The sequence below is a fragment of the Spirochaetota bacterium genome (assembly GCA_004297825.1).
Lineage (GTDB): Bacteria > Spirochaetota > UBA4802 > UBA4802 > UBA5368 > FW300-bin19.
Window position 1 is genome coordinate 1 of record SCSX01000068.1, and the last position, 57,671, is coordinate 57,671.

General features: G+C 54.9%; 48 protein-coding genes and 1 pseudogene (1 of these 49 running past the window's edge). 11 read left to right on the forward strand and 38 right to left on the reverse strand.

Annotation, left to right across the window (positions count from 1 at the left end; all coding sequences use genetic code 11):
- Positions 1 to 43: 43 nt before the first annotated feature.
- The 7 genes and pseudogenes from EPN93_13895 to EPN93_13925 form a co-directional block, all read right to left on the reverse strand.
- The gene (locus tag EPN93_13895) at positions 44 to 895 is read right to left on the reverse strand and encodes a hypothetical protein (protein TAL33126.1); all 852 of its coding nucleotides are present in this window, start codon (positions 893 to 895) and stop codon (positions 44 to 46) included.
- A 199-nt stretch (positions 896 to 1,094) separates the two neighbouring features.
- The gene (locus EPN93_13900) at positions 1,095 to 1,661 is read right to left on the reverse strand and encodes a hypothetical protein (protein TAL33127.1); all 567 of its coding nucleotides are present in this window, start codon (positions 1,659 to 1,661) and stop codon (positions 1,095 to 1,097) included.
- A gap of 163 nt (positions 1,662 to 1,824) precedes the next feature.
- Positions 1,825 to 2,451, reverse strand: a complete 627-nt coding sequence (locus tag EPN93_13905; GenBank protein ID TAL33128.1) for a class I SAM-dependent methyltransferase — start codon at positions 2,449 to 2,451, stop codon at positions 1,825 to 1,827.
- A gap of 243 nt (positions 2,452 to 2,694) precedes the next feature.
- Positions 2,695 to 4,263 (reverse strand): hypothetical protein, encoded by a 1,569-nt coding sequence (locus EPN93_13910; protein TAL33129.1) that lies wholly within the window; start codon positions 4,261 to 4,263, stop codon positions 2,695 to 2,697.
- A gap of 51 nt (positions 4,264 to 4,314) precedes the next feature.
- Positions 4,315 to 5,187, reverse strand: a complete 873-nt coding sequence (locus tag EPN93_13915) for a hypothetical protein (protein TAL33130.1) — start codon at positions 5,185 to 5,187, stop codon at positions 4,315 to 4,317.
- Positions 5,188 to 6,282: 1,095 nt separating this feature from the next.
- Positions 6,283 to 6,645: pseudogene (locus EPN93_13920) on the reverse strand (DUF86 domain-containing protein).
- Positions 6,614 to 6,928, reverse strand: coding sequence for a nucleotidyltransferase (locus EPN93_13925; GenBank protein ID TAL33131.1), 315 nt, complete (start codon positions 6,926 to 6,928; stop codon positions 6,614 to 6,616). Before EPN93_13925 ends, EPN93_13920 begins: the two are co-directional and overlap by 32 nt.
- Before the next feature lie 408 nt (positions 6,929 to 7,336).
- On the opposite strand from EPN93_13925, the gene EPN93_13930 reads away from it, so the two are divergent.
- A complete protein-coding gene (locus EPN93_13930) occupies positions 7,337 to 8,533 on the forward strand; it encodes a (Fe-S)-binding protein (protein TAL33132.1) in 1,197 nt (398 codons plus the stop codon).
- A gap of 10 nt (positions 8,534 to 8,543) precedes the next feature.
- Here EPN93_13930 and EPN93_13935 read toward each other — a convergent pair whose 3' ends face one another.
- Entirely contained in the window at positions 8,544 to 11,075 is a 2,532-nt protein-coding gene (locus EPN93_13935) for a response regulator (GenBank protein ID TAL33133.1), read from the reverse strand.
- Between the two features lie 249 nt (positions 11,076 to 11,324).
- On the opposite strand from EPN93_13935, the gene EPN93_13940 reads away from it, so the two are divergent.
- Positions 11,325 to 12,557 carry an MFS transporter gene (locus EPN93_13940; GenBank protein ID TAL33134.1) on the forward strand — a complete coding sequence of 411 codons (1,233 nt, stop codon included), beginning with the start codon at positions 11,325 to 11,327 and terminating at the stop codon, positions 12,555 to 12,557.
- Between the two features lie 361 nt (positions 12,558 to 12,918).
- Positions 12,919 to 13,257: a hypothetical protein gene (locus EPN93_13945; protein TAL33135.1), complete on the forward strand. Its 339-nt coding sequence runs from the start codon at positions 12,919 to 12,921 to the stop codon at positions 13,255 to 13,257.
- A gap of 227 nt (positions 13,258 to 13,484) precedes the next feature.
- Here the strand turns inward: EPN93_13945 and EPN93_13950 are convergent, their stop codons facing one another.
- The 8 genes from EPN93_13950 to EPN93_13985 all read right to left on the reverse strand — a co-directional run bounded on the left by EPN93_13950 (position 13,485) and on the right by EPN93_13985 (position 21,442).
- Positions 13,485 to 14,222: a (2Fe-2S)-binding protein gene (locus EPN93_13950; GenBank protein TAL33136.1), complete on the reverse strand. Its 738-nt coding sequence runs from the start codon at positions 14,220 to 14,222 to the stop codon at positions 13,485 to 13,487.
- 9 nt (positions 14,223 to 14,231) lie between these two features.
- Positions 14,232 to 16,076, reverse strand: coding sequence for an NADH-quinone oxidoreductase subunit NuoF (locus EPN93_13955; protein ID TAL33137.1), 1,845 nt, complete (start codon positions 16,074 to 16,076; stop codon positions 14,232 to 14,234).
- A 12-nt stretch (positions 16,077 to 16,088) separates the two neighbouring features.
- Positions 16,089 to 16,550, reverse strand: a complete 462-nt coding sequence (locus EPN93_13960) for an NAD(P)H-dependent oxidoreductase subunit E (protein ID TAL33138.1) — start codon at positions 16,548 to 16,550, stop codon at positions 16,089 to 16,091.
- 4 nt (positions 16,551 to 16,554) lie between these two features.
- A complete protein-coding gene (locus EPN93_13965; protein TAL33139.1) occupies positions 16,555 to 17,496 on the reverse strand; it encodes a pyruvate synthase subunit beta in 942 nt (313 codons plus the stop codon).
- A gap of 9 nt (positions 17,497 to 17,505) precedes the next feature.
- A complete protein-coding gene (gene porA / locus EPN93_13970; protein ID TAL33140.1) occupies positions 17,506 to 18,684 on the reverse strand; it encodes a pyruvate ferredoxin oxidoreductase in 1,179 nt (392 codons plus the stop codon).
- The gene (gene porD, locus EPN93_13975) at positions 18,684 to 18,980 is read right to left on the reverse strand and encodes a pyruvate synthase subunit PorD (GenBank protein TAL33141.1); all 297 of its coding nucleotides are present in this window, start codon (positions 18,978 to 18,980) and stop codon (positions 18,684 to 18,686) included. Before porD ends, porA begins: the two co-directional genes overlap by 1 nt.
- The gene (locus EPN93_13980; protein ID TAL33142.1) at positions 18,946 to 19,536 is read right to left on the reverse strand and encodes a pyruvate synthase; all 591 of its coding nucleotides are present in this window, start codon (positions 19,534 to 19,536) and stop codon (positions 18,946 to 18,948) included. The genes porD and EPN93_13980 overlap by 35 nt, the downstream gene beginning before the upstream one ends.
- Positions 19,537 to 20,134: 598 nt before the next feature.
- Entirely contained in the window at positions 20,135 to 21,442 is a 1,308-nt protein-coding gene (locus tag EPN93_13985; GenBank protein ID TAL33276.1) for an acyl-CoA dehydrogenase, read from the reverse strand.
- A gap of 174 nt (positions 21,443 to 21,616) precedes the next feature.
- Between EPN93_13985 and EPN93_13990 the strand changes: the two genes are divergently transcribed.
- From EPN93_13990 to EPN93_14000, 3 genes are all read left to right on the forward strand, one after another.
- Positions 21,617 to 22,234: a TetR/AcrR family transcriptional regulator gene (locus tag EPN93_13990; GenBank protein ID TAL33143.1), complete on the forward strand. Its 618-nt coding sequence runs from the start codon at positions 21,617 to 21,619 to the stop codon at positions 22,232 to 22,234.
- Positions 22,235 to 22,625: 391 nt separating this feature from the next.
- On the forward strand, positions 22,626 to 23,066 hold the full coding sequence (locus EPN93_13995; protein TAL33144.1) for an isoprenylcysteine carboxylmethyltransferase family protein: 441 nt from the start codon (positions 22,626 to 22,628) through the stop codon (positions 23,064 to 23,066).
- A gap of 774 nt (positions 23,067 to 23,840) precedes the next feature.
- Complete coding sequence (locus EPN93_14000; GenBank protein TAL33277.1) at positions 23,841 to 26,114, forward strand: glycoside hydrolase family 92 protein; 2,274 nt, start codon at positions 23,841 to 23,843, stop codon at positions 26,112 to 26,114.
- Between the two features lie 50 nt (positions 26,115 to 26,164).
- Here the strand turns inward: EPN93_14000 and EPN93_14005 are convergent, their stop codons facing one another.
- The 3 genes from EPN93_14005 to EPN93_14015 all read right to left on the reverse strand — a co-directional run bounded on the left by EPN93_14005 (position 26,165) and on the right by EPN93_14015 (position 31,938).
- On the reverse strand, positions 26,165 to 27,577 hold the full coding sequence (locus tag EPN93_14005; GenBank protein ID TAL33145.1) for a TolC family protein: 1,413 nt from the start codon (positions 27,575 to 27,577) through the stop codon (positions 26,165 to 26,167).
- On the reverse strand, positions 27,574 to 30,705 hold the full coding sequence (locus EPN93_14010; GenBank protein TAL33146.1) for an efflux RND transporter permease subunit: 3,132 nt from the start codon (positions 30,703 to 30,705) through the stop codon (positions 27,574 to 27,576). The genes EPN93_14005 and EPN93_14010 overlap by 4 nt, the downstream gene beginning before the upstream one ends.
- Positions 30,706 to 30,846: 141 nt before the next feature.
- Positions 30,847 to 31,938 carry an MBL fold metallo-hydrolase gene (locus EPN93_14015; protein TAL33278.1) on the reverse strand — a complete coding sequence of 364 codons (1,092 nt, stop codon included), beginning with the start codon at positions 31,936 to 31,938 and terminating at the stop codon, positions 30,847 to 30,849.
- 370 nt (positions 31,939 to 32,308) lie between these two features.
- Between EPN93_14015 and EPN93_14020 the strand changes: the two genes are divergently transcribed.
- Positions 32,309 to 32,638 carry a hypothetical protein gene (locus EPN93_14020; GenBank protein ID TAL33147.1) on the forward strand — a complete coding sequence of 110 codons (330 nt, stop codon included), beginning with the start codon at positions 32,309 to 32,311 and terminating at the stop codon, positions 32,636 to 32,638.
- A 95-nt stretch (positions 32,639 to 32,733) separates the two neighbouring features.
- On the opposite strand, the gene EPN93_14025 is transcribed toward EPN93_14020, so the two are convergent.
- Positions 32,734 to 36,489 (reverse strand): PAS domain S-box protein, encoded by a 3,756-nt coding sequence (locus EPN93_14025; protein TAL33148.1) that lies wholly within the window; start codon positions 36,487 to 36,489, stop codon positions 32,734 to 32,736.
- A 316-nt stretch (positions 36,490 to 36,805) separates the two neighbouring features.
- On the opposite strand from EPN93_14025, the gene EPN93_14030 reads away from it, so the two are divergent.
- Positions 36,806 to 37,669: a hypothetical protein gene (locus tag EPN93_14030; GenBank protein TAL33149.1), complete on the forward strand. Its 864-nt coding sequence runs from the start codon at positions 36,806 to 36,808 to the stop codon at positions 37,667 to 37,669.
- Between the two features lie 8 nt (positions 37,670 to 37,677).
- Here the strand turns inward: EPN93_14030 and EPN93_14035 are convergent, their stop codons facing one another.
- From EPN93_14035 to EPN93_14045, 3 genes are all read right to left on the reverse strand, one after another.
- Positions 37,678 to 38,862, reverse strand: a complete 1,185-nt coding sequence (locus EPN93_14035) for an exo-alpha-sialidase (protein ID TAL33150.1) — start codon at positions 38,860 to 38,862, stop codon at positions 37,678 to 37,680.
- 347 nt (positions 38,863 to 39,209) lie between these two features.
- Complete coding sequence (locus EPN93_14040; GenBank protein ID TAL33151.1) at positions 39,210 to 39,503, reverse strand: type II toxin-antitoxin system RelE/ParE family toxin; 294 nt, start codon at positions 39,501 to 39,503, stop codon at positions 39,210 to 39,212.
- Positions 39,497 to 39,676 carry a hypothetical protein gene (locus EPN93_14045; protein TAL33152.1) on the reverse strand — a complete coding sequence of 60 codons (180 nt, stop codon included), beginning with the start codon at positions 39,674 to 39,676 and terminating at the stop codon, positions 39,497 to 39,499. The genes EPN93_14040 and EPN93_14045 overlap by 7 nt, the downstream gene beginning before the upstream one ends.
- A 585-nt stretch (positions 39,677 to 40,261) precedes the next feature.
- Here EPN93_14045 and EPN93_14050 point away from each other — a divergent pair.
- Positions 40,262 to 40,729, forward strand: coding sequence for a GNAT family N-acetyltransferase (locus tag EPN93_14050; protein TAL33153.1), 468 nt, complete (start codon positions 40,262 to 40,264; stop codon positions 40,727 to 40,729).
- A gap of 64 nt (positions 40,730 to 40,793) precedes the next feature.
- Here the strand turns inward: EPN93_14050 and EPN93_14055 are convergent, their stop codons facing one another.
- Positions 40,794 to 41,747, reverse strand: a complete 954-nt coding sequence (locus EPN93_14055; protein TAL33279.1) for a hypothetical protein — start codon at positions 41,745 to 41,747, stop codon at positions 40,794 to 40,796.
- A 673-nt stretch (positions 41,748 to 42,420) separates the two neighbouring features.
- Between EPN93_14055 and EPN93_14060 the strand changes: the two genes are divergently transcribed.
- Positions 42,421 to 42,822 carry a DUF3795 domain-containing protein gene (locus tag EPN93_14060; protein ID TAL33154.1) on the forward strand — a complete coding sequence of 134 codons (402 nt, stop codon included), beginning with the start codon at positions 42,421 to 42,423 and terminating at the stop codon, positions 42,820 to 42,822.
- 76 nt (positions 42,823 to 42,898) lie between these two features.
- The gene (locus tag EPN93_14065; protein TAL33155.1) at positions 42,899 to 43,336 is read left to right on the forward strand and encodes an SRPBCC domain-containing protein; all 438 of its coding nucleotides are present in this window, start codon (positions 42,899 to 42,901) and stop codon (positions 43,334 to 43,336) included.
- An 89-nt stretch (positions 43,337 to 43,425) separates the two neighbouring features.
- On the opposite strand, the gene EPN93_14070 is transcribed toward EPN93_14065, so the two are convergent.
- The 14 genes from EPN93_14070 to EPN93_14135 form a co-directional block, all read right to left on the reverse strand.
- Positions 43,426 to 44,490 (reverse strand): MBL fold metallo-hydrolase, encoded by a 1,065-nt coding sequence (locus tag EPN93_14070; GenBank protein TAL33156.1) that lies wholly within the window; start codon positions 44,488 to 44,490, stop codon positions 43,426 to 43,428.
- A gap of 86 nt (positions 44,491 to 44,576) precedes the next feature.
- Positions 44,577 to 45,482, reverse strand: coding sequence for an MBL fold metallo-hydrolase (locus EPN93_14075; protein TAL33157.1), 906 nt, complete (start codon positions 45,480 to 45,482; stop codon positions 44,577 to 44,579).
- The gene (locus tag EPN93_14080) at positions 45,479 to 46,309 is read right to left on the reverse strand and encodes an SDR family oxidoreductase (protein ID TAL33158.1); all 831 of its coding nucleotides are present in this window, start codon (positions 46,307 to 46,309) and stop codon (positions 45,479 to 45,481) included. Before EPN93_14080 ends, EPN93_14075 begins: the two co-directional genes overlap by 4 nt.
- Positions 46,310 to 46,391: 82 nt before the next feature.
- Entirely contained in the window at positions 46,392 to 47,360 is a 969-nt protein-coding gene (locus tag EPN93_14085; protein ID TAL33159.1) for an amidohydrolase, read from the reverse strand.
- Positions 47,361 to 47,500: 140 nt separating this feature from the next.
- Entirely contained in the window at positions 47,501 to 48,607 is a 1,107-nt protein-coding gene (locus EPN93_14090) for a uroporphyrinogen-III decarboxylase (GenBank protein ID TAL33160.1), read from the reverse strand.
- 22 nt (positions 48,608 to 48,629) lie between these two features.
- Positions 48,630 to 49,487, reverse strand: a complete 858-nt coding sequence (locus tag EPN93_14095; GenBank protein TAL33161.1) for an SDR family oxidoreductase — start codon at positions 49,485 to 49,487, stop codon at positions 48,630 to 48,632.
- A gap of 99 nt (positions 49,488 to 49,586) precedes the next feature.
- Positions 49,587 to 50,357 carry a 3-oxoacid CoA-transferase gene (locus tag EPN93_14100; protein TAL33162.1) on the reverse strand — a complete coding sequence of 257 codons (771 nt, stop codon included), beginning with the start codon at positions 50,355 to 50,357 and terminating at the stop codon, positions 49,587 to 49,589.
- Between the two features lie 10 nt (positions 50,358 to 50,367).
- Positions 50,368 to 51,381, reverse strand: a complete 1,014-nt coding sequence (locus EPN93_14105; protein ID TAL33163.1) for a CoA transferase subunit A — start codon at positions 51,379 to 51,381, stop codon at positions 50,368 to 50,370.
- Positions 51,378 to 52,385, reverse strand: coding sequence for an amidohydrolase (locus EPN93_14110; GenBank protein TAL33164.1), 1,008 nt, complete (start codon positions 52,383 to 52,385; stop codon positions 51,378 to 51,380). Before EPN93_14110 ends, EPN93_14105 begins: the two co-directional genes overlap by 4 nt.
- A gap of 22 nt (positions 52,386 to 52,407) precedes the next feature.
- The gene (locus EPN93_14115) at positions 52,408 to 53,808 is read right to left on the reverse strand and encodes an NADH:flavin oxidoreductase (protein ID TAL33165.1); all 1,401 of its coding nucleotides are present in this window, start codon (positions 53,806 to 53,808) and stop codon (positions 52,408 to 52,410) included.
- Between the two features lie 39 nt (positions 53,809 to 53,847).
- Positions 53,848 to 55,410 carry a long-chain-fatty-acid--CoA ligase gene (locus EPN93_14120; protein ID TAL33166.1) on the reverse strand — a complete coding sequence of 521 codons (1,563 nt, stop codon included), beginning with the start codon at positions 55,408 to 55,410 and terminating at the stop codon, positions 53,848 to 53,850.
- An 18-nt stretch (positions 55,411 to 55,428) separates the two neighbouring features.
- Positions 55,429 to 56,655, reverse strand: a complete 1,227-nt coding sequence (locus tag EPN93_14125) for an acyl-CoA dehydrogenase (protein ID TAL33167.1) — start codon at positions 56,653 to 56,655, stop codon at positions 55,429 to 55,431.
- 13 nt (positions 56,656 to 56,668) lie between these two features.
- Complete coding sequence (locus EPN93_14130; protein TAL33168.1) at positions 56,669 to 57,544, reverse strand: enoyl-CoA hydratase/isomerase family protein; 876 nt, start codon at positions 57,542 to 57,544, stop codon at positions 56,669 to 56,671.
- A 4-nt stretch (positions 57,545 to 57,548) separates the two neighbouring features.
- Positions 57,549 to 57,671 carry the 3' portion of a Zn-ribbon domain-containing OB-fold protein gene (locus EPN93_14135; protein TAL33169.1) on the reverse strand. The gene runs 291 nt beyond the window's last position, so the window shows 123 of its 414 coding nt (coding positions 292–414); its start codon lies beyond the right edge, outside the window; the stop codon is at positions 57,549 to 57,551.

Below are 57,671 nucleotides of genomic sequence, written 5' to 3' on the forward strand. Positions count from 1 at the left end.
AAAATTAAAAGTAAAGCCTGTGGTTTCCGCAATAGAAATAGATTTAAAACCGCAATTCTGTTTCATTTAGGCGGATTAGACCTGCTTCCGGCTTCCACACGATAGTCTGAAGCCCCAAATCTTTAATATAATTATTTATAAATTCATTAATAATATCGCTTTTGAATAAATTAAAGTGTTCGTCAACTATTTCAAGTGTCTCGACCAAACATTTAAAACCAATTGCTAGAGATGCAGCAGCATTTTCAGGTGATGCATTCTTGAATTGTAATATATTATCAGTATTACTTATTGCTTCGCCAATTCCACCAGGACACCAATGATGCCATGCAGAAAAAGGTCCATATAATTTCAAAAAAACATCATTATTATCTTCTTTGATTATATCACTAATACTATATTTATCTCCAAACCAGTTTTTAAAAAAGGGATCAGTAATATGGGTAAGTCCATTTTTTAATTCAATATATTGTTTCTTCTTTATTAAAAATAATTGATAGATATCGGATAATGATTGATTTAATATAGTTAATTGCTTTTGTTCAACGACATCACCGGATAAAATTTGATTTTTAATTTTTCTCCAATCAGTTATCCAGGAATAAGCTCTCCATTTATACCCTCTTTCTGATTTTTCTTTTGATGCCCAAATTAATTGCGAATATCCCTCTATCATGCTGCGTGCAATTAATGTTGAATCCCAGTGTTGATTATTATTTATCAATATTACCATTGACCGATTATGCTCTATTTGCTTTTCAAGGAAAAAAATACTCATGAAACCAAAATGATCATTTTGAAGTATTTTGAATGAACTATTTATTAAATCTATAGATAAATCATATAGATCATTGTTCCATCGAAGTAACTTTGGTATGTCATGTTTTGCTTTCATCTGTATTGATCACATAAAATTCAGGTGTTCTTTCTTTCGCACAACGTTTCGCAGACAGGCGACGTTTCACCGTAGCGATAGCGAAGGTGAAATGTGGCGAAGCCCAAGCGACCGATAGGGAGCGCCGCGCCTGTTTGCTGTTATATGCCGTGCCGCGATTGAGAGAATGAGTTGCCGCAGCCACGGATGGCGAAGGCATCTACAGATTAAGCTTTTCATGGTTATTAGTAATAAATAATAACTCTTTAGTAAAATTACTTATATGTTTTAAAAATGCTGTAGTGGATTCAATTAGAGGTGGTTCTTCAAAGACATCCGGCGAAATAATTTTTCTTATCCACTCATCATAAAAAAATGCTGTTTTTATTGTGTTATCAAAAAACGGAACCGGTTTATTGAAACCTAATTCTCTATGGGCAGCATAATTATTCCTAAAATAGAGTATTTCGTCCCAATATTTTTTCCATTCATTGAATGTTATGCTTAACTTTTCGAGAAGACCTTTTCTAAAATCCTTAATCATTAAACATTGATCGATTTTATTGATATTTTTCCAATGAGTAGCATTGCAACCATCCGAGCCAAAAACCATGCACCACATTATTACAGCTTGCAACAAATGAGAATCTATCGTCAATGTCCAGAATTCAGATGATATATTAAGTTCTTTATAATTGCTTATGAGTTCTTTATAAATATAATAATGGTAAGCATATGTCTTAACAATGGGAAATTGACTTTTAAATACATCAATATTATAATCCATTATGGCTCCTTTCGCCGCCACGGACGGCGGCGCCATAAAAGTTATCGCGGGATGGCATATAACGTCTCGCCCGTAGCCGAAGTTGCGAGGGTACTCCCGAGCAATTTGGGTGAAGGCGGTACTCCGCCAGAACCGGCTACGGGCTGTGTTAGACGCCGTTTTTTTATTTTATTACTTCAATTTCAGCAAACCAAACGTATAATTTTGGTTTTTCAGTATCAGACAATTTTATTTCTATTTCTTTATGAATTAAATTCTTAATAGACCAGTTATTAGAAAAAGTTTCATTTATATCTTTTCCACTTACTACAGGACCAGCATACTCTGATGATTTTTCAAGGTTTTTATCAGAAAAAGCACGCATAAAAATAGTTGCATACTGTTTGCATGATCTAAATAAAGCATCTGCATATAAATGATAATCTTCTTTGTCAAGTGAATGAAAACAGCCAATGTCAATTATTGTATCAAATGTATTATCATATCCTTTCAATTCACAAATATTACCTGAAAAAAAAGTTGCATTAGCCTGGTTTAATTGTGCTTTTTTTATTGCACGCTCAATTGCTCCTTTTAAAATAAGATCAGTACCAAATACTTTATATCCTTTTTTTGCAAGAAAAATAGAATTGTGACCTGCACCACACCCAACATCAAAAACAGTTCCTTTAATTTTTCCAGAATTTTCTAACTCAACTACCCATTCAAGTGGTTCCTCAATATCAAAAGGATTATTTTGAACTGAATAAATTTTCTCCCATCCTTCTTGATATTTTTCAGAATTTGTCATAAATACCTCCTTAAAAAGTTACTATATTTTATGACAAATAATAATAAAAAATATTGCATTAAATATTAAAAAAAAGCAAAAAAATGGCGTCTAACGTCAAAGCTTACCCGACGTTGCGCCGGCCGTTTGGCGCAATGTGCCGAAGGCCAAGGAGCGCAGCGACGAAGCGGGTAAGCTTAGTTATAAGAAGTGGCGCACCCAATGTTACAATAAGTCAGGCGAATACACGGATGTATGAGCCTGCTAATATACAATTAATTCCAATAAATCAATTCTATTATTATTTGTTAGCATCTCTTTTATTTTGATAATTGTAAGTTTAAATCCATAAGGAATTTCAATTAATGTTACACCATGTTTGACACATAACTCTCTCTTAAGTTTATCATTTTCACGAGTTGTTTTATAATCATACGATCTTCCAAATTGCTCGGATTTATCAATATAATGTTGCATTCCCTGATATTCAAATGCCAAATATAAATCTGGAAAAAATAGATCAAGTTCTAACATATAATTATTCGATTTTCTTAACCATGGGTATCTTTTCCTAATCTCATATTTATAATTAGGAAAGAGATTGATAATAAAATTGATAAATTTGAATTCCTCTTTACCCTTTTTGTCAAAATCAGTTTTAGTAAAAGTACCCGGATAAGCTGCCATTATTGCATCATTAAGTTTGCCTTGATATACCTTTGTAATAATGCTGCTTAACCCGTTTTTGTAAAAATCAAGTGTGCTAACATTTTTAATTTCTTCAAAAGACCAGTAATTTAATTTATTTTGAATCAAATCACGAGTTAATTCGATAGCTTTCCTTTTTCCTTCAGGAGATTTCCAATAATTTTGCTGTACTTTACCAAATTGCCACTCTTCAAACCTCATAGGATAAAGAGCCATAATGGCTTTGGATGGTGAGCCATCAAATTGAATATTAATCATATTTTTAAGATGTTTAGGAAAATCATTTTTTGATAATTGAAGCAATATTTCATCAGAATTTAGATTATGAGCATCGATAAAGTCTTTCAAAACAAGTATACAATTGAGAAATGAATTTTCCCATGTGCCTTGAGATGATTTGTCCCATTCATAATCTTTAATATTTAACTTGGTAATAGTCTTAATAAAATTATGATGTGATTGACCATAGTATTTTAACACTTTGTAAAGATCGTTTTCTTTAAAATCTTTTTCGCTTAATGTAACTATTTTATCCAGTATAGATTCCAAATTATCAAATTTACCAAATTTTATTTCTAGTAAATTAATTAAACCTTTATAGGCTACACTTTTACCTTCTGATGTTTTCCAGAAGTCTTTAGGATGTCGTTTAAACTTCCAGGGTTGTAATTGTTCAGGGAATGTATCCATAAATGCATCATAAACACTATTTCTATAAACGGTTTGTATCATACCGCCCAGACCGATTTTATTAAAATCAGTAAATGTTGTTGAATAGACTTTTTCGATATCTTCATCGAGATATTTTTGAAAAAACCATTTAATTGAAAGTCGTGCATTAAATATTCCTGATTCGCCTTGCCAACAATTACATGGAGTATTCGATAATTCCCATGGATAGGCATATTCCTTTCCAAATACATTTTCAATCATAGTAGCCATGCCACCTTTATGAAAATAAAGGAGACCGGCTAATCCGGCTTTCTTTAAATCATTTGATGTTTTTGTTAGAAAAATATCACGGGAATTATTACATTCTTCAATAATATAAGTATTTAATAATATTTTTTGATTTTCAATTTCATTATAAAATCCATTAGGCATTCTTTTTAATATACCATTCATAATTTGAATTCGGAAATGTGATATTTTTTCTTTTGTGTATTTCATATAAGTTCAAAAATTATACTTCCCTTTTAAATATTCATCAAAATCAAGATAATAAAAAAGATAATTGTTGGTAATTCTAATTAATTCTTGCACATAAATAGAATTATTAAGTTTTGTATTTAAATCATTTCTATTTTTAGACCGACATTTTCTGAAAATGTAACCAAAATGATCAGGCAAAGAAAGAAGTTTGATTTTATTTCTTTTAACAAAAAGCATTTGCTCTATATATTTTGAATCTAACTGTTTACCTTCAATCTCATTTATACCATAGACACCTCTATCAAAAAATGCTAATAATGGAAAATTAATCTTTTCGATTAGTTTTGTATTGAAATAAAATTCGACTACTTGAATAAACCAAAATAATGCTTGAAATTCATGGTTATTTAATCTATTTACTTCAAAATTTAATCTTTTAAGAATTTTTGTTTTTTCATATAAAAAATCTTTATCATACTTGAAAGCTAAACATATTAGTTTGTTATTGATAATAAGGTCAGTCATAGCTTTCATTAAATCCGAGTTTACATTCTTCTCTTTATATTCATCTTTTGCATGAAAACCCTTATGTGAATGATTAATTAAATTTAAAAAATCTGTTTCAATCTTTGTAATAATTTCTTTGGGAACAATGATACCAAAATAGTATAATGAATTATCAATATCATTATTTAATGTATTGAATTTTGTTTCATCAATAAAAATATAGGATTTTATGTTTTCTAAATGGCTCATATTTTGAAATTGTTTTATTCTATCTTTTACCGCGCACGGATGCGCGGTTTTTTCCGTAAAGTTGGGTGCGTCATTTCTTATAACTCCTCTTACCCGCAACCATGCGCCTAATACCTCACTAACACGGTTTATACGCCACATTGCGCATATACCATCATAGTTCCTTCAGCACGCGAGCCTTCCCTAAATCTTCCAAAGCGCCACCATCTTCATATCACTTCATCATGACCGCGGCCTGGTTCATCTTTTCCGGGAATTCTTTGAAAGCTGGATGGCAGGCCCCGGGAAGCGGGAAGCGAAGCAGGGTCTCTCTGTGCACTCACCTTGTAATACAACAATACCAAAGTCAACCGCTTTTACCCCTGCCGCCGATTTCAATCCCATTACTTTTGAGTAGTATCATCCAGAGCCATCCCGACTCGTTCTTGTTTCTGTCCAGCCGCCCTTCGACGGGCTCAGGGGGCGACGTTTGGAAGGTCGCGCTGCTCACAAGTAATCTTCTTTTTCCACAATTCGCATCCATTCGCGGTTCTCAATATTCACATTCATCAGCGTTCCTTCCCGGTTCCCTAAAAGCAAAGCCTTGTGTGCAACACGTCCCCGGAAGCGTGGAAGAGCCCCTGAAAGCAGTACTCGGGGCATCCGAAACAGGAACTAAGACCTAAATCGCCGCGCCAGCGGCAAACCACTTCAGCCCGCTTGTTTGAGGCGAGTCCGGCATAGCCGGCGAGCCGAGTTCGGGCGTCAGCCACTCTGGCGCTTGAAGAGCGGGGAGAGTGGGAGCCACGAGGGAGAGAGGCCACGCAGGCCTTTCTCCCTCGTGAAAGCATCCCCTGCTCAGGGGCACCCCAGGTACGGGACCCGCGGGCCCTGCACCCTTAGCAATTTTCATGCCAACCCCCTGAGGACCCTTTCTCCAGTCTTTCTCCAGTTAAAACCGATTAAACTTTTTCTCCGGAGGCTGATAAATTTTTACAAAAAAGCCCGCTCCACACTGCGAAAATACCTTTTTCCGTTACTGAACAACGGAAGTTTAACCGCGAATGCACGCGAATAAAGACCAATAGACGCGAATATCTTTTTAAAATTCGCGTTCATTAGCGTTCATTCGCGGTTTCCTGAAAAGCAAAGCTTGTTATTCATTAGTCCAATTCGCGTTCATTAGTACTGACAGGAGATTTGCAGGTTTAGCGTGGGATGTATGGCACTCATGACCGGGTTTACTGAAACGGCATGTCAGACGTTGGGGAGATCGCCAAGAATATCCACGATCTCTTTTTTAAGTTCGGGCACCTTATTTTTAACAACGTCCCATATCATCTTGTAATTAACGCCGAAATAGTGGTGAATGATCACATCGCGCAGACCGGCAATGCGTTTTCATTGTATAGCGGGATGCATCTCTTTCAATTCATCCGGCAGATTTTTAACTGCCTCGCCGATGACCCCATGGCTCCTCGCAAAGCTGCGGCGCAGGGTGTCGTCATCTATGAATTGAGTATACTCGATACCGGAAGAATGCTTAATGAGGTATTCGGACTCTTCAAGAATGTGCAGCAAAAAAGTTTTATACCCCTTCAATAAACCGTACCTCGCCAAGGATCTCCGGTGCGATGTGCGGACTCAGCATGTCCTGTGTGACCAGATCGATTTTTGCGCCAAGAATACTCTCCAGTTGCTCGGAAAGAGAGCTCATCGCGTCAAAATACCCCGCGTAGTTCGCGCCGAAAGCGCCTTCGTCGAATTCAACCAGGAGATCGATGTCGCTTCCCTCGCTCTCGTCTCCACGTGCATATGAACCAAACAGCCCAATCTTCCTGACATGATACTTTTCAAGAAGGTGCCTGTGGCGCGCTAGTGTTTGGGCGATCCTGTTTTCCATGAAACTATTCCCCCGGCTCACCGAATCGTTTCAAGCAAGAATGAAACGCGATGAATACCCTGCCGTCTTTCTACATGAAAATAATTATGAATTCAAGCAGTTTTTCTCCGGGCACAAATCTCCCGACGACCGAGAAGTAATAGACACGAATATCTTTTTCGCGTTCATTAGCGTTCATTCGGGGCTCCCCAAAAGCAAAGCCTTTTGATTCAATAAGTCCAGGTGATAATGATCGCCCCTACCTAAATAAGCATCTCCTAATGTCTCCCCTTTACTTAAAGGGGAGATGCCGAAGGCAGAGGGGATTTGCTCTCTTCAGGCAAAGCTGGATTTTGCTGTAGACAACCCCCGATCGTGGTGCTACGCTTAACCATCACCACGTCACAATACCGCGGGGGACCGATAACCATGACCGCACTCGATACACGCCTGAAAGAATACACCGCGCGCTGCAGGGAATGCGGCGAGTGCCTGGTGCGGTGCCGCTACCTGTCGCTTCCGCGCGACGAGGCGGTGGCGGCGATGCGCGCCCTGAACGCGGGGGAGCACTCGGCCGCGCACGAGCGCTGCGTGAGCTGTTACGCCTGCAACGCCTTCTGCCCGCACGACGCGCATCCGTACGAGCGGATCATAAGCCGGTGGAACGCGCGTTATGAGAAACAGGGACTCCCGGTCCGCGCGAAGAGCATGATGCCCACACTGCGCCCGAACTTCAGGCGGGACGTGCGCTACACCGCGCAGGAGCGCGCGCTCCACGAATCCTGGGCATCGCCCGAACCGCCCGCCGATACCGTGCTCTATCCCGGCTGCAACCTCCTGACCATGCCGGGGCTCGCGACCGGCGCGCTGTTCGACAGGCTCCCGGTGTGGGGAGGATGGGACCAGTGCTGCGGCGAGATGTATTTCCGCATGGGGCTCTTTGGCCCCGCGCAGACGATCGCCGGCAGGCTCACGGCGTTTTACAAGAGCAGTAAATTAAAGGAGATGGTGTTCCTTTGCCCCGCGTGCTGGAACATGTTTACGAACGTGCTCCCGGGACATTTTGGCGCGAAGTTCGGATTTCGCACAACGCACTTCGTCGACTACTTCACGCGCGCGCTCGACCGCGGGGAGTTCACGCTTAAGAAAAAGCTTTCGGGGAGCGTCGTCGTGCACGACTCGTGCCACGCGCGGGTTATCGGCGGGGATTTCATGGAGCGTCAGCGCGCCCTGCTCGCGAGGCTGGGGCTCACGGTGCGCGAAACCCCGCTGCACGGCGCCGACGGCCTCTGCTGCGGGATGGCGGCCGGGGCGACGCGCTTCAGCGGCGCGGACATGCTGAAACAGAGCCTTCGCCAGTTACGCGCCCTCGACAAGGCCCCGGGGTCCGATATCGCCCTGTATTGCACGGGCTGCCTGCTTACGATGAATATCGCGCGCCTCATGAAGCCGTATGGAAAGAAAATATTCCACACGATAGAGCTGGTTCGCAGCGCGCTCGGCGAGGATCCGATACGCCATCACGTACGCCGCGCCGCCGCGGTGACGGGAATCATCGCGAGGAACGCGCTCCCGGTGTACCTGAGCCCGCGGCGCTTTTTCATCCACGAGCGCGAGATCCGTTAAGCGGCACACGTCATACGGCCGCGCCTTCCCCCGCGCCGCGGCATACGCGCTCGACCACATCGCGCAGCATCTCCATGCGGTAGGGCTTCTCGAGCACGCCCGCGAAACCGTGTTCCCTGTAGCGCGCGATCACCGGGTCCTTCGAATAGCCGCTCGATACCACGGCGACGATCCCCGGGTCGATCTTCCGGAGCTCCCTGACGGCCTCGCTCCCCCCCATCCCGCCCGGTATGGTCAGGTCCATGATGACGCAATCGAAGGGCGCGCCCTCCCCGCGCGCGGCGCGGTACCGGGCGATCGCGGTATCGCCGTCCACGGCCGTTTCCACGGTGTAGTTCATGCGCCTGAGCATGCGCGCCGCGACGTCCAGCACCATGGGTTCGTCGTCCATGACGAGGACCTTCCTGTGCAGTGCAGGCGCCGATACGCGGTCTTCCTCGGGCTCGCTCGCCGCGCTCCCGGACGCGGGAAGGTAGACGTCGAACCGCGCGCCGCGCCCCTCGCCGGACTCGACGGTGATGTGGCCTCCGTGACGCTTCACGATGGACCAGCTCACCGCGAGCCCCAGGCCGTTCCCCGAGTGCTTCGTGGTGAAAAAGGGATCGAATATCTTCCCGATAATGTCGGCGGGTATCCCGTGGCCGCGATCGACCACGGAAATTTTAAGGTAGTCCCCGTCGGGAAGGGGGACTGCCTTCGCGCCCTCGAGCCTGAAGTTCCCGGCATCGATTCCTATGATCCCGCCCTCCGGCATCGCCTGGCTCGCGTTCAGGACAAGGTTGTGGATCACCTGGCTTATCTGTCCCCCGTCGATGTCCGCGTTGGCGAGCTCGCCCTCGATCGAGATCCGGCACTTCGAGCGCGAGCCCGAGAGCGCGAACTCCGACGAGTCGCGGAGCAGCTCAACCACGGACATGGTCTTCTTGAGGGGTGCGCCTCCTTTCGAGAAGGTGAGGAGCTGCTGGGTCAGGTCCTTCGCGCGCAGCGACGCCTTTTCGGCGTCCCCCAGGAGCGCGTCCGCCTCCCCCTCCGGGCCCGCGGCGAGCCTCGCCAGGGTGATGTTGCCCATGATCGCGGTGAGCAGGTTGTTGAAATCGTGCGCGATCCCCCCGGCAAAGGTCCCCAGGGATTCGATCCGGGACATCTTGAGGAGCTCGGCTTCCATCTTCTTCTTTTCGGTGATATTCAGCACCGAGGAGATGACCATCTTCTCGCCGCCGATCACGATGCGCTCCGAGAAAAAGAGCGCGGTGATAATCTCCCCGGTCCTGATCCGGACGAGGCACTCGAAATTGCGCAGGCGCCCGTCCCGGGTCAGGAACTCCATGTATCGGTCAAACTCCGCCTTCGAGGCGAATATATTCAGGCTGAATATCGTATTCGCAAGGAACTCCTCGCGGGAGTACCCCGCGTCGCGCACGATGATCGCGTTGACGTCCACGTAGCGCCCGTCCACGAGCGAGTTGATGCACATCGCCACGGGGCTCGAATGGAATGCCTTTGAAAAGCGCTCCTCGAGCATGGCGAGCTGATCGCCGGCGCGTTTCACCCCGGTGATGTCTTTCATAATGATGAGCTTGGGCGATCGCGGGTCGCCGCGGCGGATGGAGGACTGGGAGAGCAGGAATATCTGCTCCTCTTCGAGGAGCCGGAGCCTCACCTCCTTGTCGCGATAATCCTCGCCCGGGGAATAATCGGCGTGAAAGATGTCGCTGATATGAAGCACGGGAAGGCCGTCCCGGGTGAGACCCAGCGTCGCGATGGCGGCGTCGTTGATCTCTGCGATGGAGCCGTCGCCCCGCAATATCATGACGCAGTCGTGGATTCCCGAGAAGATGTCCGCGGAAAACTCCTCGACCCCCGGCACCATGAGGCGGTACTTGGCCATCCCGATAAAGATGAACAGCGAACCGAACCCCAGGAGCGAGGACGCGAGGTGGGGAACGGCGTCGGGGCCCCACAGGGCCGATAGTACCATATTAGTGAGGACGCTTGCCGCGGAGGCGGAGAAAAACGCGAAGAAGATGATGCCCAGTTGCTTTTTCCTGATAAGCACCCGCTCCGCGTGCCATGCCCCGGCGACGATAGCCAGCCCGTAATATGCCGGGAGGACGATCGCGGCGATCTGGACCGGAACCAGGAGGGGGCCCGGTTTCGGGGTGGTTCCCCATCCGGTTCGCAGGATCTCCCCGGAAAGGACAAGATTGGTGAAGGCGGAAAGCGCTATTCCCGAAAGCGCCAGGACGCAGAAACCGAAAAATGCCGCGTTGCGCCTCCGACCGACGAATACCAGCGCGAAATTCAGGAAAAGCACCCCCACGGCAAGATAGAGCGGCGCGGTCGCCCGTAAAATTGTGTCGATCACGCCGTCGGGGAGCGGTGACCAGAGGAAAAACTCGGACAGCTCCCACAGGGCGATATCCCCCGCGAAAAGCATGTAGGCGATGGATTCCGGCCTCTTCCGGCTGCGCGCGAATATGAGCGCAATAAGGAAGAGATTAACCGAAAAAGCGCTAAACGGTATGAGTACGTAATAGTTCATAATCGTGACGGTTGATGTCGCCGGGCGGATTCGTTCGCGCGCGGAACCGGGACCCGGAAAAATGGGGACCTCATGACACGAACTTTATCCCAAAAATCGCGTTTTTCAATATTTTGCCGAGCGGCCCCGGCGGCCCCGCCTTTTTATATATTGACAATTTCGCGCGGGCGTTATACACTCTCCGAGTGAGCGCTTACTCTTGTCAAAGCGCGCCCCATCCTCGCCATATTTCGTCGAAAAGGAGATACGATGACTTCCACCCAAGAGCGCCAGTTCCAGGTTTACGGATACCGATGGGTGATACTCGCGGTCTACGCGCTTATCAACGCCGTCATGCAGATCCAGTGGCTCACCTTCGCTCCCATAGCGCGCGAGGCACGTGAGGCGTATAACGCCACCGCGCTGCAGATCGACCTGCTTTCCATGGTATTCATGCTCGTCTTCCTGGCGATGTGCATACCCGCTTCGTATATTCTGGACAAATACGGCATCAGGGTCGGCGTGGGTATCGGCGCGGCCCTCGCGGGCGTGTTCGGCCTCATGAAGGGCGTTTTCGCCGAAAGCTACGCGATGGTCATGGTCGCGCAGATCGGCCTTTCCGTGGCGCAGCCCTTCATCCTGAACTCGATCACCAAGGTCGCGGTCCACTGGTTTCCCATAAACGAACGCGCAACCGCGGTGGGAATCGCGACCCTCGCCCAGTTCCTGGGCATGATCGTAGTGAACATCGCGACGCCGCTCATGATAACACAGACGGGGGGCACCTACGACCTGCAGGGGATGCTCCTGACCTGGGGCGTGGTCTCCGCGGTGAGCGCCGCCCTCCTCATCGTATTTCTCCGCGAGTATCCGCCCACGCACGCGGGCATCGAGGGCGGGGAAGAGCGCCTGCTCACCCTGGACGGTCTCAAGCATATATTCCGTCACCGGGACATGATCCTGGCAATGCTCATGTTCTTCTTCGGTCTGGGGATATTCAACGCCGTGGCCACCTGCATCGACCAGATCAGCGAAATAAAGGGGTTCGATATAGAGCAAAGCGGGATGATCATGGGGATCATGCTCATAGCGGGAATAATCGGGGCGATCATATTTCCGCCCATTTCGGACAAGCTCCGCAAGAGGAAACCGCTCCTGCTTCTCGGGGTCATGCTCCTGACGCCGGGTCTCGCGGGGATGGCGCTCGCGGACTCCTATGTCTTCATGCTCGTCGCAGCGGGCCTCGTGGGGATGTTCCTGCTCGGCACGGCCGGACCAATCGGCTTCCAGTACGTCGCCGAGGTGAGCTACCCGGCGCCCGAATCCCTGTCGCAGGGCATCGTGCTCCTCGCGGGACAGATATCCGGCATCATCTTCATCGTGGTCATGAACGGCATGGGGATGATAAGCTCCCTCTTCCTGTTCACGGGCCTGGCGGCGGTCACCATCATCATCGCGGCGCTCATGAAGGAATCGCCCAGGATACTGACGGCCTCCAAATAGATGCACGCGGCCGGCGGCCATCGCCGGACGCTTCACCCGAAACGCGCGACGCGCGGGACCTGCGGCTCACCGCTCCCCGCGCGTTTTGCGTTCAGGCCTCAAAATTATTGACACGGACCCGTCAGGGGTCCATACTCCGGGCAGTCCCGTAAAAATACCGCTTACAGGTTCATTAATTTCCTTACGTACAGCGGCCCGGGCCGGAAACCGCCCACACGTGCGCGTTAGACGGTAATGCGGTCATAGCGGCGCAGGCGCGGGGGCCGATAGGTTCCCGCCCGGTATCATGCCGGCCTGCAGGGCGCGCCGGGCGGCGGCGGGAATAATGCCGGTAAATCCGTATACAGGCGGAGGTTTCGCGATGACGCATAACGAACAGCAAAACATCGATCTCAACCTCGATTTTTCGGCGATCCGCGACCATGCCGATTACCAGGACCTCTGGAAGCGTATCGGGAAAATCCGGATCACGATGGTTGGGCAGCACGAGGAATGCCGCCACGCGCTGGGCGACAGCTTCGAATACGAAAACCCGTACAAAAAACCGGAGGGCGTGTGCAACGCGCTTCTGCACGTGCTCGACCTCTACACCTGGCGCGTCGCGCTGGGCTTCCCCTCGTGGAACGGCGCGGACCGGCGGGTGCACCGGATTCACTGCCCGGACGCGAAGGGGACGGTGTGGGAGATGAGGAAGGTCTGATTTGCGTTCCTTATGCTCCTGATCGACCTCGCTTCACGGAAGCGGGGATGAGGAGATAGGGGCAAAGGCGCTGGATTACGTGCCGAAGGGCGTCCAGATAAAAGTCATCGCGCGCTCGCGGGACAAGGCGCAGGTGGGCGCGTGGAACAACTACTGGTACCTGGTGAACGTGGGACCGGTTTCGGAGGTATGGATGTTCGGGGAGTTTGTGAAGGTGAAGTGAGGGATCATCCCTTCTGCCGGTGATCAGTGCACCTGTCGAAAAACGATCTGTCTTTTCCGGTTTTATTAACGATCCAGTCGATCTGAGCTTCGGCAATGTAGGGTGTGTTGCATACTATACATCGCTTCATCTTAAAGCTTTGGCCCCAGATATCCCTTGTGTCGCCCGAGTCAATAAGGGAAATGGAATTCGTCGGACATCCCAGGGCACATGCGCCGCAGGCTATGCAGGCTTTGCTGGGCTGATCGAAGGGAGTGCCCGGAATCTTCGTCTGGCCGCGATGGTTCATGGCAATGGCGGAGGCACCCACTATTTCGTCGCATATTGCAACACAGAGACCGCAAGCTATACAGGTATCCTTAAATTCCGGATTGTCGCATGAGCCGCCGCTTTCAGTTTCGATTCCGTATTCCTCCGCCAGTTTCCTGACTTCCGGAGACCGCGGCGCCCTTGTCAGCATGATTTCCAGCACGCCCTTCCTGAGTTTTCTGATCAGTGCGGTATCGGTCTTTATGGATATACCGTCTCGCGCCGGATAGTTGCAGGACGTAACGACCTTCATCCTGCCTCCCTGGTATGCTTCGACAATGCAGATGCGGCACGATCCGCCGCTGCTTTTTACGTCGTAGTTGTTGCAGAGGTGGGGGATCGATATCCCGCTGTCGAGGGCGGCATACAGTACTGGAGTATCCTGCCGGCAGGTGACCAATTTATCGTCTATGGTTATGGCAACGGACTTCATGGTTATCTCCTATGCTACCTTTACCGCGTTAAATTTACATGCATCCATGCACATGCCGCACTTGATGCATGCGGCCGCGTCTATGGAATGGGCCGTTTTCTTTTCCCCGGCAATACAGTGCTGGGGACATTTCTTCGCGCACACCATACATCCGGTGCATGCGTCCGCGTCAATGCGATAGGTAATCAGTTCCTTGCACACTCCGGCGGGGCAGCGTTTATTCAGGATATGTTCTTCATACTCATCCCTGAAATACTTTATTGTGGAACGGACAGGGTACGGCGCCGAATTTCCAAGGCCGCACAATGCGGTGTGGGTGAGCACTTCGCAGAGCTCTTCGAGCTTTTCTATATCGCCATTCTTTCCCTTTCCCTCGGTGATATCAGACAATATTTTCTGCATGAGGGGAAGGCCGTCGCGGCAGGGGAGACACTTTCCGCATGACTCCTGCGCGAGAAACGAAATAAAATATTTTGCCACGTCGACCATGCAGGTGTTCTCATCCATTACTATTATTCCGCCGGAGCCCATCATTGACCCGACATCCCAGAGGCTGTCAAAATCGATCGGCGTGTCCATCAGTGCAGCGGGTATGCATCCGCCCGACGGCCCCCCCGTCTGCACCGCTTTGAGCGGTTTGCCATTGAGTACCCCTCCGCCTATTTTTTCAACCAGGTCGCGAAGGGTGACACCCATGGGCACCTCGACAAGGCCGGTATTGTTTATCTTTCCCACGAGCGAGAAAACCTTGGTCCCTTTTGAACCTTTAGACCCGCATGACGCGTACCAGTCGGCTCCCTTGACCATGATTATCGGTACGTTGGCCCATGTTTCCACGTTGTTCAGAACCGTCGGTTTTTCATAGAGTCCCTTTTCCGCGGAACGTATGTATTTCGCGCGCGGCTCTCCGACCCTGCCTTCGATGGAGTGCATGAGCGCCGATGATTCTCCGCACACAAAGGCTCCGCCGCCACGGCTTATTTTAAGATCGAAAGTAAAGTCCGTACCGAGTATGCCTTCCCCGAGAAGGCCTTTCTCCCTTGCGGTGAGTATTGCTTTTTGCAGATGATCGACGGCCAGGGGGTATTCGTCGCGGACGTATATGTAGCCTTTTCTCGCCCCGACCGCGTACGCGCCTATGGTCATGCCTTCTATAACGGAAAAGGGGTCCCCCTCCATGATGGACCTGTCCATGAATGCGCCAGGGTCTCCCTCGTCGCCGTTGCAGATTACGTAATAGCTGTCGCTCTTGACGGATTTGCTGGAACGCCATTTTTTGCCGGTGGGAAATCCCGCACCCCCCCGTCCGCGAAGGCCCGATTTATCCACGGTTTCGATTACCTTATCAGGGTCGGTTTTCAGGGACAACTCGAGGCCTTCATAGCCGCCCTTTTTAATGTAATCATCGAAAGAGATTGGATCGATAGAGCCGATATTCCGGAGGGCGATTCGCGTCTGGTTGCGGTAAAACGGTATTTCGTTATAGCGCGAAATGAATTCTCCCGTGGTGATGTCCCTGTAGGTGAGGCTCTGTACGATCTCATCGCCGATAACGCTTTTTTCGACTATTTCAGGGACGTCTTTGAGTTTGACTTTGAGGTAAAGTACATCGGTCTTTTTTATTACGACCAGCGGGCCGTTCTCGCAAAACCCATGGCATCCGGTTTTTTTTATTCCGAACGTAACCGCTCCCTTTAGTCCATGTTCCTCAAACGATTTCTGAAACGCTTCGGCGATCAGTTTCGCGCCATTGGCTATACAACCGGTGCCCGCGCATATCAGAACATGGGGCTCGCAGTCCGTGATCGTATCAATGGTTTCCCTGTATGATTTAATTGAAGATATTTTGTCCATGGCTTGCCGTCTCTATTCGTATTTTTTAAGCAACTGCGCAACGCCGGTAGGCCTGACATGGCCGTAATAGTCATCATCGACCTGTATCACCGGCGCCATCGCGCATGCGCCCAGGCAGTTGACGCATTCAAGGGTAAAACGCATATCCTTTGTGGTGGAATTACGCGTTGTCTGAAATTCGCGTTCGAGGGCCTCGAGTATCTGCCCGGAACCCTTCAGGTGACAGGCGGTACCGGCGCACACCTTTATCGTGTGGCGTCCCCTGGGTACAAGCGACAGGGAACGGTAAAATGTGCTCATGGAGAATATCCTGCTTTCCGGGACCGACAGGACCCTGCTCGCTATCTCCATCCCCTCCCTGGGGACATATGAAAATTCACGCTGAAAATCCTGGAGTATGGCGAGTATCGACTCTTCGGATAATTCATAGCGGTGTATGATTTCGTTTATTTTCTCCTTCGAAACCCTTGTCATTTCTCTATTTGCATTCACTCGAATCACCTGTCTTTGCGATTTTTAGCAGCGATGAATATTCCTTGTCGACCCTTTCCTGTATCCTGCCGATGTCGCTTTCCTTCAGGTGGCGGAATCGTCCCTGTCCCTTCAGGTATTCTTTAACCGGAATTTTTTCCGGAATGTAGTTGATGTAATATTCGCCATTTTCCACTTCATAGAGGGGGAACACGCAGGACTCAACGATCAGCCTTCCGTATTTAATAGCCTCGTCCGGATCGATCCTCCAGCCTGTCGGGCACACCGACATGATGTGTATGTATGCCGGCCCGTTAATTTCCGATGCCTTCTTTAATTTCCTTATCAGGTCGAAGGGATAACTCGGGCACGCGGTTGCGACATAGGGGATTTCGTGCGCCACGGCAATTTTGGGCATGTTCTTTTTGTTCGTCATCTGCCCGATTGTGTCATGTCCGGCCGGAGTCGTGGTGGTGGTGGCTCCGTACGGTGTCGAGCTTGAACGCTGGATACCCGTGTTCATGTAAGCTTCGTTGTCATAGCATATATAAATGCAGTTGTGGCCGCGCTCCATGGCCCCGGATAGCTGCCCCATTCCTATATCGGCGGTGGCCCCGTCGCCTCCCATGGATACAAAATTTATTTTCTTTTCCCTGATTTTCTTTTTTCTCATCATGGCCTTCATCCCCGACTCGCAGCCGGTGATGACCGCGGGCGCGTTTTCAAACGCAACGTGGATCCACGGAACCTGCCATGCCGTTGTGGGAAGCGATGATGAAATGATTTCCATGCACCCGGTCGCCATCGCGACGATCGTATCGCGACCCAGCGCCTTCATGACCAGGCGGACAGCAAGGGCCTCGGCACAGCCCTGGCATGCGCGGTGACCCGACGTCAGGTATTCCTTCTTATCCAGCAGCAGCGGTGCGTATATCGGGATTGTATTCATATCCGTCTCCTATTCTCTCACTCCGTAAAAGACATAGCCCGATGTGTCGTCTTTCGCGAATCTGGTTTTCGCCTCGATCATGATGCTCATAAAATCATCCCGGGTGACGTCGCGCCCGGCGAAACCCGCTATGAAGTTTACTATCTGCGGAGCGGATTGTTTCCCGTAGAGGGCCGACCTTAATTCCAGCGCCAGGGGACCGCCGGGTCCGCCGAAACTCATGGCGCGATCTATGACGATGAGTCCGGCTTTGCCGTTTACGGCGGAGAAAAAATCATTAAAGGGGAAAGGGCGCCACAGACGGATTTTGATGAGGCCGACCTTTTCTCCTTTATTCCTGAGGGCATCGACGGCCATCATCGCATTTTCACTGAGCGAGCCCATCGTGACATAGCATATATCGGCATCGTTCGTGCGGTATGTCTCGACCGGTGAATAATTTCTTCCGGTAAGCTCTCCCCATTCCTTCCATGCCCTGACGACAACGTCATAGGAGCCCAGAACGGCTTCTTCCCTCGCCTTCTGCGTTTCGGTATATATCTCAGGCATCGCGAAACATCCCATCGAGAGGGGACTGTCGGGGTGGAGGGCGTCCTTCATTTGGAATTCCGGCAGATATTTTTTAACGAGTTTATCGCTTACATACTTTATCGGTTCGATCATATGCGTCAGGATGAAACCATCGACGTTTACGGCGACCGGCAGCATCACCGCGGGGTCTTCGGCTATGCGAAACGAACAGAAGATGTTGTCATATGAATCCTGCCCGTTTTCCGTGAAGATGTGGATCCATCCGGCGTCTCTGACCATCATGACGTCCGAGTGGTCATTCCATATCGACAGCGGCGCGGACAGTGATCTGTTGGCTAATGCCATTACGATCGGGAGACGCATTGAAGGCGCTATAAAAAATATTTCCGCCATCAGGGCAAGCCCCTGGGAGCTGGTTGAGGTAAACGTCCGTGCGCCAACTGCGGATGACCCGCAGCATACGCTCATGGCCGAGTGCTCGCTTTCAACCGGAACAAATTCCGCATCCAGCCTGCCCTCTGCCACCAGTTCCGAAAGGTGCTCCACAATATGCGTTTGCGGTGTTATGGGGTAGGCTGCAATAAGGTCAACATCCGCCTGAGCGACGGCTTCCGCTATGGCTATTGATACTTCTACCCCGATGGTTCGTTTGTCCATTACAGCTCCTCCTCAGCATGCATTGAAATACAGGCGGAAGGACACTCATGGGCGCAGATACCGCAGCCCTTACAGTAATTCAAATCCGCTTCGAAATACCGGTCCTCCAACTGCACTATGGCCGAATCGGGGCAGAACAGCCAGCATACTCCGCATTTGAGGCAGTGTGCTTTATTGACGATGGGCCTGCGCGACCTCCACGAACCGGTAAGGTATTCCCGGGCGCTGCCCGCTTCTTTTACGATACACCCGGTCTCAAGATCACGCCAGCTTATATCTTCGATCTTCTTCGCCATGACCATGCTCCTTTATACATGCTTCATTGTAGGCCCTTTCGAGTGCCTGATTATTCAAGCTCCCGAGTTTTTCCCCGAATCTTTCAATAATATGAGGCCCAATGTCGGAGAGCTCGAAAATTCCGGTTGCCCTGAAAAATGCGCCGAGCATCGTCGTATTTATAATGGGCCTTTTCAGAACTTCCTGCGCTATCAGATTGGCGTCTACCGTCGCCACCCTGCACCTGTAGTCGTGTTCTTTAATCATATCATCAATGTTTTTTTTCGTGTTAATAATAAGCAGGGCGCCATCCTTCATGCCTTCCGTAGGATTGACCATCGCAAGAAGCCCGGCATCCAGTACGATAACAATATCCGGGTTGTAAATTTTTGATCGATTATAAATCCTTTCATCGCTGATACGGCAGAAAGCGGTAACCGGAGCGCCCCTCCGTTCCGGTCCGAAATTCGGGAAAGCCTGCGCGTATTTACCTTTCGAAATTGCGGTTGCTGCCAGCAGCTCCGCCGAGGTAACGGCACCCTGCCCGCCGCGTCCGTGTATTCTGATCTCTAACATAATAGCACCCCGCTAATAAATAATTACCGTCCAGATTCAGGTTCTGGAAAGCAGTCGACGTCTTACGAATCACATTAAATTAATAGAAACTGGCGGCATCAATTAATAGGGAGCTGCACTAACGAAGGTAGCTGATGTTATATGATGGGGTCTCTTAAAGTGATTCAATTTAAATAATTGTACAAATAAAATTACCTCAAAATTCGCGTTACCGAAACGAAAATAAGCGTATATGCTCCGTTTATTCGATAAAAATTCAACTAATTTCTTATGAAATTAAATATTTCGTAAGGGATTACAGTCCACCCCGCTGTTAAGATAATATTAATTAAATTTAAATTTTGAGTTTATTCGGTCGGGTGAAGTTGCATTAATCATTCAAATATGAATATAATGTTTAGTAAATTCCCCCTTACAGCGGGTTTGAGCCGGGCTAAAAACCGGTTCACCTGCTATAAAATAAACCTTGCGATTTCATAAGACCGCGGTACTCACTTCCCCGAAAGAGCAGAAACCCATTTCATAGTAAACCCACCGGCCGTGGCCGTAGAGACGTCTCGCCGGGACGTCTCTACGGGCTTCCAACCCGCCAGGTACGTCAAGCGTTCCCCACTCCACGATCAGCTGCGCTATTGGCGAAATCGTCGATTACCTTCCACATGCCTTCATCGTCAAATATTTTTTCCGATATTGCGCCGGCGTTTTTCGCATCCTGTTCGATATTCCTGTATTTGTCCTGACCTTCGAGCGATTCCTGGAAATATTCATGCTGAATCAGCTGATCCATGATCTCATTGGTTCCCGTCCATATCTGAGCAAGCCGGCAATCGCGGATCACCCGTTCGATGGGATATACATCGGTATAGCCGATACCCCCCATCATCTGCATTGCGAGATTGCCCACCTCCCAAGCCGAATCCGTTGCGAACCGTTTAGCTTCGCTTGCGATCCTCCTTAATCTCGGATCACCCCTGTCAGCGGCCACCGCAGCCTGGTATACCATTCCGGCACTCGCGTCCATGAGGGTGACGCCTCTCGCAAGCATTGTATTAACCGCCTGGAATTTGCGTATAGGTCTCCCGAAAGCCTTGCGCTTGCTTGTATATCGCGCTGCGACATCGAGACAGGCGCGCATGCCCCCGATCGTCGGTGCGGCGCTTGTCAGACGCTCGGGGATCATCATCCGCGAAAAAACCAGGGCTCCGCCATGGAGCGGGCCTATGAGATTATCCTTAGAGACTTTCACGTTGCGAAAGGTGAGTCGCCCTGTCCCGCCACCCCGGGTACCCATGAGGCCGTAGAGATAGCTCACTTCGACGCCCGGAGAGCGTTCGATGATCAATGTGCTGATGCGCTCATAGGGACCGGCGTCAGGATTGAAATTGGTACGCACGTATACGAGAAAAAAGTCCGCTCCCTCGGCGCCTACGACAAAACGCTTCTGCCCGTTCACCAGAAAATGATCTCCCTGATCTTCGGCCTTGCTGGTCGCGCCGAAAAAATCCGACCCTCCCCGGGGCTCAGTGAGCGCTTCGGCGCTTACCAGTTTTCCTTCCAGCATCGGTTTCAGATATTTTCTTTTTTGCTCCTCGGTGCCGAATGTAATTAGCGCCTCGCCGACAATGTCAGGCATGACAAAGGCGCACCCGCACGCTGTTCCGAGCGCGCCTATTTCGGCCTGCGCCGCGACCGTCGCGATCCAATCGAGCCCCCGTCCGCCGTATTCCACGGGAAAACGCAAACCGAGCAGATTGTGTGCAGCGAATTTTTCATAGATTTTGCGCGGAAACTTCACCTCGTCTCTATCCATAGCTTTCAGATACTCAGGATCGATCTCATCCCTGACCATCATTCGCGCCTCCTCCGCGACTGATTGGGCTTTCGGGTCGAGCATAAAGTCATTAATTGACATGGCGTACCTCTCATAATTACATTATTTAATAACCGTAAGTCAGCATTCCGACCATTGGTCGGAATGTAAACCATTATTTAGTAATTCGCTTAAATAATTTCTTGCAATAATTCTTTATTCCGACCTGTTGAAATTAAAACCTGTAGTAACGGGACCGGATTCGACCATATGGGCGAGAAGAAGATGTTGAGCATTTTAAAGGAGCAGGAGCGGGATGTCAGGAGAAACCTGATACTTGATGCCGCCGAACGTCTTTTTTCCGCAAATTCATTCGACAAGGTGAGCATGCAGGAAATCGCAAACGAGGCCCAGCTCTCAAAATCGTCGATTTATACCTATTTCCAAAACCAGGAGGAGTTGTTTATAGAGGCGGCCCTGCGGGATGGAGCGATTCTTCAGACCTCCTTGTTGAAGATGACGGAACGGAAGGATTCGACGATCGAAAATGTTATCGATGCATTTATCGAGTTTTTTGTTAATCATGATTCATTTTTCAGAATGGCGTCTCTCCTAATGTTACAGGGGAATCTCAGCGAAGAGTCGATCGCCAAGGTACACCCGGTGATTCGTGGCGTGATGGAGGTCTTTGATACAGTAATTCGCCGTATGAATTACCGGGGCGACGTCCGGCTGCTCTCACATACGCTTTTTTCAGCTTTGAGCGGGATACTGATTTCTTATCGAAATTATCCATCAAGAACCGAATCGGAAAAAATGCGGCACATGAAACGGCTCGGGACCACCGTGCGGGATATGGTCAAAGCGTTGATAAAGACCCGAAAATGAATATTTGTTCGGGCTTCGCCGGGGAACAGGATGATCCTTGTTGATTTATTGATTTAGGAATTGTGTCCTCTTCAAGGGAAAGGCGCTCAGTCATCACAGCCTGGAGGAATCCATGAAGCTGAAAACAATCGCATGCGCCTGCGCGCTTGTCATGCTCCCGCCGGGACGTCTCTACTGCTTCAGGAACGAGCGGCCCGTAAACGGACAATAACCATGAAAAAATTCATTCCCCTCATCATGTCAGGAAGCCTCATCATCGCGGTGTGCTTCGTCGCATACATCCGCTTTGTGCTCCCGGAATATGTGTCTCGCGATGAAACGACCATGCCCGGCATTATCTTTTGCGCCTTGTACGTGCTTTGGCTCCTCTTCGAGACGCGCGTAGCGGTCCGTGAAGAGGCGGAGCGCTACGCGGATTACGGGACGAGGGAACTGTACGGCGCTGGACACGCCGCGACGATTCTCTGCGCGCTGTGGTTCGCGCCGGAGCACGCCCGTCCCCCTGCTGTGTGCGGGAGCGTACGCCTTCGCGGCCGGCTTGGGACTGCGCGTGGGGGCGATTTTCACACTGGGCAGGTTTTATTCGCACTCGGTGAGAACGGTGGAGGGGCATCGTATCGTGGACGGCGGGCCGTACCGCGTTGTCCGGCATCCCGCCTACGCCGGGGTGGTCGCGTTCTTCTTTAGCGTGCCGGCGCTCGCGGTATATCTCGCGTGGCTCGTTCCGGCGATTGTGCTTCGCATTCTCGTCGAGGAGCGCACCCTCATGGGACTGGACGGCTACCGGGAATTCGCGTCTTCCAGGAAAAGAATCATTCCGGGAATATGGTGACGGGCGTCCGTATGGCGCACCCGCATTCCCCGCGGCCTTCCGGCGCATCGGCCCCCCATATCTTCTTGACTATTTTCAAATTCCGGTTTTTACTGCGCGCGCAGAGCCTGTGCCCCGCAGCACGTGAATTTTCTTATAAAAGAGCTCGTCATGAGTACCGCCCGTCGCCGCCTGCCGATCACCGGGGTCGGGCATACGCAGGAATACAATGCGAATCCCGTGGAATGCATGAACAAGATGTGCGCATTTTTCATCCGTTACCTGAAATAGGACGGGCTTCGCATAACCGCATCGCGGAGGGACGCTATGACTGGAAAGAAAACCGGAACGTTGAGCAGGGGCGTGGTGGCCTGGTGCTGCCTGTCGCTCGCGGCGGCGGCATACCTTGTCGGATTCCTGGGGATACTGGTCATCCTGCAGCCCGTCTGGTACGATATCGGCATGTTCATCTCCGGGGCGACAGGCGTCCGGTTGAACCTGCTGCCGCCGTGCATGGGGGCGACCGCGCTCCTGGCGATCCTGTTCGCCCTGTGGCCCGTGAAGATCGCGCGTAACGCGCACCGGCACCTGCCGGCGCCGTTCCCCGTGTGGCTCAAAATAACCCTGGCGTTCGTCACGGTGACATGGAGCGCCCTCCTGGCCGTGCTCCTGATGATGACCGGTGCGACGATGGTGCTCCCGGGCCTGCGCTACCTCTGGGACGTGAGTGCGCCCTGGATCTTTCTCGCGCTTTTCACCGTATGCGCGGCGCTCTGCGCGCGGGGCCTGGTGACGATGAAACAGCGCACCCGCGCCGCCGTGGCTGCGGTCGCGGGCCTTGGGCTCGCCTCGCTCGTCTTCGTCGCGGGGACGGTGTCGTCCTTCCTGGAGCGCTCCGGCGCGCCCGCGCATTGCACGGTCGTACGCGCGGACCCGGTCGATTTCGTGAACCCGCTCACGGGCACGCGGGGCGGCTTCGAATACGGGAAGACGCTCCCGCTCGTCGCCCTCCCCTTCGGGATGACGCACTGGACGCCCGTGACGCAGGAAAGCAGGATCGGCGTCCATCCCTACAAGTATCACCACGGCGACCGGATCGCGGGGTTTCTCGCGACGCACAAGCCCGCGATCTGGATGGGCGATTACGGCCAGGTACTGCTCATGCCCGGCACGGGCGACGTGAAGCCGGGATTCGGCGAGCGGGGATTGCGGTTCGCGCACCGGGACGAATGCGCGACGCCGTACCGGTACGCGGTGATTATGGACGCCGGCAGGGGTTCGCATATACAGGCCGAGATGACCGCAACCGAGCGCTGCGGCCATTTACGATTCACGTTCCCCGAATCGAAACAGGCGTACATCCTGGTCGAGGCGAGCAGGCACCCGCATTTCGGCGGCGCGGTTCGCGTGGACGCCAAGGCGGGCGAGATCTCCGGCTACAACACGGACCGCGACGACGACGAGATAAGCCCCGTCCTCCCGAACTTCAGGGGCTACTTCGTGATTCGGTTCAGCAGGCCCATCGCCGCATCGGGCACCTGGGAGGGCGATACGACCTTCCCCGGCGAGGGCGCGCGCACCGGCGTGAAGGTGGGGGCGTACGCGGCGTTCGTTACGCGCGAGGGCGAGGCCGTCGAGGCGCGCGTGGGGACCTCGTTTATCAGCGTCGAGCAGGCGCGCGAAAACCTCGACCGCGAGCTCGCGGGGCGCGGCTTCGAGGCGACGAGGGACCGTGCACGCGCGGAATGGAACAGGAGGCTCGACGTCATCCGGGTCGAGGGCGCGTCGGAGGACGAACGGGAAACCTTCTACACGGGGCTGTATCGGTGCCTGCTCTTCCCCCGGATATTCTCCGAGTACGGGCGCTACTACAGCGCGTTCGACGACCGCGTGCACGAAGGTGTTTCGTATAACGACTATTCGCTCTGGGACACCTTCCGCGCGCTCCACCCGCTGCTCGTGCTCGTTGCGCCCGAGCGCGTCCCCGGCATGATCACCGCGCTCCTCCAGATGTACACGGAGGGCGGGTGGATGCCCAAGTGGCCCAACCCCGCCTACACGAACATCATGATCGGCACGCACGCCGATTCCGTGATCGCGGACGCATGGGCGAAGGGCATGCGCGGATTCGACGCGGAGCTCGCCTGGCGCGCGATGTACAAGAACGCGATGACGCCGCCCGACAACGACGAGAACCGCCAGTGGGGCGACCGCGAACCGTGGAAGGGATACGAAGCGCGCGGCGGGCTCACCTGGTACAAGAGGCTAGGCTACGTGCCCTCCGAGAAGGTGATCGAGAGCGTGGCCTGCACGCTCGAGTACGCCTACGACGACTTCTGCCTCGCGCAGATGGCGAAGGCCCTGGGCAGGGACGCGGACTACCGGCTTTTCCTGGAGCGGAGCCTCTGGTATAAAAACCTGTACAACCCGGCGACCGGCTTCATGGCCCCGAAGCGCGCGGACGGCTCGTGGGACCCCAACCCCCTGCGCGGGTTCTGCGAGGGCGGCCCGTGGACCTACCTCTTCTGCGCGATGCAGGACGTGCCGGGGCTGGTCGCGCTCATGGGCGGCCCGGAAAAATTCATCGCGCGGCTGGATGAAAACTTTAACGGCGGGCATTACGTCCACGAGAACGAACCCGGCCATCACTACGCGTACCTGTACGACTACGCGGGCGCCCCCTGGAAAACGCAGGAACGGGCGCGCGAATTCTGCACGACCAAGTACGGGACGGGACCGGAGGGGCTCGCGGGCGACGAGGACTGCGGGCAGATGTCGGCGTGGTACGTGTTCAGCGCGATGGGATTCTACCCGGTCACGCCTGGGACGGACGAGTACGCGATAGGAAGCCCGCTCTTCCCCAGGGTCGCGCTTCGTCCGGACCCCGCGCGCCCGGACAGGACGTTCGAGGTAATCGCGCATAACGTCTCGCGCGGCAACAAATACATCCAGTCGGCGTCGCTCAACGGGAAGCTCCTGGCGCGCCCCTTCATCCGCCACGGCGATATCGCGCAGGGCGGTTCGCTCGTCTTCGAGATGGGACCCGCGCCCAATTACGAATGGAAGTAAGGGGGGTCGAGGCGTGAAAGGAGACGGGGGCCGCGATCTCGCCGCCCGGACTATTTCTCCGTCGCGCGGGGAGACGCGGCGTTTCGCAGTACCGCGACGCCCCCGCCCGCGAACTCGTTGACGGCCACGCCCAGCCGTACCCGGTTGAACCCGAACTGGAGCGCCGCCTGCTGGTAGTCGTCTTTCGCGTTCTGGTAGGACGCGAGCGAGGTGAGCAGGTCGAGCAGGGTGACCAGCTTCATCTGAAATTCGTAGTTGGACGTCTTGTACTCGTCCTGGGCGGAATCGAGCGCCTTGCGGTACGCCTCGTATTCTCTGCGCGAAAGCATCCAAGCCCTATACGCGCCCTGTACGTCCTCGTAGGCCGCACGCGTAACGGTGGAAAGCCGGAGCTCCGCCTGCCGCTGCGCGGATTCGGACTCGCGCACCCTGGCGGACGTCGCGCCGCCCAGGAAGAGCGGAAGCTCCACGCCCAGGCCCCCGTAGTAGTTCGTGCCCGTGTGGTGCCGCTGGTAGAGGAGATAGTTTCCCTCGAGGTAGACGGACGGGAGGTGTCCCCCCTCCGCCTGCAGCACGCCCGCCTTCGCGACCTCGATTTGCTGGATCGCGGCAAGCACGTCGTAGCGCGACGCGACGACGGTGCGCTCGGTCGCCGGGTCGTACGCGGGCTCGGGAAGGACCTCGATCTCGGCGATGCGGAAGTCCGGACCCAGCGCGGTGAGGGTCCCCAGGACGAGCCTGGTATCGGCGAGCCCGTCCTCCAGGGCGGTGATGTCGGCCTCAAGGCGGAATATTTGCGCGTTTATCCGGAGCGATTCGCTCGGCCTGCTCCGTCCCAGGGCGACGCGGTAGTTGATCTCCCCCAGCATGTCGCGGTAGAGCTTGAGCACCTCGCGGCTGGTCGCGAGGCTTTTTTCGGCCCGGATCACCCGGTAATACCCGGACGCGACGTCCAGGAGGAGCTGCGATGCCGCATAACGCACATTCATCTCCCGGAGCTTCACGTCGGAGCGCGCCGCCATGTACGAGGCGAGCTCCTGGAGCCCGGTGAGTATGGGCTGGCGCGCATAGAGGCTCACGTACGACTTCGTGGAGGCGGAGGACATCTTGCTTTCGCTCTGCGGGAAGAGATAGGCCCCGCGCAGATACAGCCTCGGCAGGAAGGAGCCCAGCGCCTGGTCCCTGCGGGCCTGCGACTGGACGGCGCCCTCGGCCTCCAGCGCGAGACGCTCGGTGTTCTTCACCGCGAGCGCGTAGAAATCGAAAAGGGAAAGGCTCTCCTTCCCGCGCGCGGTATCGGCGTCGGCGTCCGATACGCCGCTCGCCCCGATGATGAGCGACTTCACGTCGTCGTCCTTCGCGCCCGCCGCGGCGGCGCCCAGCGCGCACAGGACCAAGCCGCAGAGGAGGATCGTTACTGAGCGGCCGGGCGTGCGTGGTATTCCCGATCTCATGGTATTCATTGTTTTTCCGTTACTTCCAGCGACTTGAGCGCGTCCCGCACTTCCTTCCGGTGTTTCGTGCTCTCGAAGCGCGAGAGAAGGCTGTAGGCGCAGGGAACCACAAAGAGGGTGAGGAAGGTGGATACCAGCACCCCGCCTATGACCACGATCGCCATGGGCCGGGTGGTCTCGGCGCCGGCCCCCAGCGCGAGCGCGGGCGGCACGGCCGCCGCGATGGTGGCGATGGAGGTTATGACGATGGGCCGCAGCCTCACCGGGCAGGCGTGGAGGAGCGCCTCGCGCACGCCCATCCCCGCGGTCCTGCGCTGGTTCGTAAAATCGACGAGGAGTATCGAATTCTTCTTCACGATGCCCATCAGGAGCAGAAGCCCGATCATGCTGTAGATATTGAGCGATATCCCGGTGAGCTTCATCGCGAGGAAGGCCCCCGTGACGCTGAAGGGAAGCGCGAGGAGCACGGTGAACGGGTGCAGGAAGCTGTTGAACTGCGAGCCCAGCACCATGTAGGCGACGATGATACCCAGGACGAGCGCGACAACCAGGCTGTCGAAGGATTCCCTGAAGGTCTTGGAGCTTCCCGTAAACTCGGTGTGATAACCCTGCGGGAGGATCTCCTTCCCTTTATTATCGATGAACGCGAGCACGTCCGCCTGCGATTTCTCCGGTGCGATGTTCGCGAACACGGTGATCGCGCGTTCGCGGTTGTAGCGGGTGATCGTGAGGAGCGACGGTTTTTCCTCGAGGCTTATCACACTCCCCAGGTTCACGATCTCGCCGTGGATATTGCGCACCCCCAGCCGCGCGATATCGGCGGGCACGCGGTTGTCGGTGTCGAGGAGCTTGACACGGATGTCGTCCCTGCGCCCGGACGAGTCGGTATACTTCCCGATGCGCAGGCTCCCCACGGCCGCGCTTATCGTGTTCGCGACCGACGAAACCGTCACGCCCTGCGCGGCCGCCTTCGCGCGATCGGGAATCACCTTGAGCTCGGGCATGCCCAGGTTGTAGTCGGTGTCAAGGTCCGTGACAAGGCCCGATTCCGTGAGGACATCCATCATCTTTTTGCTGTACTCGGCCAGCCTGTCCCAGTCGGGACCCTGCACCGAAAACTGGATGGGGTAGCCGCGCTGCGCCGTGAAACCCTGCTGCGACAGGTCGAGCACCGCCACGCGCGCCACCCCCGGGATCTTTTTTACCTCGCCCCGGATGAAGGCCATGAAATCCTGCTGCGAGGGCCTGCGCTCGAAGGGCGCGGCGACCGGGCGGTCCGGCCGGTTCTTCATGGTCACGTTGAACACGCCCTGGTTCACGAGCCCGCCCTGGAAACCGCCCACGGCGCAGTTGAACCGGTCGACCTCGGGGCGGCTTTTTAGTATGGCCTCGGTCTTCCTGAATATCGAATCGGTAAACTGCAACGAGGAGCCCAGCGGCGTCTGGATGTTTATAAGAAAGCGGCTCTGGTCCTGGGGCGGCACGAACTCCTTGGGTATCCCGCCCAGCAGGAGGAGCGAGAGCGCGAAGACGAGGGCGCTCGCGCCCAGGACCTTCCAGCGCCGTCCCAGGCACCACGCGAGGGCGCCGCGGTAGCGGGACGAGAACGATTCCATGAACCGGTCCATCCGCGCCCCCACCCATGTCTCTTTTCCGCTCGTGAGTATCTGCGAGCAGCGCATGGGCGCGAGCGTGAGCGCCTCCAGGAGCGAGAGCATCACCGCGACCGTCATCGTGATCCCGAACTGGAAGAAGAACTTTCCTATGATGCCCTTCATGAACACCACGGGCAGGAATATCGCGAGGATCGCGAGCGAGGCCGCGATCGCGGCGGTAGTGATCTCGCGCGCGCCCACTATGGCGGCCTTCACCCGGCTCATCCCCTCCTCGTGGTGGCGCACGATGTTCTCGAGCACCATGATCGCGTCGTCGACCACGATGCCTATCGAAAGCGAGAGTGCGAGCAGCGTGAAGGTGTTGAGCGTGAAGCCGTAAAAATAGAGCACGATGAAGGCCCCCACGAGCGAGGTGGGGATCGCGAGGATCACGTTGAAGGCCGAGCTGAACGAGCCCAGGAAGAGCCAGCACACAAAGGAGGTGAGTATGACCGATAATACCAGGTTCGAGAGGAGCTCGCGGGTCGAGTCCTCGATGAACTGGGTACTGTCCCACGCAATCCCCATCTTCATGTTCGCGGGAAGCAGGTCCGCGCTCTCCTTCACCCGCTCCTTGACCTTGCGGCCGATAGACACGGCGTTGGAGCCGCGCTGCTTGATGATGCCCACCCCTATCGCGGTCTCGCCGTTGAACCGGCTGATGCGCCGCACGTCCGCGAGCCCCTCCTCGATGTGCGCCACCTCGCCCAGGCGTATGGGCGTCCAGATGGGCTCGCCCCTGCGGTTGGGGATGATGATGTTCTCGAAATCCGCCCTGGTCGCCGATTCGCTCAGGACGCGCACGTGCGTCTCGCGGGGACCGTTGTCCATGTAGCCGGAGGGCGTAAGGGTGTGCTGCGAGGTCACCGCGGCGATGATGTCGTCAACGGTGATCTGCTGGCGCTCCATGGCGTCGGTCCTGATCCAGATGCGCATGTTGGGATCCAGGTAGCCGCCCAGGCGGATGTCGCCCACCCCCTCGATCGTCGTGATCTCGTCCTTGAGGTGGTCGCGCACGAAGAGCACGAGCTCCCTCTGTGTGAACTTCCCGTAGACCGCCGCGAACATGATGGGCTGGTCCTCGGGGTTGGACTTGGTGACGACGGGCGGATCGATATCGTTGGGCAGGTTCCTCTGCGCCTGCAGTATCTTGGTCTGCACCTCCTGGAGCGCAGCGTTGATATCGCGGGTGAGCTCGAACTCGATCGAGATGTTCGCGAGCCCCTCGAGCGAGGTGGAGCTCACACTCCGGATGCCCTCGATGGACATCACGGAGTCTTCGAGTATGTCGACCACCGCGGATTCCATCGTCACCGGCGAGGCCCCGGCCCACGTGACGGTGATCGTGAGAACCGGGAAGTCCACGTCCGGGAGCTGGCTTATGCCCATCCGGCTGAACCCGATCGCGCCGAAAAGAATGAGCCCTATCATGAGGACCCATGCGAAGACGGAGTTCTTTATGGAAATGTCGGAAAGCTTCATGAAAGGGGGCCGTGCCCGTCCAAATCGTTCAAGGGTGCCTCTCGGCGAACCGGATTAACGCCCGGCGGTCCAGCGTTTCTAGACCGGGGCGAACGCCTTGTCAATTTAATATTATATGAATTTTCGGTTACGGCAACCGGGTTATGGGGATTTTCGATCGGCCTTCCACCACCGGGAGTTCACCGTGAGGTCGCCCCCGACGACCAGGCCGGGCCGGGGAAGGCACAGCCTGATCCCCTGCGTATCGGCGGCCGCGATGAGCTTTTCCACGGGCTCGGTCCAGGAATGGAAGGCGAGGTTGAAGGTCCCCCAGTGTATGGGCAGGAGGACCGCACCTTTCAGGTCCAGGTGCGCCTTCACCGCGTTCGACGGACCCATGTGTATATCGGGCCAGTTATCGCCGTACGCGCCTATCTCGAGCATGACCAGGTCGAACGGCCCGTAGCGCGCGCCGATATCGGCGAAGCCCGCGAAGTAGCCCCCGTCGCCGCCAAAGTACACCCGGTGCTTCCCGCTCGTGATTATCCACGACGCCCACTGAGTGGTGTCCCGCTTCCCGATCCCGCGGCCCGAAAAATGGCGCGCGGGCGCGGCGATGAGCGAATGACCGCCTCCCAGCGCGCGCTCTTCATGCCAGTCGAGCTCGACGACGCGCTCGCCCGGGATCCCCCACGACCTGAGAATTTCGCCCACGGCCAGGGGCGTGTAGAACACGACACCGGTCGCGGCGAGCCTCGTCACCGTGTCCCGATCCAGGTGGTCGTAGTGGTCGTGCGAGATGATGACGCCATCCAGCGGCGGAAGCGCCTCAAGCGGAAAGGGCGGATTAAAGAAGCGCGCGGGCCCCATGAAACTCACGGGCGATGCGCGCTCGCTCCACATGGGGTCGGTGAGAAATATCTTTCCATCGATTTTAATGATCACGCTGGAATGTCCCACCCACGCGACGCGCAGCCCGTCTTCCGCGTCAAGGGATTCCCTGAGCGAGGGGTTCGGAAATTCCATGCGCACGGGCGGTGTCCGCTGCTCCGTGCTTGAAATCCAGCGCCAGATCGTGTCGAGCACCGTGCCGTCCCCGGTGACTATCGTGGGCACGGGGTTCAGATATTTCCCATCCCGGAAATTGGGCGAGCTTCTCTCCCCCGGCCGCCCTGCCGCGTCCCCGCCCTTGCGCAGGTATGAACACGACGCGAACAGCGCGCCCGCGAGCGCGGCGCACCCGGCCAGTATCATGAACATTTTTACCGCATACCCCATGGAACTCTCCCGAAACCATTCGCACGACTGATCTTATTTTACGGCAGGATGCGTCGCCGATACGACTATCGCCCCATCGGACATTTTTAATCCATCGTGACGAACCCCGGAAATCAATACTGCCGGGCCCTGCAAAATTGTCCACGCTTTTCCCAATGGAGAAAACCTCATCTCTCCATGTCTCTGCGTCGTGGCAAATTCCTTTTCTTTTGGATTGGCACTAGAGCGCTAGTGCGGCGCGAACCTTTCTTCAAATAGTATTTGAGTTTTCACGCGGATTCCCTATGCTGGGAAAACACCGCGCGGCTGCGCGCGGCCGGCGGAGCCCGCCGTGATGGAGAAGCCCATGAAGATCGAAGACGCGCCCTTCACGATAACCGACTGGAGCGTCACCCCTTCCTCGACCCTGCGGGGCACGCGCGGCCTCGCCGCCTCCAGGGTGCTTGAACGAGGAAACGCACGGCTTCGCATGATCGAATATTCCGCGGGCTACGTTGCCGACCACTGGTGCGCGCGCGGCCACGCCGCGCTCGTACTGGACGGAGACATCCTCGTCGAGATAGAGAACGGCGGCAGCTTCGCGCTGACCGCCGGCATGAGTTTCCTCGTCGCCGACGGGCGCGACGCGCACCGCGTATCCTCGCATAACGGCGCGCGCGTCTTCATCGTAGACTGATATTCGGCATAACGTCAAAGGACGAGGAGATGGGGAGATTGATAAGATGCCGTGGAAGGATATGAGAAAGGGCGAGTGATCCGGCGGACGCACCGTCATACCGGGAACGTAACGCGGATACGCGCGCCCGGACCCTCTTCGATCGCGTGAACGCCGCCAATCTGGCGGCAGAGCATATCGACGAGCCGCAATCCCATTCCCCCCTTGTGCGCATGACGAAATTTTTCATCGATTCCCGGGCCGTCGTCGGAAACGAGCAATTCCGCTTTCCCGCCGCGATTTCTAAGGTCGACGCGTATTTCCCCGGCCGCGCCGGGAGGATAGGCGTACTTGAGGGCGTTCGTAACGAGCTCGTTGAGAATAAGCCCGACCGGCACCGCGCACCTTTGCTCGCACTGAATCGCCTCGAGCGTGTCCGCGATCAGCACCCGGCCCCCGGCGGGCGCGTAGGATTGCCTTAGCAGCGAAACCAGACGTCCCACGTAGCGCCCCAGGTCGATCCTGTCGAGGTCGTTTTCCGTCTGGAGCTGCTCATATACCGCCGCGATGGAGCCGATGCGCGCGATCACATCGGCGAATACCCCACGCGTATGCTCGTCGGGCAGGTCGCCCATTTTAAGCGAGATGAGATTGGAGGCGATATTCAAACTGTTCTTCACGCGATGCTGGAGCTCCTTGAAAAGCATCTCCTTCTCGGCGACCGACCGGGTGAGGGCGTCGACCGCCTCTTTTCTTTCCACGATGATGCGCGCCTGCTGAATGTTCTGGTGAGCCATGAGCGAAAGCTGGTTGGCGAACACGAAGAGCGCGCGCGCCACGTCCTCGAAGCGCTCCCGGGGCATGGTGGGAACCTCGTGGAATGCCGCGATAAACTCTTCTTCATCGGCGCCCACGTCATGGGCATACGCGCGCATCCTGTTCTCGGACTGTGTCTCGTCCCTCACCTGTCCTATCAGCCAGTTCGCGACGTGACGCCCGCCCACCGTGATGCTCGCCCCCGCGTCCCAGAGCCCGCCGCTCAGGCAGGGCTGGATGACCGGCCCGTCGGGATGGTACCTTCCGAGCACCGCGTCCGAATGATAGCAATTTGAAAGTCCCTTCTCGGTACGCCGGATGATGTCGCTGCACAGCCGGCAGAAGCCGCTCGGCCGCGTGATGGGCGTCCCGTCCACCTGGGTTATTATCGACGCCACCCCCGTGGCCTTCGCGAAAAGGTCCTGTATGACCTGGATGTCGTCCAGGCTGAAAAGCTCTTCGAACGTGACGACGTCGTTCTCGCCCAGGGGACGGGTGAGCGCCACGATGCGCCGGTCCAGTGCTTCCTCTATTCTTTTTCGCTCGGTGATATCGGTCGCCATCCCCAGGATCGACTCCCCGTGCGCGCCATTTTCCCGGAGAAGCACCGCGCTCATCGAGAGCCAGAATATGGAACCATTTTTCCTCCTGGCGAGGATCTCCATATTCGAGACATGGCCGTGTTCCCCGATCCGCAGGTTAAGGCGCTCCCCGTCGCGCGGGTCGGCATAGAGGCCGGAGACCGGCACCCTGAGAAGTTCTTCCACGCTCGCATACCCGGCGAGCGCGGCCATGGATCGATTTGCGTGGAGGAACGCGCCGTCCGGCGTGCTGCTGAAAATTCCGACGTTGAGATTTTCCACGAGCGCGCGGAATTTCTCTTCGCTTTCGCGAAGCGTCCCCAGGAAAAGCATGCTGCTTAGTCCGTCGGTCACCCTGCGCCCGATCTCCCGGAACAGGCGCTGTTCCTCGATCGACCAGATGCGCGCGTGCGAACACTGGTGCAATCCAAACACCCAGGGCAAACCCGTCCTGGGTCGAATTCCCACCACGATCTGCGATTGCGTGGAAAATTCTTTTCCATAAGGAATCTCTCTCCCGGATGCCGGATCGAACGTAACGGGTCCGGCCGTCTCGAGGATTTCCCGGAATACGGCCGCGACATCCGGCAGGACAGGAAGATCCGTGTTCTCCGCCAGATCGGCGGGGTATTCCTTCCGCGTACGTTGCATAATGACCCTGAAAGACGGCGCGCTGGGATCGCAGGGAAACAGCAGCCATGCGCGGTCGCACTTGAAAATGCCGAGGACAGAATCGAGCAGATTTTTCAGCATCTCGTTCAGGTTATCCGCGTGCATGATCACATTGTCGATTTTTTCCAGTTTTTCCAGGAATCTCGCGTAGGCTCGCGCCTGCGATTGCGTCCTTTTCCAGTCGGTGATATCGGTCGAAATTCCGCATAACCCGTTCACGGCGCCGGAGGCATCGGTGAGCGGAATCTTGACGGTCCAATAGGTGCGCGGATGCCCGTCGGAGGAGACCAGGTCCGTCTCCTCCCGCGTCACGGTTTCGCCCTCCTCGATCACCCTTCGGTCGCTCGTCCTTATCTCGCCGATCGATCCGGCCGAAAAAAAATCTTCGTCGCTCCTGCCGATAATAGCCTGTTCGTCGCGACCGAATAGCTCGCGAACCTTTTTGTTCGCATACGTGTAACGGTACGCCGTATCCTTAATGAAGATGAACGCTCCCACGTGGTCGAGAATATCGTTCATGCGCCGTTCGCTTTCCCCCAGCGCCGCGAGCGCCGCCTCGCGGTGCGCCTCCGCGGTTCTTCGCGCGCTCACGTCCGTTATGAATCCCTCGAGTGTAACGGTCCCCGATTCACCGGGCACGCCGCGCCCGCGCTCCCACACCCAGCGCCGTTCCCCCGCCGCCGTCACGATGCAGTATTCCAGGGTATAGCTTCTCCCCGAGCCCAGGGCCTCCTGGATCTCGTCCCATATCCTGTCCCGGTCCTCCGGGGCGATGATCGAGTTGTAGGAGCGGACGCCGTTGCCCAGGAAATCCGCGGAAGGATATCCCGAAAGCTCCAGGATGCCCTCACTCAGGTACTCCATGGTCCAGTCGCGATCGTTCAAGCAACGGTACAGGACCCCGTTGAGATTGTTGATGATCGTATCGATCTTCCGGGCGTGTTCCCGCTGCGCCTCCTCGGCGCACTTCTTGTCGGATATGTCCCTGAAAATCCCGATGAGAAGGGTGCTGCCCCCAACCTTCACGATCCCCGCATTGATGGAGACCGGAACCCTCGATCCATTCATGGTCAGCACGACGGTTTCCACCGCATCCGCCCTGTTCCCCTTCACGAACTCCCGGAAATAATCCATAGTGACCGGGCGCACGTCATCGGGATGAAGCTGGTCCGCGTTCATGGACAGCAGCGCTTCTCGCGAGAACCCGGTCAATTCCTCGGCCTTGCTGTTGCAGTCGACAAGCCTCCTGGACTGCGGGTCCGCCACGAAGAGCGCATCGGATCCCTGTTCGAAGAGGCAGCGATACCTTTCTTCGCTTTCCCTGAGCGCGTCCTCCCGGGCGGAGAGTTCCTCCTGCGAACCCAGCAGGTTCCGGTTCGCGGCTTCGAGCTCCAGGTTCCTCGCCTGAATCCCGAGATAGGCCTCGTGAAGCTTGAATGCCATCCTGAGCGAGGCCAATAGCACGGTGATGCCGGACTTCTTGACCACGTAGCCGTACGAGGTGATTTGCTCTGTTTTTTCGACGATTTCCTTTTCGGTGTGGGAAGAGAGGAACACGACCGGGATGTCATGATCTTTCAGTATCGCACGCGCGACCTGGGTGCCGTCCAACCCCTTGCCCAGGTCGATGTCCATGAGAATGAGATCGATGCGCCCGGGGTTGTCGCGCACGAGCTCGATCGCCTCTTCCCCGCGCGCGGCGCACATCACGTCGTATCCCTCGCGCTCAAGCTCCTGGGCCTGCGCAAGGGCGATGACCGGTTCGTCCTCGACGAGCAGGATGGTGCAGCACTGAGAACCCACAGTTTGCCCTCCGGTGCGGTAGGACTCGTTTCACGATGCCGCGCTTTGTGACGCGCGTCGGACAAGGGGTACCTCCTCCAGTGTAGTCGTACACGCGCGCTAAATCAAATATAATTTGCTCAAGCGGCACTCGCCGCGCCCGTGGAAGGCGCGGAATTGAGGGCGCCCGGGCCCTGACGCATTCATGCGCACGCGCGGCCTCGGGCGCCCTCCATGATTCACTTTTTTCACCCCGCCGCAGGAATACTGTTGACCATATACTCAATTAATGAAGCAATAGGCGCAGGTCTTTTCCATTCCCAGATGAGAGTGCCGCATGAAGAAATTTATCCTCGATACGAACATCATCATCAACGATCCCGCGCTCCTGAAGCAGTGGAGCCCCAAGTGCCAGGTGTACCTTCCCAGCTTCGTCCTGCGCGAGGTAAACAACTTCGCGAAGAAAAACAAGCAGAACGCCGTGGTCGCCGAGGAGCTGCACAAGCTCATCGAGGACGACCTCGCGCGCGGCTTCATCCGCTTCGCCTATATCGACCCCAAGCAGTTCAAGCGCCCCACCCCCGGCCTTTTCCGGGAGAACCGCATCACGACGAACGATTACCTGCTGGCCCAGTTCACCTACGAATTTTCGCTCATGAAAGAGGGCAAGGACGTAACCATGGTCACCGACGACGTGGCGCTCTACAACTACGCCAAGTCCATAGGCCTGCGCGCCCTCAACCTCAGGGAGTACCATTCGGAGATGGCGCGGTACAAGAGCGTGAGCCTCGCCCAGGCCGGCGAGCGCGCGGCCTACGGGGCGCGCTGGATACTCCGGGCGATGGGCCCCCTGGCCGCGGGCGCGCTCCTGGCCGTATGCGCCGGTTTCTTCATTAACTACTTCGGTCTCATCAACACGATCCTGGGCGCCGGGGCCATGGTCGCGCTCCTGGCGGTGCTTTCGATCTTCCTGCTCGGGATCAGGGCGCGCTGGCGGCTCTCCTATGCCCTCCTCCAGGTGTTCCTGGGGCTGTTCGTCCTCTACCAGGGCCTGGGAACCGCCCTTGACCTGTCGGCCCCCTCACTCCTCATCACGCTGCTCGCGGGGATTTTTCTCCTCATGACCGGGCTGGACAACCTGGGCAAGCGCGCACGGGGAACCGTCGCGGAGCGCCTCAGGGCATTTATCTTCAAGGACTAGCCAACCGCTCAGGGAGCAACCCGTCCCGCTCGTTGAGCGGAGCCGAAACGAACGGAGTCGAAACGCGCCTTTTCCGCCGCGAGCTTCTCCAGCGAAGGAAGCTCAAGCTTCGCCATCATGATGGGACTCTGCGATATCATGCCCATGATCCACGGGTAGTCCCTTTTCACGTCGCTCGTGTAATAGCTGAAATAAATAGTATCCTGCTTCATCACGAAGCCCGCATAAGAGGTATCCCCCGCGCTCGGCACGTCCGATAGAAAGACGAGCCTTTCAGGAGTGAGCAGGAAGAGCGAGGTGCGCTTGCGGTCGAAGATGCTTCCGTAATAATTGACAGGCCCCGGGCTGTACGGATTGCGTCTGCCTATGGCATAGACCTTGCCGTGATAGCTGAAGAGCGCCGGTCCGTCAAGGCGCGTGGTGAAGTCCTCGATGCCATCCCATTTCGTATAAGGCGGCGCCGCCACCCGGATACCCGTCGACGCGCGCGCGTCGCCAAAGAGATCCTCCGAATACTCGAGCCGCTGCGTGCTTATCATCCTTCCGTCGGGGAGGAACTCGATATCGGTCTCGTCGTTGCGCCCACCCTCGTAGATGGTCGATACGATCTCCCACCGTTCGCCGTCGGTCGACTTTAACAGCGCCGACTTCCCGTGCTCGTGCCAGTAGGCCGCCAGGTACCAGGTTGCCCCGTCGCGCGACTTGGGCCTCCAGAAGAGCCAGCCCTTCGGCTCCATGTCTTTCATCGCGCTCCACGTCTTCCCGTCCGCCGACGAGAGCCAGGCCGTCGCGTAGGGTTCGGCCTCGAAGTCCACGCTCTTGAGCACGTAGAGGTAGAGGCGGTCGTTCAGCACGAGGAACTTGGGGTCGCGAATATCTTCGCCCGGCACGTTCACGCGGGAAAGCTCCTCCCACGACCGCGCGTCCTTCGAGCGGCGCACGATGAGTTTGCACTCCGGGGTCGCGAAGTGATACGGGGAGCTCGCGTGCACAAGGTAGTAGTGCCCCTTGAAAAAGGTCATATCGGTGTTCGAGTTGTGCATGCCGTCGTTCACCGCGTCCCACACCTCCAGGGTGAGCGACTTGTCCACCACGGCGCCGTTGGGCCTCACGCGCCAGTACAGCAGCAGGGTGCCGATACTAACTGCCACCAGGGCGAGCACGATGCCCGCGATCTTCAGAATCTTTTTCACGGTTCGATCTCCTTCGGAAAATGAGTGTACTGCATAATACCCCGGAACACCGCTCCTGTCGAGACATTATCCGTGGAAACGGGAACTGTCCGGAATTTCCCGTGCGCCCAGGTTACGGCAACGATGTGTAAGAGTGGGAGATAGGGAGATGGATAAGATGGGGGGGATAAAGGATTTGATTGTTCCGCCTGTCATTTCGAACCCCGTCTTTCGGGTGAGAAATCTTAAAGCATATCGATGTTCAATAGATTTCTCTTCATCGCGAATAGCCGCGATTCATCAAACGGGAAGTCAAGCGCTATTCGGCGTGACCCACACACCGCCAAATCCCGTGGAGTTAATCGTCACTATGGCGGGCTGAGCACATCTTCAAGATTGCGCTTCCCATGAATCACCGCGAGTATCTCCACTGCATCACCGTGGATCTCATAAATAATACGGTATGAATACACGATTATTTCTCTAATCGAAGGGTTCTGAAACTCCGGGACCATTCTTCCCATTTGCGGAAAGTCCTTGAGGACATCGGCCCTGGTAACGACGGATACCAGCACCTTTTTTGCGTAATAGCCGGATTCTTCTGCTATGTGATCATGGATGTGCCGCAGGTCCTTCCTGGAGGACGCGGTCCATTTTACCATGTAAGGATTTCCCGCTTCAATTCCTCGGTGGTGATTGTCCTGCCGCTGCGTACATCTTCCTGGCCCGCATGGATTTTGTCGATAACATACAGCCGGTACATGATGTCCTCCATAGTGGCGGTATCGGGCAGTTTGGAAATAACGTCAATCGCTTCCTGTTTGATGCTTGGCATGATTGATACGCTCCCGGCCTGTATCAGGATAACATGATTGAACTGTATATGCTGATCAATATGTTTGTCAATCGAGTCATAGTAAAGTAATTAAACTGGCGATACCGGTCAAGCAAAAAGCGCAATAGACACTCACTGCCCAACCTGGGCCGGAGAGCTAATGAACACGAAATTTCGAAAGATATTCGTGTCTATTGTGATGAATGATTTCTATGGCGTTTGCTTGAAGAATGATCAGGTGAGCAAATCCTCTCTGCCTCCGGCCGGCTAAAGGCGCGACATCGTGTCGCAACGCCGGGTGCGCACAGGACGCGCGCCTGCCCGCCCAAGCCAGGACGGCTTATTCGCGCGGGCCATTCGCACCTCCTTATGCGTCACACTCCCCTTTGGTAAAGGGGAAACATTGGGGCGGCCCGGAGGGCCGGGGATTTTCATCGACACATAGGGAATTGTGTAAAGGAATAGAACGTAGTGAAACCTAGCAAAGCGTAAGTGTCCCGGGGGTGGTCCCAGGGGCTTCTGTAAGGTTCTGCCCGGGCGTTCAGGTTTCGCTGCGTTACTTTCTTGACAATCCCGCATCCCGTCATGCATTCTTCGGCCAATGGGTGCGTCATGAATATCCGACCGATCACATTCGACGAGGGCGACATCGCCGGCCTCACGAATCTCATGAACCAGTGGGACGCCCTGCCCGCGCCGCTTACCGCCGCGGGTATAGGGGATTCGCTCCGCCGCCTGCTCGCGCTCCCCGGCTCCGCGCTCATCGCGTGCGAGGACAATGGCGCGCTCATCGCCTATGCCTGCCTGGTGGAGGTTGTCTTCCTGGGCATGGGCACCTTCATCGAGGTCCAGTCCATCCTGGTCGACCGCGCGCAGCGCAGGCGCGGCGCCGCACGGATGCTCATGGAGCGCGCGGAATCCTGGGCCCGTGAGCGCGGCCTCGCGAAGATCTCACTCAGCTCGCGCGTCCACCTGGAGGGCGCGCACCGGCTCTATCGCTCGCTGGGCTACACGGTGGACAGGCAGTCGTACTTTTTCAGCAAGAGTCTCTGAGGTTTCGCGGATAAGTCCGCCGACCCCCCATGAAATTTCCGGCACCCGCAGACAGGGGGAAAACTTACGCCTGCTTCTCGATACTCACGTACGCCATAGTCTGGTTAAGGAGCTGGTACGCGATCTCCCCGAAGGTGGTGGGTCCGGTGATGTTGCCGGTCCGTTTTCCCTCAAGCTCCGAGTAGAGGTAATTCAGGATGCAGTTGCATGAAAAGAAAATCTCGCCGGTCCCCGCCTCGGGAATGCTGGAAGTAAACTCCTTTACGTAATTGACGACGGGCGCGGCGTGCTTGTACTTGATTCCCTTGAACACGGGCGCATAGAAATTCACCCGGCCGGCCGCGTCGTCGACGCCCTGGAAGCTCACGTTGATCATGGCGCCGCTGTAATCCGCGACCAGGGGAAGCTTGGTGTCAAGCTTCTGGCGGGACACGTACTCGGCGAAATTCTGTTTCTTTCCGTTGATGATGGCGTCTTGGACATTGAACCCGTCCTCGGGAAAGGTGATCACGTCCCCGGTTCCCTGCTTGAAAATGTTGATTATATTCAGGTCCGCGTAAAGGCCATCGGGAAGAACCATGTGCATCGCGACCGCCCCGTCCTCCATGACCTTCAGCTTCTCGCCGAAAATGACCTTGGCCTTTTTTTTGCCGATATCGTCCACGTGGACGCCTGCGATCCATCCGAAAAGCGGGCCGGAGGCGAAGTCCTTGTGCAGCGGGGCCTTCATCGCGAAGTTCAGGTGCGCGTTTCCGGAGGCGGGTATGATGATTATGCTCAGGCCGTTTTTTTGAATCCCGGCGTATACGGCCGATACGGTTTCCGGTGCGTAGGTCCTGACCGTGACCTGCCTCGCGTATGAGGGGAGCTCCGTCACGTGTATCTTGTCCCGCGTCATGAGACCGCCCTGGTCCGATATGAAATACGGTATCGTTCCGCCGATCCAGTGTCCCTCGGGGAGCTGCATGAGCACGCTCTCGTCCCCGGCGAGGATGAGCTTCTTGCCCTCCGTGATCATCGACTTGACCTGATCGACGTCGTACAGGACCTGGGTCAATTGCTGCACTTCGCGCTTGGCGACCCTGGGTGCCTCGGCCGGACGGACGGGGACGCTCATGACCTTCGACAGGTCGGCCTGGACCTTGGGGATATGGCCGTAATTCACGAACATGGCCCGCAGTTCTCCGGCCGCGTTGAGAACCGCCTGTTTGTCGGGAGTGCCGCGCATCGTGAGCTTCAGGCGGTTTAAAAGCAGCTTGAAAGCCAGGAATTCGAAATCCACCCCGCTGTCTTTCAGCAATAAGTCTTCCCACACCTTGTTCGTCGCTTCAGGTATATTCATTTTCCTTCTCCTCCGGTCGTGCCGGTTGTCGTTCTTTGGAACAATTGCGGCTGATGCGTAGATACGCTGTTCGATGTAATTCCAACTAAATTTACCGTAATTTATAAATTCTGAAAACCCGACTTCAAGTAAAAAGTGAAATTCCCGTAAAAATCATGTTAATAATCCGCCAACCGGTACGTTCGGTTCAGTTCACTTAACTCACGAATTCGCCGGTGCGGGGGACGTGCCCTAAAATATTCTGGACGAAAGATCCCGTGGCGATTATATATTGCCGGTCGGCCCCGGCGTTCCGGACTCGCCGGGATTCCCGTCATGACCGGGAGATTTCAATGAAACGAGGTTGGTAATGCACATCGCCCCCTGTGGAATGAACTGCTCCCTCTGCCGGGCGTATCAGCGCAGGGTAAAACCCTGTCCCGGATGCGCCGGGCCGGAAGAGCATATGCCTAAGTACTGCGCGAGGTGCCGGATCCGGCATTGCGCGGAACCGGGGCGGGCTGGCGCGAAATTCTGCCATGAGTGCCCGAGCTATCCGTGCGCGCTGATGAAGCGGCTCGACGCGCGCTACCGGTCCAGGTATGGAATGAGCATGCTTGAAAACCTGGATTCTATCGCGCGGATGGGAAAGGCGGCGTTCGTAAAATCGGAGAAGAAACGATGGGCGTGCCCGGCCTGCGGGGGGATACTGTGCGTCCACCACGAAGCGTGTCCCAGTTGCAGCGGCAGGAATCCCCACTTCCCGGGATAGCCGGTTCGGCCCCGGGAAAGACTACCCGATCCGCGTATCCCGTAGTATCTTCTATTTAAACACGGGAGGCACGCCCATGAAAGAAATACGTATTAGCATCCGCATCGCCGCCTCGCCCTCCAGGGTATGGGATATCTTTTCCGACTTCTCCCGTTACCCGGAATGGAACCCCTTCATCCGCGGTATCCGGGGGGAATTCTCCGCGGGGGGCCGCTTGAGCGTGGAGCTCGCGCCCCCGGACGCGCGGCCCATGACCTTCAAGCCCAGGGTGCTCGTAAACGATCCCGGACGCGAATTCCGTTGGAAGGGGCATCTCCTCGTTCCGGGCGTCTTTGACGGCGAGCACATCTTCGAGCTTACCGGCGACGGCGGCGCGACCGTGTTCACGCAGCGCGAGATTTTCACCGGGATTCTCGTTCCCCTCTTCGCAAAGATGCTCGATGACAATACCAGGCGCGGGTTCGAATCGATGAACGAGGCGCTCAGGCTGCGGTGCGAGAAGGGGTCGGGGTGAGTTCCGGCCTCATCGAGCGGGTGCCAGAGACAGGGCCGCAGCGGGTGCGCGGATGAAAAAAGGCGATCATTAATCTCCTTCGGGAAAGGTCAGGGCAACGGCAAATCGATAATCATGGAATCATGCCCGATCGTGAGTTTTCCATGATAGATATCGCCCATCCCCTGAATAAACATCCTTCTTGCCAGAAAACTATCAGGCTCCGGAATGAGGTGCGTAAGGATGAGGTGTTTCACTTCGGCGCGCTCGGCAAGCGCGGCCAGCTCCAGGGTGTCGGCATGATATTCCAGGATACGCTCCGCCTGGTCGGCCTCTGCATTCATGTTCAGGGTGCGCATGCACCTGGCGGCCTTTTTCACAATCCCCGTGTTGACCGCTTCATGGACTACAAGGTCCGCGTCCTTCATGGCCCGGAAATACAGGGGGCTGACCTTCGTATCACCGCTTATGAATACTTTCCGGCCCCGGTATGTCAGGACGTAGCCGACGGCATTTTCTACGGGGTGATGATCCACGCGATATGTCTCGATGCGGATCCCCCCGCTTTCATAGACAGTCGCCCCGTCCTCTCCCGCCGGTACCGTCACGGTTTTCGCGGCCGCGAACGCGAGCTCGGGATGCTCGACGAAATGGGCATTCCGGTACCGCGCATCCAGCCGGTAAGCCAGGGCGAAGCCGCGTACGACATCATCCGCGCCCTCCGGTCCATAGACGATAAAGGGCTCCCTTCTTCCGTTGATCCAACTGTTGTTTATCACCCCGTCGAGCCCCGAAAAATGGTCGGAATGCCAGTGCGTGATGAATGCCCGCGAGATCGCCGAAACGGGAACCCCGCTCTTTTCAATCGCACGCGTCGCGTTCTCGCCCGCATCGAATAAAAACACCTCGCCGCCCGCGATGACCAGGGTGCAGGGCTGACTGCTCTTGGCATTCGCTTGTGGAGAACCGGTGCCGCACAGAACAACACGCAACGCGCCCGAATCGCGCAGCATTCCTGAATCCCGTCTGGTCCGCAACGCATGTTCAATGTACATATCCTGGATTTTCCCGCACGACGCAGACATGGAGACAATGCCGGCAGCCATTAGTGCAAATGCCGCAATTTTGATTAATGCGCGCCGGTTCAAATTGTCTTCATCTTCCGAGTACTTCATTTCGTCCTCCCTGTCACGCGTGTGGCTGATTGGTATTCGAGAATCGATCGGCTGACATAAAGGAATCTCCTTATACCATTGAGTACCTAATCATAATATTCAGGAGCGAGATTGAATCTCCCCGGGATCCGGTGATCGTGGCATCCCACCATCTCAAGCGACTGTTCCTTCATCATCAGGTCGTACAGTTTCTCGATCGTTCGGTCCGCCTCGTCCTGCTCATGCACCAGTTTTTTCATCAGCTTCGATTTTGGAGACTTCGATTCAAGATTTTCCGGGAAATAGAACGAGTCGCCTCCCAGCAGAAACCTTCTTCCGGACGGCATGGTGAGCAGGAGCCCCATGAGGCCCTCGGTATGGCCCGGCAGATCAATCATGACAAAGCCGCCGTCACCGAAGACATCACAGGAATCGGGGAACGTAAGGCATTTCTTCCCTGAAACCGTTGAGATGAGACGCAGTCTCGATGGGTCGATACGCTCATATTGTTCCCGGATATAGGCATGACGGTGAGAATTCTTTGCAGTGGCCGCCTCCCATTCCTTTTTGCCGACAATGATCTCGGCATTGGGAAAATCATGGATTCCACCGGCATGGTCCCAGTGAAGGTGGGATAGAATGATATGCCGTACCGAATTCGGATCAAGACCGAGACGCGGCAGTTGTTTCACGACGGGATCCCGGCCGGGGTCGAACTCCGTCTTCATCACGAATTTGTTAAAGAACCAGTTATGACGATACTTAAGCGGTTTCATTTCATCGTTGATCCTCCCGCCCATGCCCGTATCGAAGAGGATCAACTCGCCGTCTTTCTCGATGAGAAAGCTGAGGATCGGAAAGCATACCGACTTCCACGGGGCGCCCGAAACGAAGAGCCCTTTGGGAACTGATGCAAAGGCCGTTGATAGAAAGTAGAGTTTCATGGATTTCCTCCTGCGCGCTTCAATTCCATTGAAAATACCTCCCGGCATCACAATTGCAGAACGCCTCATCCCAATTTTTTATGAATGATATTGTCAAGCGTGCCATCCGACAGCAGTTTTATTAATTTAATGAGCTTGTATTGAATTTGATTTTCAGTAACTAGATATCTCGCTTTCGGTTTGGCGGCGTTGAGCGACTCAAGGACTGCCTTCGCAACCGCCAGGGGCTCGATCCCCTTTTGACTGGCCATGCTGATTTCATGTTCCAGCTTCTTTCTATTTGCTTCGTAAAAAATCGACCCTTTAAACTGCGCAATTCTTTCATCATGGTCCTTTCCCCAGAGAGGGGTTTTAATGAGCCCGGGTTCGATTATAATGACCTCGATGCCGGGCGCCCGTAATTCCCGGCGCAACGAGTCGGACCATCCCTCGATGGCGTGCTTGCTGGCGGCATAGGCGCCCGAAAACGGCGCGGCCAGAAAGCCGGCGGCGCTCGACATATTAATAATTCTTCCCCTGGATTCAAGGAGCAGAGGGAAGAACAGCCTGGTCAGACGCTGGGTCCCGAACAAGTTAACATCGAATTGGCGCTCGAACCGTTCCTGGGGAAAATCCATGAGAGGACCGGGGAAGAATACGCCGGCATTGTTGACGAGCGCCCACAGGCCTGTTTTCTGTTTTTGCACATATTTGACCGCGTCGGCCACGTCCTTGTCCTTTGTAGTGTCGATCTTTATCGTCCTGATATTTCCGGCTTTTTTAAATTGGGACAATCCCCTTTCATCGATATCCGTGGCGTACACCCCCCACCCGCTGCCCGCGAGAAGTTCAGTGATCGCTTTGCCGATACCCGAAGCCGCCCCGGTTACGAGGACCCATTTTCTTGTAGTTGTCATTGCTCCTCCTATGTGGAAAGTGCACGGTAAAATATCCAACCGACCATTCCCAGTATGCGGCGTCGTGAAATTTATGCAGCATTCATTTACATGGCTGTTTTAGTCTTGGAAAAAGATTATGAGCATTTTCATATTCAATGTGCTTCAAATCCCTTTCTGAAAACCCATCATACGAGTGAAGCCCTTTTACCGTCTCGGCGGTTAAAATCTCCGGTGCGAATGGATAATCCGTTCCGAAAAGAATCTGTTCCGGTTCGACCAGCTCTCGCAAGGTCCTGAATACATACGGATTTGCCGACAGCCCGGTATCGTAATAAAGCCGTTTCAGATAATAGTGGACACCACGAGGTACAGCTTCTCCGGCATCAGGTAATACGAATTGCCCAAGGGAAATACGCCATGTAAGATAGGGCAATGCACCGCCGGCATGTGCGAATATCCAGCGAATATTGGGATACTTTTCGAGCACGCCTTTGTAGAGAAGATTGAAAATAACGCGTGCCGTTTCGAAGGCAACCTCCATAAGAAAAGAGGGGATTTCTTTCCCAAGCGGATTTCCGGATAAGGGCTCGGTGGGATGAACATACACGACGGCATTTCTTTTATTGAGCTCAGCGTACACTTCAGTGTAATGATTATCTCCAATATAGGCTCCTTCATGATTGGACAGAACCGCTATCCCGTCAAGATGGAGTATATCCAATGCATGCGATATCTCTTCCAGCGAGAACGCGATATCCGGTAGGGGAAGGGAAGCGAATGCACCGAAGCGCAGGGGATGGTTGGAAATCATTTTTGCCGACGCTTCATTTGACAAGCGCGCCAGCTTTTTAGCGAACTTCGAATCGCCAAAGTACACACCCGGGCTGGAGATGGAAGTGATGGCCGTTTGTATTCCATTCGCATCCATAACCGCGAGAGATTTTTCAACCGACCATTCAGGAAACGATCTGCCCAAAGACTCCGTTATTCCGGCTCTTTTCAGTTCCGTGAGATATTCGCCGGGAATGAAATGATGGTGCACATCAACGCGACAGAGTCCGGTATTCATTTGACCTCCGATATACGTTACTCTATGCAGGGAATTGTGACAACCATCGAGTCGCGACCCACGGCCAGTTTTCCATGATAATAATCGCTCATGCCTCTTACCCTCTTCATCGCATTCACCTAAATAGGAGTACAATATTTTCAACCGGCGGCATCCCGGCAGGCTTTCCCCATCATCCTGATGTTTTCCAGCTTAGCATTGAATGGAATATCGCATCCGGAGGAAAGTATGAAACCCTTCGGCCCTATCTCTCTGATCAGTCGTGTGCAATATTCGTATACCTGCTCCGGCGTGCCGAATGCCAGCATCCCGGCCGGGACGTCCCCCATGATGCACATCGTGTCCCCCACGATCGCTTTCGCCTTTAAAATGTTGGTACTGCCGTCCAGGGCCATGATGCATTTCCCCCTCGGCAGTTCCCGGAAATAGTGCAGCCCTGCCTCCCAGTTCGAATCCAGATGGAAGATCGGTACCACGTTCTTCTCGATGAGAAATTCCGCGAGGTCCCTCATATAGCTCCACGAAAAGCGCTCGAACATCTGCCTGTTTATCAACCCCGGGGTCCCCCGCCAACCCCCGATCCATGCGCCAAAGGGATGGAGAATTTTCAATTGAAGGCGATAGAATATTTTATTAAATCTATGGGCAATCCGAAAAACCCTTTCCAATTTGTCCGGTATTTCCATCAGGTCCTCGGCAAAGAACGTCTCCAAGGAGCGGCCGCCGCAGAACATCTCGAACGGGCTTGAAAAAACCGGACCGGCGATGCAGGGATACCCGGCTTCAATGAACCGGGCGCGCGCCTTACGTATGGATCTTAAATACGGAAGCACCAGGCGCGACGGATTCCCGAGTCTTTTCGTAATGAACGCGAACAACCAGCGGCCGAAGCCTTTTTTAATGATGAAATCGTAATCCTCCTGTTTCACAAGCTCCTTCTCGTCCATTTGCCACAACTCGTCATCCGAAAGATCGATACCCGGCACTTTAACCCTGGTAAACCACAGGATGGGCAGCAGCCTCGGATCGAAAACCATCTGCTGAACCGCGTCGACGCCGCCGATCTTTTCCTGGGCATTAATATTTGTGGAACAGTTCAACTCCATGTCCGTGATATAATTGGAAAGCTTTACTCCTTCAATTTTCGCATTGATCGCGGTGCCGCAGGTAACGAACGGAACCTTATCCACCGGTTCCAGGGCTATCGCGGACCTTATACGCTTCAGCTTTTCTTCATACGGGGTCATAATGTTTTCCTCTATTTCGCAGTCAGAATTTCAGCAAATCCAGCCCCCCGGTCACCGGAATGGCCGCACCGGTCATAAATGATGAAGCGTCCGACGCGAGAAAAACGGCCAGCTTCCCGATCTCATCGGGTCTGCCGAATCTATGCAGGGGTGTTCCCTTTTTGATCCGTTCCGATATTTCCGGAGCCTGCAGTTTCACCGCCTCCGTTTCGATGAAGCCCGGGCAGATCGCGTTCACCGTTATACCCAATCTTCCCCCCTCGATGGCAAGGGATTTCGCAAGCCCTATGAGGCCCGCCTTGGTCGCGCCATAGGAGGGCTGCCTCCACGCGCCCATAAGACCGGCGATTGATGAGATATAAATGACTCTGCCCCATCCCTTCCGCTTCATCATTGGCCACACCGCTTTCGTGCAATTGAAGGCTCCCGTCAGATTGACGCGCAGGTCCCGTTCCCATCGCTCGATCGTCTGTTCCTCCAGGTCGCCGAAATTGTCCATGAGCGCCGCATTGCTGACCAGTATATCGACCCCGCCGAAATCACGCTCAGCCTCCGCAGCCACGGCTTCGATTTCCGCTATATTCGTTACATCCAGTTTCCTGGCAATGGCCGTCGTATCCATTTCACAAATCTCGCGCGCGGTTTCCCTGGTTTTAACGACTTTATTCCTGGCGAAATGTCCGGCGAGGGGACTGTACGCGTCCAGCTCCGCGGGATCCCGCTGTTCATCCTCAAGCAACAGGTCGGTTACGATCACGCGCGCCCCTGCCCTCCCGAGGGACAGGGCGATCTCCCGCCCCAGGCCCCGTGAAGCGCCGGTGACCAGGGCTGTTTTGCCTTTTAACGTATCTGAGCCGTTGATGTCGCTTTTACTTTTCATTGTATCGGATCGGATCGTTCATTTCCATTTTCAGCGTTTCAATTATGTGTTCCACACGCGCTTGATCAGTTTCCGCATGTAGAATCTCCCCTCGGGAATTCAACGTCCGATTATGTACCGGTGAGGATCGACCTCATCACGCAACAGGCGAAGTTCCTGGGAACTTGGCGGCTCCGTATTCGTGATCGCGTCATCCCACAAAAGCTCAAACCCGCAATTATCCTGGATGTCTTTTCTTGCATACCCTGGGTTGATCGAAAGCACCTTCATCCGCTTGCTCTCTTCATCGAAACCCATGATGGCCATGTTGGTAATGATCCTGTACGGCCCCGTCCCCACGGGGAGGCCCGCGTCGTAGCGGGACGTGCCGCCGGTGAGATATCCCGGTGAAGTGATGAAGTCCAGTTTTTCGGTGAAGCGCTTGTTGTCCTGCGGCGTCATCATCATGGTGCGCCAGCAGAGGGAGGCCAGGTCGTTCGCCCCGCCCGATCCCGGGAAACGCACCCTGGGCTTCGCGTGGTCGCTTCCTATCATCGTGGAGTTGATATTTCCGTACATGTCTATCTGCGCCCCGCCCAGGAAGGTGTAGTCCACCATGCCCCGCTGACAGGTTTCCATGATATCCGGCATGGAACTGGCAAGGATCGCCTTGTGGAAGGTCCGTGAATCGCCGACGGATATCGGCATGGCGGGTAATATCGGCGCCACGCCGCCCGCCTCGAACATTATGGTGAGGTTCGGCGAGTGCGTCTTCTGCGCCAGCATGGCCGCTGCGCAGGGAGCGCCGGTGCCCACAACAACAGTCGCGCCGTCCTCCAGGTTCCGTGCCGCGACGCATATCATGAGTTCCATTGGATTGTAATCTGCCATCATCTCTTTCCTATGCTTTATCTATCATATGCTCGATCGCCCGCAGCTTCAGCATTTTATCAATGCCTCCGTTCAAACCGAGGTATCCATTAAAATCAGTTGTTTCCATGATCTGTTCATTAAAGAACTTCCTGAATCCATCGGGATCCTTTTCGATCGTGAGCCATTGTTTGAGATATTCTTCATCGGAGAAATACTCGTAGGGCATATTGCCCGGATAGCTCCCGTAAGGCACCTCGACGACCGCGTCCACGCACCAGAATGGTATGAACGTCTCGTGCGGTTTCCTCCTGATCTCATCATTATGAATGATCCGTTCAGCGGTGAGAATCACACGCTTTGACGCCCTGGCAAGGTCCTGGTCCGATACTGAAGCGCCGAACACCCTCGCGTTGCCGTAGATATCGCATTCATGAACATGAATCGCGGCGAGATCGGGATACAGGGCCGGGTGCGCAACGAGCTTTTTACCGGTAAAGGGACAGAGCACTTCCTTCGAGGCGCTGTACCTGAACGTGTCGGTTCCCATGAGGTTGCGCGCGGGGACGTACGAGAGTCCCATGGCCGCGGCCTTGATCCGCCATGACAGCGTCGCATTGGTCCATTCGGTAAGTTTTATGCTTCCGCTTTCCACCGCCCTGCGAGCGTTAGGCGAAAGGCCACGTGCCTCGAGCCCTATGATGTAGGCCGCGTCGAGCCTGTCGATGCATCCGCCCGCGACGAGTATCTGCATATCGTGGGTGGACGTATGCCCCGCGAACGCCAGGTTCTTTTTCCCCTGCCGGCATATCTCGTGCAGTATCGCCGTGGGAATTCTGTTCGCGCCGAATCCGCCGATAGCGAGATAGTCCCCGTCGTTGAGAAGCGTTTTCACCGCTTCGCGGGCCGTGGTTACCTTGTTCACCATGGCGCGGGATTTGCTTCTGAAAAACTCCCTCGCCGTATCGGGATCGGGATTGGAAAACAGCTCGTTCGATCCGGATTGCAGATTCACATTGTTGCCCTTAATGGCGGTCAGTTTCATTTGATCCGCCGCTTCGTCGTATCGATCCCCATGAGCCGTCCAAGATTTCCGCCGAACATCTTCGCCCTGTCCTCATCCGTGATCGGCTGATATCCATATTCTTCCTGCATGTCCTCAGAAATCTGGAATTCACGCAGGCCCTTTACCGCAGCCATCATCTGGACGCCGAAGCCGGCAAAGTCGGTACCCCACGTTATTTTATCGGATCCCACGAAACGCATCGCCTCTCCAAGAAGACGCGCGAATTTGCGGGGAGCGGTGAGCGCCCAGGGTACCAGCAGGCTCATGCAGATATACACGTTCGGGTGACCCAGCGCGACCATATTGAGCACGTCTGCGTAAGGATATCCCATATGAAACGCGTTGATCTTCAAATCGGGGAAATCCCGTGCCACGTCGTCGAGTTGATCCGGATGGCAGTACTTGCTTTTCCCCGGCGGCACCCATACCATGCCGGTGTGTAAGTCGAGAACGATGCCAAGCTCCTGCGCCTTCTCGTAAAAAGGCCACAGCTCCGGGTCGTTCATATAAGTGTCCTCGGGCGAATAGTACTTGAAGATTTTCGCGCCCTTTTCTTTCACCCAGTACTCCAGCTCCCAGATCGCATTTTTAACTCCCCGCTGCTTGATCGGAGAAATATTGGGCTGATACATGAACCGATCCGGATTCGATTCAACTATCTTCGCCATGTCGCCGTTGGTGCACCACCGGCTTGTGTACCCGGTGGTGTCCATCATTGATTCCGGGAGCAGGCAGGCGATGTCGACGCCGTACTTGTCCATGGCCTTGAGAATAGTCTCCGGCGCAGCGCTCCTCTGCATTTCCCATTCTTCCATACCGGCGGCAGCCTTCCCGAGTAATGAAGGAGTCGTGCCGGTCAACAACGGGCGTTTTATGTTGTCAATGGCCCGCCACCACATCTGCACGCCGGGAAAATGATTAACCGGTCCTATGTCGCCGATAAGGTGACATTCCGGGTCTATCTTGAAATAATTGTCTGTCATGGTAGTTTCTCCTTATAAAGATTTAAATCTGCGGAAGATCCTCCGCCTTCTCCTTGAACTTGGCAATTCTCGACTCGAGCTTTGAACCCTTCATCCACAGATCAGGGAAAAACCGCTCCCTGCCCGCCGTGGGATTCACCGCGCAGTGGAGCCACTTGTTGAAAATGAAGTGCGCGTAGCACTGCTGGCACCGCGTGCATTTGACGATGTCCTTGACCCTGTTTTCTTTCACTTTAACCGGCCAGAAGGGATCGGCGATCGACTGCCGCCCGAGCGATATGATATCCACCGAATCCTCCGTGATCGCCTTGAGCGCCGCATGGGGCGTCACGAAGTTCGGTGCGATCGTCGGGAGTCCCGTCGCCTCCTTGAATCCCTTCGCCCATTTCGAAAAATCGCCCTCTCCGTTATACGCGAACGTGCTGCCGGAGGTCTGATAGCTCCCTTGTGATATATTGATCGCGTTCACGCCGGCGTCCTTACACAGTGCGGCAATCTGACACATCTCCTCATGGGTCGCGCCGCCGGGCTGGAGATCGGCGCCGCTGAGCCGGCACAATACCGGTTTGTCATTGCCGACCCTCTTACGGATTTTTTTGATCATATTGGTCAGGATCCGCGCCCTGTTTTCGACGCTTCCGCCGTAGTCGTCCACGCGCTTGTTCATCATGGGAGACAGGAACTGGTGAATCAGGTAGCCGTGGGGGCTGTGAAGCTCCACCGCGTCGAATCCGAGCTGAAAGGCCGCTTCGGCCTGCGCCGCCATGCGGTCCTCCATTTCCACAATCTCTTCGACGGTTATCTCGCGCGGCGCCTCCCGCCAGATGATATGGTACAGCTCTTCCGAAACCCCCATGACCATCTTTTTCAGGTTCAATTGAACATCGTCCGAAAAATACATTTCATCGGGCATCTTTATCAATTCGGTGAAATCGATGCCGCCCGCGAACGAAGTATCGATCCTTTTCTTAAGCTGGGTCTCCCATCCCTTGTTGCTCATAAGATTTCTAAGATCTATATGCAGGGGAATCGCAGAGGGCGCGGCCGGATACACATGAGGACTGGTTACAGGCGGATGCCCCTGTCTTCCCCATCCCGGACTCAACTGGATGCATATCTTGCACTTGTCATATGTGTGCACCGTCTCTACCACCTTGCTCCAGAATCGATAGAAACGGTAGTCGGTCAACTGCGACACATTCATCGCATCGCCGCCGTACCAGGCATGGGGATTGATGATGACGGCCTCGGTGATGAGGAGACCGAAACCGCCCCGCGCGCGCATTGCGTAATGGGCGAGCACCTGGTCCCCGGGATATCCCAGGGGATCGGTATATCCCATGTTCATGGGAGCCATGGCGATACGGTTTTTCACTTCCATACTCCCGATTTGAATGGGCTCGAAAAGCTTGCTAAAACTCATAGTGTGCGACCTCCTGTTTTTACGTTAGTATGTATCCGTCTAACTGATCGTCCTTTCCCGTCCTTCCCAGAACTTCGCCTTGATATCTTTCTTGATGATCTTCCCGATGATCGTCTTGGGAATCGATTCCCAGAAAGCGACCGCCTTGGGGCACTTGTACCCCGCGAGCGTTTTCTTGCAGTGTTCCATGATCTCCTCCTCCGTAGCCTTCGCTCCTGGTTTGAGAACCACAACCGCCTGAACGATCTCGCCCCACTTCGGATCGGGGGCCGATACGACCGAACACTCAAACACCGCCGGGTGCTGATAGATCACGTTTTCCACCTCGGCCGGGTACACGTTCTCCCCGCCTGAGATGATCATGTCCGCCTTCCGATCCGTCATGTAGAGGTAGCCGTCCCCGTCCATGTAACCGATGTCGCCGGTGTGATACCATCCGTCCACAAGCGCGGAGGCGTTCGCGTCCGGGTTCTTCCAGTATCCCATCATGATATGTTTGCCCTTCGCGCAGATCTCTCCCCGTTCCCCCGGAGGGACGGTTTTATCGTCCGGGTCGACGATCTTTACCCGGGAACAGGGCGACGCCTTTCCGGCGCTCACCAGGTATTTCGATTGGGGACCTTCAAGATGATGGTCCTCCGGCGCCAGCATCGCGATGGCGGCGCCCGCCGTCTCCGTCGCGCCGTAGCCCTGGCAGAACTTGTTCCCGAATTTCTTTATGCACTTTTTAAGCACCTCGGTAGGGAACGGGCTCCCCGCGTAGGAGCACACCCTGAGGCTGGAAAGGTCATACTTGTCGACGTTCGGGTAATCCACCATCCATCCGTAGATCGTGGGGACCAGGTTCATATGCGTGCATTTCTCGTCCTGGATGAGCTGGAAAATCTTGTCGAGGTTGGGCTTCCTGTTTATGCACACCTTGCCGTATACGAAAAATATCGCGAGTATCGGCCACCATGACACGTGAAAGATCGGAAGCACATAACAGGTCGAGTCCTTCCTGGTAAACTCCATGCCGACCGCCGCGGTGATCCCCGCCAACATGCAGCTTCTGTGGCTCAGCATGACCCCCTTGGGAAGCCCGGTCGTTCCGCCCGTGTACATGAGCACCGCCAGATCGTCTTCCTGGACGTTGTACAGATCGGGATCGGGTTCTGCGTCGGAGGATTTTTTGAGAACTTCTTCATAATCAAGAAAGTCCTCCACGGGATTATCCAGGGTGATCCACTGCTTTATCCGGCCGAGCTCCCCCTTCATTTTACCGGCACGCTCCTCGTACTCGTCGCCCACTATAAAAAGGATCGCCTCGCAATGGTTGGCGATATACACCAGCTCCTGGTCTCCAAGCCGGACGTTAATAGGAGTCACCGACATCCCGATCTTCGCCGCGCCGAAATACACCTCGAGATATTTTGCACAATTGTCGGCCATGACGCACAGCCGGTCACCCTTCTTGTAGCCAAGCCTGATCAGGGCATTCGCACAGCGGTTGACCCTGTTATTGAATTCCCTGTAGGTGAGCCGTGTCCCTTCATATACGACTGCTGCAGAATCCGGAAAATACAGTGCCCCGTTTCTGGGAAGATCACCAAGCGTATACATGCCTTTCCTCCTTTTTTGCTATGCCCAGGATTTCGGCAGTCCCTGGAACTGCATGAGCATGTTGCGGCTCATCTCGTTTGATATGGGCGAGAACTGTATCTGGTAGGCGTCGCGCAGGAACATCGACACGGGGTACTCATTGCATATGCCGTAACCCCCGAATATCTCGGAGCCGTACGTGCCCGCGTGGCGCGCCCCTTCCGCGGCGACGAGCTTGGCCATGGTCGCCTCAAGGTGGTACGGTTTCCTGTTATCGCAGAGCCAGGCCGATTTGTAGGTAAGGTTCCTGGAATTTTCCAGGTTGATGAACATATCGGCGAGATAGTTCTGGAGAATCTGGAAGCGGCTGATGGGACCGCCGAACGCGGTGCGCTCCTGCACATACCGCATCGAGGCTTCGTAGATCGCCGCGATTATGCCTACGCCCATCATGGCCACGCCGATCCGTTCCGGATTCAGCACCGTCATGATCTCGTAGAATGCGTTACCGCGCGTACCCAGCATGTTTTCCCTGGGCACCTCGACATTGTCGAAGAATATCTCCACCGATTCGCAGTGATGGCAGCTTATCTTGCCGATCTTGTTGATCGTAATTCCCTTCGACCCGCCCGGCACTATGAACGTCGACCACGATCCGGTTTTCTTCGCGTCCTTCTCCGTTTTGCATATCGTCACGAGCCCATCGGCCACGTGGGCGCCCGTGATGAACACCTTCTGTCCGTTAATCACAAAGCGATCGCTCTTCTCTTCCGCGGTCGTCGAAAGCGCCCCCAGGATGTCGGTGCCTCCCCCGGGCTCCGTGAGGGCCATGCAGGTCTTGTATTTTCCCTGCGCGATAAGAGGGAGGTATTTCTCCTTCTGCTCTTTCGTTCCGAGCTCGCCGATAAAACGGACACCGAAACCGCTCGTGACGCCCACCGCCAGCGCGACCGACATGGATTTTTTGCAAATCTGCTCGAACGCGAGCATGGTTTCAATCTGGCCAAGGCCCTGTCCCCCGTATTCCTCCGGGACCGCGCCGCCGAACAGGCCTATGTCGACGAACTTCTGCCAGAGCTCGTCGGGAGGGAAATCCACATTCTCGTCCATCCACTTGACATACTCCCACGAGAGCTCCTTGTCGCAAAAAGCCTTGAAGGTGTCCTTAATTATGAGTTGCTCTTCCGTTAATCCGAAATCCATGATTGTTCCTCCTGCATTGTTTGCCCGCCCCCTAAATCCCCCGGAGGGGGACTTACCAGACATATCACCGTCGCGACTAAACCCCCCTCTGGGGGGCTTGGGGGGCCTGGGGGGTTTGGGGGGCCTTTACATCTGTCGCGACATTCGCGTCCTTTTGCGCTTTAACCAGGTCCTCGGGCTTTTTCCTGAAGCCATCCATGACCGCCTGGATGTCCGGCGCGTAGACGAGCCACTGGATCGCGTTTCGCTCAAGGGCGAGGGCGGCGTCGATACTGCCGCATTCCAGTGATTTCGCCATGACCTCCTTCCCCATGCGCAAGGCTATCGGTTTCTTCGCGGCAAAGCTTGCGATAACCGATTCGAACTCCCGTTCGAACGAATCGTCGCCGAACACGCGGGTGAGGAACCCCATCTCGTACATTTCACGGGCCGGATAGTCTTTGCGGCCGCTATAGATGACCTCACGCGTGCGGAACCCCGGCATGGAACGGGCGATCCGCACGGTGCCGCCCCAGCCGGGGAGGATGCCCATGTTGATTTCCGTGGTACCGAATTTCGCCGACTCGCAGGCGTAGATGAGATCGCACATGAGCGCGAGCTCAAGTCCCCCCGCCAGGCAGTAGCCCCTGATCTTCGCGACCACCAGCTTCTCGCACTGCTCGATCGCCTTGTTGATATCGTACCCTTCATGGGCGAGCCAGTTGAGCGAGTTCTGGTGCTCCGCGAGCGAGGGGAAGACCGAGAGGTCTCCTCCCGTGCAGAAGGACTTCCCCGCTCCGGCGAGAACCACGACACCGACCGCGCTCTCGTCCCTCACGCGACGAAACGCGTGCAGGAGCTCCTGCGCCATCTCGCGGTTGATGGCATTCCTCTTGTCTTCCCGGTTCAGGATGATATGGCAGACCGCGCCCTTAATCTCATAACGGATCGTGCTATAGGTTTCCATATTCATCCCCTCAGCCCTTCGCCGGCTTGAAATAAGGAAGATGGAAGTCTTCGCGCTGGAAGAAGGTGACCTCGACCTTCATGCCAATCTTAATTTCTTTCGGATCGCACCCGATGATACGCGTCATCATCCG

What these genes read in the sequence shown, in the direction of transcription:
- EPN93_13895 (TAL33126.1), bottom strand. Translation starts at nt 895, where the DNA reads ATGAAAGCAAAACATGACATACCAAAGTTACTTCGATGGAACAATGAT.
- EPN93_13900 (TAL33127.1), bottom strand. Translation starts at nt 1,661, where the DNA reads ATGGATTATAATATTGATGTATTTAAAAGTCAATTTCCCATTGTTAAG.
- EPN93_13905 (TAL33128.1), bottom strand. Translation starts at nt 2,451, where the DNA reads ATGACAAATTCTGAAAAATATCAAGAAGGATGGGAGAAAATTTATTCA.
- EPN93_13910 (TAL33129.1), bottom strand. Translation starts at nt 4,263, where the DNA reads ATGAATGGTATATTAAAAAGAATGCCTAATGGATTTTATAATGAAATT.
- EPN93_13915 (TAL33130.1), bottom strand. Translation starts at nt 5,187, where the DNA reads ATGTGGCGTATAAACCGTGTTAGTGAGGTATTAGGCGCATGGTTGCGG.
- EPN93_13925 (TAL33131.1), bottom strand. Translation starts at nt 6,928, where the DNA reads ATGGAAAACAGGATCGCCCAAACACTAGCGCGCCACAGGCACCTTCTT.
- EPN93_13930 (TAL33132.1), top strand. Translation starts at nt 7,337, where the DNA reads ATGACCGCACTCGATACACGCCTGAAAGAATACACCGCGCGCTGCAGG.
- EPN93_13935 (TAL33133.1), bottom strand. Translation starts at nt 11,075, where the DNA reads ATGAACTATTACGTACTCATACCGTTTAGCGCTTTTTCGGTTAATCTC.
- EPN93_13940 (TAL33134.1), top strand. Translation starts at nt 11,325, where the DNA reads ATGACTTCCACCCAAGAGCGCCAGTTCCAGGTTTACGGATACCGATGG.
- EPN93_13945 (TAL33135.1), top strand. Translation starts at nt 12,919, where the DNA reads ATGACGCATAACGAACAGCAAAACATCGATCTCAACCTCGATTTTTCG.
- EPN93_13950 (TAL33136.1), bottom strand. Translation starts at nt 14,222, where the DNA reads ATGAAGTCCGTTGCCATAACCATAGACGATAAATTGGTCACCTGCCGG.
- EPN93_13955 (TAL33137.1), bottom strand. Translation starts at nt 16,076, where the DNA reads ATGGACAAAATATCTTCAATTAAATCATACAGGGAAACCATTGATACG.
- EPN93_13960 (TAL33138.1), bottom strand. Translation starts at nt 16,550, where the DNA reads ATGACAAGGGTTTCGAAGGAGAAAATAAACGAAATCATACACCGCTAT.
- EPN93_13965 (TAL33139.1), bottom strand. Translation starts at nt 17,496, where the DNA reads ATGAATACAATCCCGATATACGCACCGCTGCTGCTGGATAAGAAGGAA.
- porA (TAL33140.1), bottom strand. Translation starts at nt 18,684, where the DNA reads ATGGACAAACGAACCATCGGGGTAGAAGTATCAATAGCCATAGCGGAA.
- porD (TAL33141.1), bottom strand. Translation starts at nt 18,980, where the DNA reads ATGGCGAAGAAGATCGAAGATATAAGCTGGCGTGATCTTGAGACCGGG.
- EPN93_13980 (TAL33142.1), bottom strand. Translation starts at nt 19,536, where the DNA reads ATGTTAGAGATCAGAATACACGGACGCGGCGGGCAGGGTGCCGTTACC.
- EPN93_13990 (TAL33143.1), top strand. Translation starts at nt 21,617, where the DNA reads ATGGGCGAGAAGAAGATGTTGAGCATTTTAAAGGAGCAGGAGCGGGAT.
- EPN93_14000 (TAL33277.1), top strand. Translation starts at nt 23,841, where the DNA reads ATGAAACAGCGCACCCGCGCCGCCGTGGCTGCGGTCGCGGGCCTTGGG.
- EPN93_14005 (TAL33145.1), bottom strand. Translation starts at nt 27,577, where the DNA reads ATGAATACCATGAGATCGGGAATACCACGCACGCCCGGCCGCTCAGTA.
- EPN93_14010 (TAL33146.1), bottom strand. Translation starts at nt 30,705, where the DNA reads ATGAAGCTTTCCGACATTTCCATAAAGAACTCCGTCTTCGCATGGGTC.
- EPN93_14015 (TAL33278.1), bottom strand. Translation starts at nt 31,938, where the DNA reads ATGATACTGGCCGGGTGCGCCGCGCTCGCGGGCGCGCTGTTCGCGTCG.
- EPN93_14020 (TAL33147.1), top strand. Translation starts at nt 32,309, where the DNA reads ATGAAGATCGAAGACGCGCCCTTCACGATAACCGACTGGAGCGTCACC.
- EPN93_14030 (TAL33149.1), top strand. Translation starts at nt 36,806, where the DNA reads ATGAAGAAATTTATCCTCGATACGAACATCATCATCAACGATCCCGCG.
- EPN93_14040 (TAL33151.1), bottom strand. Translation starts at nt 39,503, where the DNA reads ATGGTAAAATGGACCGCGTCCTCCAGGAAGGACCTGCGGCACATCCAT.
- EPN93_14045 (TAL33152.1), bottom strand. Translation starts at nt 39,676, where the DNA reads ATGCCAAGCATCAAACAGGAAGCGATTGACGTTATTTCCAAACTGCCC.
- EPN93_14050 (TAL33153.1), top strand. Translation starts at nt 40,262, where the DNA reads ATGCATTCTTCGGCCAATGGGTGCGTCATGAATATCCGACCGATCACA.
- EPN93_14055 (TAL33279.1), bottom strand. Translation starts at nt 41,747, where the DNA reads ATGATCACGGAGGGCAAGAAGCTCATCCTCGCCGGGGACGAGAGCGTG.
- EPN93_14060 (TAL33154.1), top strand. Translation starts at nt 42,421, where the DNA reads ATGCACATCGCCCCCTGTGGAATGAACTGCTCCCTCTGCCGGGCGTAT.
- EPN93_14065 (TAL33155.1), top strand. Translation starts at nt 42,899, where the DNA reads ATGAAAGAAATACGTATTAGCATCCGCATCGCCGCCTCGCCCTCCAGG.
- EPN93_14070 (TAL33156.1), bottom strand. Translation starts at nt 44,490, where the DNA reads ATGAAGTACTCGGAAGATGAAGACAATTTGAACCGGCGCGCATTAATC.
- EPN93_14075 (TAL33157.1), bottom strand. Translation starts at nt 45,482, where the DNA reads ATGAGGCGTTCTGCAATTGTGATGCCGGGAGGTATTTTCAATGGAATT.
- EPN93_14080 (TAL33158.1), bottom strand. Translation starts at nt 46,309, where the DNA reads ATGACAACTACAAGAAAATGGGTCCTCGTAACCGGGGCGGCTTCGGGT.
- EPN93_14085 (TAL33159.1), bottom strand. Translation starts at nt 47,360, where the DNA reads ATGAATACCGGACTCTGTCGCGTTGATGTGCACCATCATTTCATTCCC.
- EPN93_14090 (TAL33160.1), bottom strand. Translation starts at nt 48,607, where the DNA reads ATGACCCCGTATGAAGAAAAGCTGAAGCGTATAAGGTCCGCGATAGCC.
- EPN93_14095 (TAL33161.1), bottom strand. Translation starts at nt 49,487, where the DNA reads ATGAAAAGTAAAAGCGACATCAACGGCTCAGATACGTTAAAAGGCAAA.
- EPN93_14100 (TAL33162.1), bottom strand. Translation starts at nt 50,357, where the DNA reads ATGGCAGATTACAATCCAATGGAACTCATGATATGCGTCGCGGCACGG.
- EPN93_14105 (TAL33163.1), bottom strand. Translation starts at nt 51,381, where the DNA reads ATGAAACTGACCGCCATTAAGGGCAACAATGTGAATCTGCAATCCGGA.
- EPN93_14110 (TAL33164.1), bottom strand. Translation starts at nt 52,385, where the DNA reads ATGACAGACAATTATTTCAAGATAGACCCGGAATGTCACCTTATCGGC.
- EPN93_14115 (TAL33165.1), bottom strand. Translation starts at nt 53,808, where the DNA reads ATGAGTTTTAGCAAGCTTTTCGAGCCCATTCAAATCGGGAGTATGGAA.
- EPN93_14120 (TAL33166.1), bottom strand. Translation starts at nt 55,410, where the DNA reads ATGTATACGCTTGGTGATCTTCCCAGAAACGGGGCACTGTATTTTCCG.
- EPN93_14125 (TAL33167.1), bottom strand. Translation starts at nt 56,655, where the DNA reads ATGTCTGGTAAGTCCCCCTCCGGGGGATTTAGGGGGCGGGCAAACAAT.
- EPN93_14130 (TAL33168.1), bottom strand. Translation starts at nt 57,544, where the DNA reads ATGAATATGGAAACCTATAGCACGATCCGTTATGAGATTAAGGGCGCG.